Source organism: Anaerocolumna sp. AGMB13025 (genome assembly GCF_029689925.1).
In the GTDB taxonomy this organism is placed as follows: Bacteria; Bacillota; Clostridia; order Lachnospirales; family Lachnospiraceae; genus Anaerocolumna.
The window spans coordinates 5,271,686-5,329,356 of the sequence record NZ_CP121445.1 but is presented as its reverse complement, the minus strand read 5'-3'; the positions used below and the strand labels follow the sequence as shown (position 1 = coordinate 5,329,356).

Genomic DNA, 57,671 nt, shown 5'->3' with positions numbered 1-57,671 from the left:
TAAACATGACACATATATTCGTGCGTAACGGTTCCCAATAAAAGCGAGTTATGCGTAAAAAAACAAAGATCTTCTAGCGTTTGTGTAGAAGAAGTCACTTGCCCATTAATTTGTTCTTGTAAAAATAGATCAAAAAAGTATTTAAGCAATATTTCTTGTGCAGTATTAGTTGATTTATATATATTTATTTCGATAAAATTATCTCTTGAAGAAAAGTCATAACAAAACCATTTCTGTAGCCGAACTTTTTTGACTAAAAATGGCTCTAGTTCGGTGGCAAGGTCTGTCTTAGTGCAAGAAGTCCATGGTGCTTTCGACAGCGAAAAGTAGGAAGCCGAAGTAAAACAAATATCTATTAGTTCTTGATATTTTTCGCCTTTTATATTATTAATTCCGTTTTCAAATTCATCAGGTGAGCAACCTTCGTCATACATAGGCTGTATTAATCTATACATGTAATTATCCTCTTCTTTGCTCAGTATTGTGATTGCTTAGAGTTACTTGCAATAATCTGCAAAGCTAGATTATATATAAGCCACTCTATACTAATAATGATTGTATCATAGATGACCCGGGATAGTCTATAGCAATGAATTATATTGAGTGACAAAGATATGGATCGGATTATAGGAATGCCATCTGGAATAATGGCTCCACAATAGTATATAAATTCATACTTATTATGAAATAAAATATCACCTCCCATTTGGTGTTAAAGATATTATAATCAGTAAATAGCCAGGTCATTCTATCTTAAGATACCTCTTTGTTTTCTTTTTCTGTTAATTTCAGTTCTTCTTGTTTACTTATCTAAATTTACCAATAATTCAGCAATATTTTCGCCTCTTTCAAATCAGTCTTGTACTTATTTTGGAGCACTATTTGCAATAAATAAAGCAGTTTAATGATATCTTTATTAAATAATGTTGTGTAAAATAGAACCATAAGATAGAGGCATAAGAAAGTGGAAATAAGTAATGGATAAATCCTTGATAAGAATTGGGAAGGGTAGGGAAAGAGCGAAACAAATGCAGTTTTTAAGAAGTTATTCCTTAAAGTACAATAAAAAAGTAGCAAATCCCTAGTTTTTCTATAAAATATAATATAAAACGAAATAGTTTTAATAATCAGGAGGTAGTTTTATGCCGATTTCGGGTGTCTGGTTACCAATCATAACCCCATTTAAAGAGGACAAAATAGATTATAAATCCTACAGGAAAATGATTGATCATTATGCGGATAAGGGAATAAGCGGCTTGATCCCCTTGGGAACTACAGGTGAGATTCCAGCATTAAGCGATTATGAGTTTGAAGAAATGATAGATAAGACTTTGGAATATAATAACGGCCGTCTGCCTGTATTTGCAGGAGTTGGCGGCAACTATACGGCGAAAGTCATTAAAAAAGTTAAAATTGCAGAAAAGTATAATATACAGGGTATCCTGTCCGTCTGTCCCTACTATAATAGACCAAGCCAGGAGGGTATCTACGGTCATTTTAAGAGTATAGCCGAAGAAACCAATTTAGACATCATACTATATAATATCCCATACCGTACCGGAACCAATATGGAAAATGATACAATTTATAAACTGGCTGAGCTTAAGAATATCGTGGGTCTAAAAGATTCCTGCGGAGATATCAAACAGACCATGGCATTGCTATTAAACCCGCCAAAAGATTTTTCGGTGCTGACCGGAGAAGATATTTTATTCTATCTGACCCTAACCTTAGGCGGACAGGGCGGAATACTGGCCTCAGCCCATGTTAAAACAGAACAATTTGTTGAAGTATATAAAAAAGTAAAAGAGAATAACCAAGACGAAGCCCTGAAACTCTTTAAGGAACTGTATGAATTTATCCCCCTTCTATTTAAAGAACCAAACCCTGGTCCGATCAAATATTGCCTGAGTGAACAAGGACTTATCGAATCACCGGAATTAAGGCTTCCTCTGACCCAGATATCGGATCAGCTGAAAGAAAAACTTGATAGAGTATTAAAATTTAAGACGAAAAATAAAGACGAAAAATAGAAAAATACAAGAGGCTGTTGCAAAATTCAAAGAGTAAATTACTTGGGAGAGAATGGGGATAATGTTTTTTTAAAATTTTGTGTAAAGTATGCGCGAATGGCTGCAAGAAAGAGAATGCAGCCGCCTATTCGCGCAATATTGGAATAAAATTTCTAAAAAACATTATCCCCTTTCTAAGCCCAAGTTCAAAAACCTTACAATTTTGCAACTGCCTCATACTAGTTAGAAGCTAAATAAATATTAATAGCATTATTTGATTTTCAGCCCTATACTCCGAAAATACTTATAACCTCGTACATTAAAATTCATCAGAAAAATACCATCCTGTATCCTCATCCCATAGCAAATCTGTATCATCTAAATTAACATACCAGGTACTGTTAGGTACTGATTTTCGTATCTCGGTTAAACATCCAGCCCAATGCAAACAGGCACTAAACATATCATTTACATCTTCTGTCATGGGCAACTTCGTCGCTCCGCTAAATATTATATCTGGCTCTGAAATATCATATTCATAGACACAAAAATCTTCTCCAATGCCTTTAAACTCAAATGCATCCGAGTATTTAGTAATAATTTTATTAATAGTTTCATTCTCTTGCACTGTTAAAGGCAGTTTTCTTTCTGCTGAATAATATAGTGATATTCCCATATCATGTCCCCCTTAGTATAAATAAACTACAGTAGCAGTTGCTTAACTAAAATCAACGTATATTAGATTATACCAGAATAAAAAGAAAATATGAAGCACTATATATTATTCTATTAATAGACAGTGCACCATAATATAAATAGCTTTGTCTACAAAACACCAAAGACTAAGGCAGTATTCAGGTATACTTGTAATCGTTTGGTATTGGAAAGAACCCTCATGGCTCTTAAACTTGATGAACTGCGCCAAGGAGGAAAAGAGCAACTGTCTGAACGAAGTGAGTTTTGCTCTTTTCCTCCTGCTTTAAGCAGTTCACCAAGTTTTAGAGCCATGCGGGTTTCTTTCCCTGCCAAACGATTACAAGTATACCTGAATACTGCCGCCCCCTTGAGAAACACTAACGACTAACAAAAAGCCTTAATCCAAATAAGTCTGCTGCCTTTTCAAATATTCACTGGGCGACATGCCAACATTCTTCTTAAAAATCCGGCTAAAATATAAAGGATTGCCATAGCCTACGAATTCAGCGGTTTCACTGATGTTAAAAGTGCCGTCCTTTAATAATTCCTTGGCTTTATTCATGCGGATATCACACAGATATTGTCCGGGTGTCGTACCGGTATATTTCTTAAAACTCCGTATAAACCAGCAGCAGCTGATATTACACTGATCCGCATAGTCTTTGACCGACAGTTCATGCTGATATTCCGTATGAAAATATTCAATTGCCTGTTCAATTAGTTCATTACTCTTATGGCTTTCGGAAGCCTCTTCTGAAATCTGTCTGGAAAGCAGATAAATCAGTTCTTCAAAATACACATTGGTAAGGGAAAAGAAATTCTCCCGTTTTAACTGCAATTCTCTTATAATCTTATCATAGATTCTTTTGCATTCTTCCCCGGTATTGATATGGAACAGATGATGAGGATATAATCCACACCTGGTTAAAAGTTCCATTACCTTCAGACCGGAAAAATGAATCCAGTAAATATCAGGATGCTCCTTAAGAGAATAAAAATAATGCTGGATTTCCTCCGGGTAATATAATATAAACGATTCCGCCGGTACATGAACCATAGTATTCCTGATTAAAAAATCCGCACTGCCGTGTGCCACATACAGTAATTGATAATCCTTACGTCCAATTGTCCGGAGGGTTTCAAACTTTTTTAATTTTATCAGTTTATAATGTCCGCAGCTGTTAACGGAAATATTATTTTGTGTATCTACCACCTCTTCATCGAAGCCGTATAAATATCCAGATATATTTAACATAGTATCTCCTTTTCCTTGCTGTCTGCTTATTGCAAATGTCAGTATATTCTCCGTTTTAACATAAAATTCCTAAAAAAATGTAACTTTTATATGGATAGGGACAGTAAATAAATTAGGTGTCCTTATAGTTGAGTATGACTTATATTTGATATAAAGTAAAGTGAAAAGTATCATTTTGTATATGTTTTAGATAATATACTTTATGTGATTTCACCATAAAATATATTATAATTTAAATAACCAAAGCACACTATTACTGCATGCAGAATGGAAAGGAAAAGGAACCGCATATGAGATTACCGAAGTATTATGAAGATCCAAAGACACTTCACCTGGGAACCATGCCTTACCGGGCATACTACATTCCCTTTGAGACAGACAGATTGGCCAGTGAAATTTTAGACACCCCAAGAGAAGAATCAAAAAGAGTTACCATGCTAAGCGGAGAATGGAAATTCCGCTATTATAACAACCGTTTTGAAGTAGAAGAGGAGTTTACCGGTAAGGATTTTAAAGCAGAGAATTTTGATACCATTCCGGTACCAAGCTGCTGGCAGATTCTGGGCTACGGACAGAACCAGTATACCAATGTCAATTATCCCTTCCCTTATGATGCACCTTATATGCCGGAGGAAAATCCCTGCGGTGCTTACATAAAGAAGTTCTATCTGGAAGAAGAAAAGTTACAGGGCAAGAACTTCCTGAATTTTGAAGGAGTGGATTCCTGTTTTTATGTATGGGTAAACGGAACGTTCGCAGGCTACAGCCAGGTATCCCATTCTACCAGTGAGTTTGAGGTGTCCGAATTTCTGATACCGGGTGAGAATACCTTAGCAGTATTGGTATTAAAGTGGTGTGATGGCAGCTATTTGGAAGATCAGGATAAATTCCGTTTTTCCGGTATCTTCCGTGATGTTTATTTAGTTACCCGTCCCAAGGAACATATCAGGGACTATTTTGTAAAGTCAGAGGTATCCCAAGATTGCAAAAAAGCTAAGATTCTGATTGATTTGGAATATTATAATGACACGATTCCTACGGAATGTGTCTTACTGGAGGCAGATGAAAAGACCGGTTTATATGATAAGACCGGGAAAAGACTTACCGGTCAGGCACAAGGTAAAGTTTTAGAAGTAAAACAGGCAGCAGAGGGTCATGCAGAGTTTGTGTTAGAGGAACCAAAGCTTTGGAATGCTGAACATCCGGTGCTTTACACCTTACTGCTTAAAACCGGGGAAGAGACCCTTGTACAAAGAGTAGCAGTCAGAAAAGTCGAAATTATTAACCAGGTTATTTATGTTAATAATGTTCCAATTAAGATTAAAGGTGTAAACAGACATGACAGCGATCCTTATACCGGGGCAGCCATTAATGAACAGCAGGCTTTAAAGGATTTCACATTGATGAAGCTTCATAATGTGAACGGCATCCGAACCAGCCACTATCCGAATTCACCCTGGTTTTTACAGATGTGTGATGAAATTGGATTTTATGTGGTTTCGGAATCTGATATTGAATCCCACGGCGCTACCTCCTTTTACAGCGGCGGATATCTTACGACCTATGGCGATATTGTCCAGATGGATATTTTCTATGATGCTGTAAGAGACCGTATTGAAAGTAATGTAAGGCGGAATAAAAACTTCGGAAGTATCATTTTCTGGTCTATGGGTAATGAATCCGGTTACGGCAAGGCTTTTGAAGATGCTGCCAGCTGGGTTAAGGCCTATGATAGTACCCGCCTGACCCATTATGAAGGCAGTATCTATGAAACCGGCGGACATAAAAATGACATTTCCATGATCGACGTATACAGTAAAATGTATGATTCTGTGGAAGCAATCGATGAATATCTCAATAATAGTGATAATAAAAAGCCTTATGTATTATGTGAATTCATCCATGCCATGGGAAACGGCCCCGGAGATATTGAAGACTATTTTGAGAAAATATACGCAGATGATAGATTTATCGGCGGTTTTGTGTGGGAATGGTGTGACCATGCGGTCTATATGGGAAAAACAATTGAAGGGAAAGATAAATTCTACTATGGCGGTGATTTTAAGGAATACCCACATGACGGTAATTTCTGCGTAGATGGTCTTGTATTCCCCGACAGAAGAGTAGGAACCGGCTTATTGGAATATAAGAATGTAATCCGGCCGGTAAGAGCTTCCATAGTAGATTTAAAAGCTGGTCTGGTATATTTTGAAAACAAGCTGGATTTTACCAATTTAAAAGATTATTTAATGGTAACCTATGAGGTTGTATGCAATGGTAAGACCATAGGAAGCGGCAGCTTGGAGGAGCTTGATATACCTGCTAAATCAGGAAAATCAGTAAAATTAAGCTTTACTGTTCCGGAAGAAGGAATCAGTTACTTAAACCTGACTTATATCTTAAAGGAAGCAACCCCTTATGTTCCGAAAGGTCATACTGCTGGCTTTGACCAGCTTCTGATCAAAGAAGGAAGATATAAGGCAGAAGAAAGCAAAGACAGCATCCTGAATACAGGTTTAAGGGAGATTACGGTTGAGGAAGAGGAACGTCATATTATTTTAACCGGCAGTAACTTCCGTTATGTATATGATAAAGTAACCGCTGCGTTTCAATCCCTTGTCTATAATCAGGTATCTTATCTGGATAAACCTATGGAATACAACATCTTTAGGGCTCCTACGGACAACGACCGGAATATAAGGGAAGAATGGCAGAAAGCAGGCTATGACAGGCATATGGTAAGGGTTTATAAGACAGAAACCACCTCCGGCGAAGTTGTTACGATTACTTCTGCTTTTGCAATCGCGGCGATTCAAAGAGAGCATATTCTGGATATGGAAGTAAGCTGGACTGTTGATAAGACCGGCGCGGTACAAATCGCACTTACCGGTGACAGGAATACTGCCATGCCTTATCTGCCAAGACTTGGACTAAGAATGTTTATGCCTAAGATGTTTAAAGAAGCAGAATACTTTGGCTATGGTCCTTATGAAAGCTATATCGATAAACACAGATGCACATACGTCGGCTGTTTTAAACAGGAAGTATCCGATATGTATGAAGACTATATAAAACCCCAGGAGAATTCCAGCCACTTTGGCTGCCAATACTTAAAGGTAAGTGACAGAGTCAATTCCCTCACTGTTACCGGAGCAGAAGATTTCAGTTTTAACGTATCAGAATATACCCAGGAAGAACTGCTTCAAAAGAAACATAATTTCGAACTTGAAAAATCAGGACACACCGTTGTCTGCCTGGATTATAAAAACAGCGGAATCGGCTCAAACAGCTGTGGACCGGCATTAATCAAAAAATATCGCTTAGACGAAGAAAAGATAGCCTTACACTGGACCCTGTCCTTCAAGGGTTGACAGTCTGTCGAAAGTATACGTATGACACTGTAGGAACGGTTTTATATTATATTGGACTAGATAGTACAATTGATTCCAAGTATAACGTATTTATAACTATTCGTAGTACAATTGTATAAGGATTCATAAATAACGAAATAAGTATAACTGATTCATAATTCAACCTGTTTCATAATATAACTAACTTCATAGAGAAGTGTATTTTCATAGTACAGTTTATTATCATTCAGCAATATATTTCCATAGTACAGTTTATTATCATCCAACAATATATTTCCACAGTACAGTATATTATCATTCAGCAGTATATTTTCAATGGCACAGTATATTTCTTAGTACCGCATAGTTTCATGATATGGCTATTAATAATTTTATAGTAAAAATAAAATATAAAAAACTTGATAAAATCAGCCCAGGCACATAAATTGAAAGCATGCTACTACGGAGCTCTTTCCTAAGCGCTTCATGATGAACCTGTAAATTTACTTATGGCTGCTTCAAGTGGTTTAGAGCGAAAAAGTACACTGTCTGACGAGCATAGCGAGGAGTTTGTACTTTTTCGCTCTTGTTTTACCACTTGAAGCAGCCATTAGTAAATTCAGGTGAAGAATATAAGCTTAGGAAAGAGCTCCGTAGTAGCATGCTTTCTTCATAGACTAAAAGCTGATTTTATCAAGTTCCACAACCTAAATTAAAATGTTAAATTCTTAACCTTTCACAGAAAATTCGTGCCCCCACATAAAATCATAGCCTAAATCCACAAAAAATCAGAAATGATACAAAAAATCATTCCAACAGGATGAATCTTTTTACACAATGTGTTATAGTATTCTTTGGACAAAATACACCTAATTTTTTTGAGGAGAAAATAACATGCCATATAAAGATATACAACATTTTATGAAGTATCTGGAGGACAGAAAACAATTAAAGAGGATTAAGGCAGAAGTAAACCCTGTCCTTGAAATTACTGAAATTGCGGATCGTGTAGTGAAAAAGAGAGGACCGGCCCTGCTTTTTGAGAATGTAAAAGGCTCTCCATATCCATTATTAATTAATGCTTTTGGGTCATACCGGAGAATGAGTATGGCAGTTGGTGCAGATAAGTTAGATGACATCGGTAAAGATATTCAGGATTTAATTGACTTTTCCAATTACCAGACCATGCTTGACAAGGTAAAATCCATTCCAAGACTTGCAAGGCTGTTAACCGTATTTCCTATTAAAGTAAAGAAAGCGCCTTGTCAGGAAGTCATAGAAGAACCCGACTTAAGCAAGCTTCCCATCTTAAAGTGCTGGCCGGATGACGGCGGACGTTTTATTACCCTGCCCCTGGTATTTACTAAGGATCCGGAGACCGGACAGCAGAATATCGGTATGTACAGACTGCAGGTGTATGACAAGACAACTACCGGCATGCACTGGCATCTCCATAAGGATGGAAGGGAAATCTATGACAAATACAGAAAACTCGGCGGCAAGATGCCGGTTACTGTTGTAATCGGATGTGACCCGGCTACTATTTACGCGGCTACGGCGCCCCTGCCTAAAATGATTGATGAGATTATGTTTGCCGGGTACCTAAGAAGATTGCCGGTACCAATTGTTAAATCCGTAACCAACGATATCTACATCCCGGCCAATAGTGAGTTTGTATTGGAAGGTTATGTGGATACGGAAGAACTAAGAATGGAAGGACCTTTCGGGGACCATACCGGATATTATTCAGAAAAGGATATGTACCCGGTATTTCATGTAACCAAAATGACCAGAAAAGAAAAACCGGTCTTTATGGCAACGATTGTGGGCAGACCTCCTATGGAAGATTGTTATATGGGAAAAGCCACAGAGAGATTATTCCTTCCTCTGCTTAAAATGGTTGCTCCGGAGATTGTCGATATGAATTTTCCGTTAGAAGGAGTTTTCCATAACTGCGTTATTGTATCCATCCACAAGAAATATCCTGCCCATGCCAAAAAAATATTAAATACCTTATGGGGCAATGGCCAGATGATGTATACCAAGATGATTATTGTAGTAGATGCAGAGGTTAATCCTCATGACATCTCCGCTGTTGCCTGGAAAGTATTTAATAATATAGATGCCAAACGGGACTTAATTATTTCAGAAGGACCTTTAGATGCCCTGGATCATTCTTCTCCCCTCCACTTAATCGGTAATCGCCTCGGAATCGATGCAACGAAGAAATGGGCTTCCGAAGGATATGAAAGGGAATGGCCGGATGATATTGTGATGTCCGATAAAGTAAAAGAAAAAGTGGATAAGAGGTGGAAGGAGTATGGTATTTGATAAGTTAAAAAAGTATGGGGAACTGGTTATGTTCTCCCACACTGTTTTTTCCCTGCCCTTTGGACTTCTTGCCATGTTATGGGCGGCCAACGGGATTCCTGAGCTTAGCATCTTCTTCTGGATTCTGGTGGCATTATTCGGAGCCAGAAACGGTGCCAATGCATTCAACCGTATAGCTGACCGGTATATTGATCAGAAAAATGAACGGACAAGTAACAGACATTTATCCACCGGGCAGGTAAAATTATATGAAGCAATAGCAATAACGGTGCTATGTTTTGCTCTTATGGCGGTAGCAGCTTTTATGTTAAACCTCACCTGTCTGATACTGCTTCCCTTTGCCATTGCTTTATTTATATTTTATTCCTACTCAAAACGCCTTACCTGGCTCTGCCACTTTATCCTTGGTGTTGCCTGCGGAGGGGCACCGGTGGGGGCGTGGATTGCTGTAACCGGTGGTATTACGTTAGTACCTTTATTTTTAGGAGCGGCGGTATGCTTCTGGGTAGCCGGATTTGATATTATCTATGCCACACAGGATATCGAATTTGACCGCAAGGAAGGACTTCATTCCGTACCTGCTAGGTTTGGACTAAAAGGTGCCCTGTGGATTGCAAGAGGATGTCATGTCATGCATGTGCTCTGCCTCATTGCCCTTTACATCTTCATGCCCAGAGGTATCTTTTTCCTGATTGGTATTATAGTTTCCGTAATTTTACTGTGTGTGGAACACTACAATGTAATTCCGGAAAATAAAAATAAGATGCTATTTGCAGCCTATCATATTAACCAGATATTAAGTATTGTATTTTTTATTTTTGCTATGATTGATTTTTGGTATGGTAAATTGTCCATATTATAAAATGCTTATTAGGGAACATGATTGATATCTTATATTCTTAAGGAAAAAATCAATTTTTTAATATTAATTATGGTAAATTAGTAGTGTCATATATTAAGTGAGGCAATTATAGAAATTATTAATTATCATTGGGATTACATGAATTTGAGTGATACGATTAAGAGATACGATTAAGAGATACGATTAAGAGATACGATTAAGAGATACGATCAAGAGATAAGATCAAGAGATACGATTACGAGATATGAATATGTGATACGATCAAGAGATACAATTATGAGGTATAAAAAGATTGGAGTTAGATGTAGATGAAACGATATATTATTGGTGTCACCGGCGCCAGCGGGAGTATTCTTGCCAAAGTACTGTTACGTTATTTAGCCGGTACGAAAGCAGAACTCCATATCATAGCCACCGATATGGGAAGAAAGGTGTTTGAATACGAAACCGGAATTCCCTGGACAGCATTTATAAGCACCATAAAACAAAAGGAAGCTGAAATCTTTGACTATGAGAATCAGGATATGTTTGCAAGGGTGGCCAGCGGTTCCTTTCAGGTGGAGGCCATGATGATAGTTCCCTGTTCCATGGCAACGGCAGCTAAGATTGCTGTCGGAACAGGTGGTAATTTATTATGCCGTGCTGCGGATGTCTGCCTGAAAGAAAAGACCAGACTGGTCATATCCCCAAGGGAAGCACCTCTTAGCAGCATTCATCTTAAGAATCTTCTGACCCTGAGTGAATGCGGGGCAGTCATACTGCCGCCGGTTCCCATGTTTTATGCGAATTCAGATAATTATGATGAGATGGTCTACGGCATTGCAGGCAGAATATTAAAATCCGCCGGAATTGATAATGATTTATATACAAAATGGAACAGTGGAAAGGCTAATTAAATGAATTTAGATAAAGTTAAAGTTTTTAATAAAGTGAAAGTTTCAAACGCAGTATCAGTCAGAATATTACTTACCTTATGTGTAATCTTAACTGCCAGCTTCGTCTTAACGGGATGTTCAAAGGAGAAGAACACACTAACTGTCGGAGTTATGACAGATCTTGACTCTATTCCCTTAATAGTAGCAAAACAGCAGGGCTATTTTAGTGACAATGTGAAGCTGGAAATCTATCAGAGTCCGGTAGATAGGGACAGTGCATTGTTTTCCGGTAATTTAGACGGCAGCATTTCCGATGTCCTGGCGGTCTGCCTTGCCAAAGACGGTGATTTTCCTGTTTATGCAACCTCAAAGACTTATGGACGATATGGAATCGTAGCAGGGAAGGATTCTGGGATTACAAATGCTAAACAGTTAGAAGGAAAAGAAATTGGTCTTAGTTTGAATACCATAATTGAATATGTGACAGACAGTATGGTTTCTGCAGATGGTGGGGACCCCTCCCAGCTTAAAAAGACTTCCGTTCCCAAAATCCCCTCCAGACTGGAGCTTTTACAGAATAACCAGATTGATGCCGTTGCCATGCCTGAACCCTATGTATCAGCAGCCGGGACAGCTGGTGGAATCATAGTAAATACCTCTGATAAACTGGGAATAAATCCAGGAGTCATGCTATTTACCAAAGCTGCTGTTGAGAAAAAGAGCGATGAAATCAAAGCTTTTTATGAAGCTTATGACAAAGCGGTGGATTATATTAACTCGACCGACCAAAAGGAATTCATGCCGGCAGTTATAAAGGAAACCGGTCTGCCGGAAACTGCTCTGACCATAGAACTTCCCCAGTATGAAAAAACCTCACTTCCAGAAAAAGAGCAAGTATTAGATGCCATGCAGTGGCTTTATGACAGGAAATTGATAAAACAGGCCTATACTTACGAAGACCTGGTGAAGAAAGTAAATGAATAAGTTATGGTATTAGTGAGCTTATATACAGAGTTTCAGGAATTAACGGTAAGGGAGTCATTATGATAGAACTGAACGCACAATCAATATATTATAATACCGGACAGCCAATTCTAAAAAATATATCTTTTGTGGTTGAAAAAGGCGAAATAGCAGCTCTGACCGGAGCCTCCGGTATTGGTAAGTCTACTATTTTAAAGATGATTGCCGGCATTCATCGTGGTTACGAAGGAAGTGTTGAGTTGCCTAAAAACAGCAGAATTGCCTTTATATCACAGAAGAACTGCCTTCTTCCCTGGAAAACCGTATTTGAAAATATCATTCTGTTAAAGAAAGTAGAAGACGGCAGAGTGGATAAGACAAAAGCCTCCGAGCTTATGAAAAGCCTTGGTTTATCCGGGTATGAAAAACAGTATCCCTTGTACTTAAGTGGTGGTCAGTATCAGAGAGCAGCCCTGGGACAGGCTTTTTTCTATGAACCGGATATTATATTAATGGATGAGCCTTTTTCTGCTTTGGATGTCTCAACCAAACAGGAAATCCAGGAAGTCTTTTTAAAGCTCCAAAGGCAGCACAGTATTACCACCTTATTCGTTACCCATAACACGGAAGAAGCAGAATACATGGGCAGCAGAATTATAAATTTGGAAAATACTAGAAGTACAAGGAGGGAATACCGGTGAAAAAATGGCTAGGCATTTTATTATTAATTAGTATATGGCAGTTCACTGCAATCCTAGCGGATAATAATATATTCCCGTCCTTTACCCAGGTATTGGCAGCACTGGTATGGAATATCAAAACCATACTGATCCATGGATTTTATAGCTGCTTAAGACTGATTGCAGGAGTAGTTTCTGCGGTACTTATTGGAATGCCGGTTGGAATCTTAATTGGTTACCATAAGCGTCTCAGTGAATATATTTCACCAGTTATTTATCTGTTAGCACCCATCCCCAAAATTGCATTGCTGCCTCTGATTATGCTCTTATTTGGCATCGGGGATTTGTCAAAGATCTTTATCATCTTTATCATAATGTTATTCCAGGTAATTGTAGCAGCCCATGACGCGGTTAAAAACATACCCCAGGAATACTTTATCCCTTTAAGAACGATTCGGGCAGGCCATAATTCAATTATCCGCCATATCATTATTCCGGCAGTCCTTCCGGAGATGTTTACTTCTGTAAGGATCGGACTTGCAACCGGCATCTCCGTACTGTTCTTTGCGGAGACCTTTGGAACCAGGTGGGGGTTGGGCTTTTATATCATGGACATGTGGATGAGACTTAATTATCAGCAGATGTATGCTGGAATCGTAGTACTGGGGATTCTGGGACTTGTCAGTGTAGCTATTGTGAACAGACTCCAGAAGAGAATCTGCCCCTGGATGCCTTCACAGGAAAAACGATAAAAGTAATACGTTAAAAGCAATACATTAAAGCAATACATTAAAGCAATACATTAAAAGCAATATATTAAAAGAAATACATTAAAACAGAAGATACTGCATAATAAAGCCTTCACCGGGCAGTTCTTTAGCAGAGGTATCAAATTCTCTGAAAAGAACAGTAAGTCATACACCGGTGCAGGCTTTTTTAAAATCCTATAAAAATAAATATGAAAATAAAATAGTTTAAATAACGAAAGCAAAAAATGATTCAATCATTGTAAGCAGATATGTATCAATTCTTAAAATATAATATACCTAACTCAAACTTCGCAGTTATAAACTTAAAAAATCTTGATAAAATCAGCCCTAAAGCTAAATTGAAAGCATGATTATACTATGTTTCATAAGCGCTTTATTCTGAGTCTGATCATTCACTTATGACTTTTTCAGGTGGTTCAGACTCAAAATGCACACTGTTTGACGAGCATAGCGAGGAGTTTGTGCTTTTTGGGTCTTGCTTTACCACCTTAAAAAATCATTAGTGAATTCCAGGCTCAGAATCCTAAGCTTATGAAACATAGCATAATCAATGCTTTCTTAATCACCTTCCTTGCTGATTTTATCAAGTATACCAAGACAAAAATAACTGCGAAGATATGATTGCTGCAAATTATTCCACAATAGAAACCTTATACTTAGCTGTAACCGTACCAGATTTGACAATAACATATACGGTTCCGGCTTTTTTAGCAGTTAAAACTCCTGTCTTTTTATTAATAGCAGCTAGCTTTGTATCAGAAACCCGGTAAGTTATTTTACCGGTAAATCCGTAAAGCTTTGTATTAAAATCAAAAGATTCACCAGCCTTTAGAGAAGCTTTTTTTCCTGTAAAGCGGATATAAGGTTTTTTTATGGTTACTTTAATCTTTTGCGAAAGTGACCCTGTCCGGGCGGTTATATAGATAGTACCAGGTTTTTTGACAGTCAGCAGTCCGGTCTCTTTTTGAATGGTGGCTAACTTTGTATTTGATACACTGTAAGTAAGCTCACCCTTTATGCCATAAGCTTTGGCTGCAAAGCTAAGAGTATTACCGGTATATACCGTTGCCGGTTTACTTCCAAAACTGATATAAGGCTTTTTAACCGTAACTTTGGTGGTGAAATCCCTGGAACTGCCGTTAATCGTTACTTTTGTGGTTATTAAGGCTTTCCCGGCACCTTTTGCCGTTATTGTGCCGTCACTAGAAACTTCTGCTACGGACTTCTTGTTAGAAGTGAATGTAATAGCAGTAACATCCTTCTCGGTTACAGCTGGTAATTTGGCGGTGATTTTACTGGTTTCACCTATATAGAGTGTCTTTGAGGCAGGGCTAACTGTTACCGAATCTACAGAAGGAGCCGGAGTTGCCGTGGCGGTTGGTGTCGTAGTGGAACCAGGTGCTGAAGGACCAGGATCGGACCCATGGCCTGGGGTCTGTGTAGGCGTAACCGTTGGAGTTGGTGTAGCAGTTGGAGTTGGTGTAGCGGTTGGAGTTGGTGTTGCAGGATTAGTCGGAGTCGGAGTAGGATCAGTTGGAGTCGGAGTAGGATTAGTCGGAGTCGGAGTAGGGTCAGTCGGAGTCGGTGTGGTGCCAGGGTCAGTTGGAGTTGGAGTCGGTACTTTATCGAGTGAATAATATGCCTGATTCATGGCATAATCGGCAATGATAACCGCCAGATCGGAAGCAGTTTTACCTTCCAGTCCTAAATCTGCCAGGTCGATATTAATTGAAGTAGTGGTTCCTTTCGTGTCCTCATCTAACAAACAGGAAGCAACCGGATTCAGCGGATCATTTTTATCAAACAGGAAAACGGCAGCTACATACTGGTTATCCTTAACCTGAATCTCGATAGAACCATCTTTTTCTGAGACGCCTGCCAGGGTTGGATTCTCCACATCGATGGTAACGGGGAAAGTCAACTCACTGTTTGCATTATTCTGGCTATGTCCGTCATAATCCAATTGTCCGTCTACCTTAAAGGTTACCTCCGTATTATTAGGAAGCAGTTTTCCCGATGCATCGGTACCGTCCCAGTAAATAGTATCAAGGAAGGTAGGAACAACAAGTCCATAATTCGGATTGTAGATTGATTTTGATTCGTAATGATAGCCATCGGAAGCAAGTACCTGATTCTCCTTATCGGTGATGGACCAGTCAAGGCTCTTAGCATTTCGTAATAGACTTAACTGGGCAATATCAAGACTATCAAAAGATGAGTCATGATTGGGTGAGATAGCAATCTTTTCAGGACCTGCCATAGGCGAAAGCAAATCATATAAATCCGGTTCCAGATAAGGATTATAGGTACCAATTAGTGCATATGCATTATCATCAAAAGGATTCACACCTAAATAACTGTTGCCGTCATCGGTTAATAAAGCATGGACACTTTGCTGATAACCTTGCAGGTCGTTGGCAGAACCGGAATCAAATAATGGTGCCTGGGTCCAGTCTCCATAATAGCCCATAAAAGGAAGGGACAGATTATAAGGGGTTTCCAAGGAATTCAAAATAACAAAACCGTCTACAAACTCGCCATTTTCAAAACTATTATTTAGAGTATCCTTAATTTCATCACTTAAAGTGAAGGTAACAGTTACCTCTATGTCTTCATTTGACTGTAAGGTTATTGCATCGGTATGTTCCCCATTTACCGTAAATTCTACATTGGTTAAATCACTGATATTCTCTGGGGTTTCACCAATAACTCCACCTCCGTCGGTTTCTGTTAAGGTGGTAACCTGCGGTATGAAGGTAATTGCAGAACCGGTAACAGATCTTATATGGAACGATTTCGTATAGATACCGGTCTTTGCTGCATCATCCCCAAGATTTAATTTCGGCCGTTGGTTTGCTTCTTTCGGATCTGCCACATACAGGTAGGCATCCGTGTTGACGGCATTATATACATTGACAATGCCGCTGCCTTGTTTACGGGGTGAATAATAAACACCGGCTGCATTTTTTGTGGGAACTGCTGTACTCATTAACAGATCATTGGCAAGTTCTGCCTTGTCATATTGTGTGGAAAATTTTGCAGAGGTATTTAAATATTCTTTTACCAGAGCAAAGGTACCTGCTATATGAGGGGCTGCCATGGAGGTTCCGCTCATACTGCCGTAATTGTTAAAGGGAAGAGTGGAATAAATATTTTCTCCAGGTGCGGATATCTCAGGTTTTAATTTAAGATCCGGTGTAACGCCCCAGGAAGAGAAAGTGGAAAGATTATTCGCATTATCATCCGGGAAGGTACCTATTTCTCCGGTAATCGTGAGTAGTTTACTTGCTGCCTTTAATAATTTATCTCCATCTGCAGCTGTTATGGAAACCGCGGGGATTACATAATCAGATATGGACATGTTAATTGTACCTGGCTGATTGTTGTAAACTACGATACCGATGGCACCCTTCGCATATGCGTTTAAGACTTTATCATTAAAGCTTAAGGAACCCCTTTTTACCAGGGCTATTTTGCCGTTTACATCGATTTTGCTGTAATCGGTTAAATTACCAACATTAGGAACCGGTACATATTCGATGGCAGCCCCTGTAACAACGGATGTACCAGCAGAGTCAGAGGAGGCTGTAGTATCAGTAGCAGCATCAGCAGCACCGGTCCGTTCATCAGCACTGTTTAAGTCAGTTACCCCTACTGCAGCTCCGGTAACTGGTTTTAAATCACGGAATAAGGGCTGGCTTCCTACAGCGGTTTCCGAATAAGAAATTTTTTCTCCGTTTATTTCAAAATAAGCGGAATGATATTTGGCATTGATCACACTGGCTACAGAGGTGGAAGCGGCATAGGTGGAGGGTGAGCCAACAACAGCAGTGTCTGGATTGCCGGATAAAGCCAACCCATTAAGTCCGTTGTTATAGGAACTGCTATAACTGTTACCGGCAGAGACAGAAAGCGTGATTCCGGCAGCAGTAATGCGGTTATATACTTCGGATACCGATTCATCACCGTCATAGGTAAATCCGCTTGGGGATCCTAAACTCATATTGATGACATCAGCTCCAAGGGTAACCGTATCATCCAAGGCGGCAAGAATATCTTCCGTGCTGGCCCCTTTATCGCCTATTGTATCACTGAATACTTTCATGATCATTAACTGTGCTTCCGGTGCAACACCTGTTATACTGTCACCGTCTTCGTCCGGTGCAGCAATGGTACCGGCAACATGGGTGCCATGATCATTACCGTTTTTTTCTACCGATAACACCGACGGAGTTACTTGGGTATCCGAATCTGCATAGTCATAAGCATAAGGTATTTTTGCGCTTACATAAGTTTTTGAAGCATCCGTTATACCGGATCTGAGACCTTTACCTGAAATCCTCTGCTGAATATCAGTTTCTGTAAATTTTGGCTGGGCAGGAACCTTTTGAAAACCGATATGACCGGTATCAAGACCTGTATCCAGAATGGCAACTACAGTTCCTTCCCCTTTTAAATTCAAATCCCAGGTGGCAACTGCTCCAATGGTACCGGTACTGGTATCCATAACCGGTTCAATTTTTTCATAACTGCCTGCTATGTAGGCTGACTTTACCTCTGGCAGTTTTTTAATTTCTGCCAGGGATTGATATTTTACCTTTATGGCAAAACCATTCATAACTGATGTATAATTATAGATTACAGCAGCGGTATTTTTTTCTGTCTTTAAAGCCTGAATTCTATTTGTTACCAGCTTTTGTCTGTTTATCAGTCCATTTGAGATTTGTTCTGCTTTTTTTGTAACGGCATATTCGTCAAAACTTTCGGACATACTGGAATTAACCAGACCTGCAGTCTGATCTGTTTTAAAATGTTCCAGAAGAGGAGCCTCTTTTAATTCAACTATTACGGTAACTTCATCTTCGGGTCCATATTGTTTCCCGTTGATGTACGTTTCTATTGTATTTTTTTTAATCAGGTCAGAGGTATCATTGCCTGAATTTTCAACTTTTGTGAAAGATTTGATTCCTTCTTTTGTGGCTTCAGAACTGGCATAGGTCACAGGTCCAGTCACAATGGAAGTAATGACGAATATCAGAGCTGTCAAAGCTGCCGTCAGTTTCTTTCTCATTTACATCCCTCTCTCTTAAATTATTGATACCATACCTATTCGTTAAGATTCAGCACCAAAAGAATGTTTCCCGGGTACATTCTGCTGAATAAATGAAAAAAGAGTTTTGCTTTTGGCAACACTCCTAAAATAGGAAATGATATGAAACTAAAAAATAATATCATAAGGATTAATAGCGGCACGATATTGCTTTGGAACAACGCCGAAGCCTTATTTTAGGTATATAGATTACGCCTTTGTAATCTCCTTATTCAATTATTTTTTCTATCGTATCATAATTACCAAATAATTACAATAAAAGGATAAAAAATCATTTGACAAGTTTGTCCGTGATTCTATAAATTTTTTGTAGAAATAGAAAGAGAGGAAGAAAATAATGTCAGTTTTCCTAAAATAAGATCAATTATTTTTTGTTTATAATTAAGATTGTAAAATTCCTGAAATAATATATAATGTTATAGGCACACTATTTTAAGGCGGTTTATATGAACAATACTTTTGTAATACTATTATATAAATTATTTGAATTAGAAATCATGAGAGAAGAATTCTATGGTAACTTATCCGCAAGTGTTTTGTCTGAAAGCAATTATGCCTTTAAGAATACGGCAAAGATTCTGGCGGCAGAAGAGAAAAAGCGGGTGGATAGCTATAGAAAGGCTGTAAAGAAATCAGAAGCAGAGGAAGAATATGTAATTGATAATGGAATAATGGGTGAAGTTGAGTATGCTCTCATTAATTTAAAGCAGTCCATCAGCAGTTATGGAATTATAACGGCAGGACAGCTGATTGCAAAAGCCATTGACACACAGAATAAACAGATTTTTCTTATAACACATATTCTGGATCTGCTGAATGAGAAAAGACCATCTTTTGCAACAGAGATACTGAATACCTTATTGCAAGAGGAACAAAAACATCTTAAGAATCTTATGCCCTTTAATAAAATGTAAGAGTATAAGAGATTAGTTAAATTTATCTAAGAATCCAATGGTTATACTATTGACAGACGATTTCATAAATGGGATAATCACTGTATTTACAGAAAAAGAAAATTAACATTAACGGAAGCGTAAAATCATGTCAAAAATAAAAACATATCTTGAAAAAGGAAATAATATATATCTTATTTTGATTGTAACATTTATAGGCAGTGTTTTATTAAGAATTGGTTTAGGGCTCCTATGCGGGCAGATGAATGTTTTTTATGATGAATTATTACATTGGAATTTGAGTAAATCCGTTTATTATCACTTAGGCAGCAATTTCAGGAATGATATCCTAAGCTATAAGGAAATTCTGTATTCCATTGTATTATCCGTTTCCCATGCCTTTGGAGATGGGCAGACTCAGTACCATGTCGCAGTAGCTATGAACTCGGTCCTGATGTCCTCGGTTGTATTTCCGGTATATTTTATGTCTAACCGGTTTTTAAACAACAGATTCCGATCCTTTCTCATTGCTGTAATCAGTATAATGGTACCGGAAATGTATTACACCACCAAGATATTGCAGGAAAATCTGTATTATCCCATGGTAATCTGGTTTTTTTTCATTTTTATTATGCTGATTTTAAAGAACCCGTACAAGCTGCGTAATGTGATTTTGATGAGCAGCTATATTTTCCTTGTAAGCTTATGTAAACAGATGGCACTTAATATCTTTACCGGTGTGGTTTTATACTATATTCTTCAGTTCTTATTTTTTGATAAGGAAAACCGAAAGAAGTGCCTGATTAGTTTATTATTTTTTATAACGGTATTTTTAGGCCTTAAGTTTACCTATGATATTCTCTTTAACTTAATCAACCATATATCCAAAGAATCCTCGGCGGAAACCACGATTATTGCCATACTGCAGAATATGTTTGATACGTATTTGTTAAGCCGGCTGATGTACCCTTTGCTGTCGTATCTTTTGTTAACTACCTTATACTTTGGATATTTTACGGTAACCTTGCCGATTTCCATGAGCAGTGTATTAGACAAAAAGGAACGCAACCTATTTATAGTCACCTGTACTATACTGCTTTCAACGATTATGGTTATCTGTCTAAGAATTATTCCGGCAGAGAATTTAGACCAGGTAATGGCAAGATTCCATTTTCGATATATGTTTTATCTGGTAGTGCCTCTGCTGATTACATTGTTCAGTATTTATGACAAAGTAAAGCTTGTAAAGTTTGATCTTAAGATTATTATCCTGTCGGTGGTTTATCTGATGCTCCTTGGATATATCAGTATTATGCCGGCGGAGGGCTCTACGATTGACTGTGTGGGTGCTAATTATATAAAGTATTTGTTTAACAGTGAAATGATGGTTAACACCTTTCATATGCTGGTAATATTATGGATAGCAGGAAGCATCTATTTGTTATACCGGAAAAAAGTCAAGGCTTTTTATGGAGTCGTTGCGGCTACCCTTCTTTTGTCCGGAGTTATCAGTAATATCTATACTTATATTTATATCTATAATGATAAACAGAATTCCGTCAATAAGAATTCAGATGCGTTGACATTAAATAAATATTTTGAAGACCAGAAAGACTTTGATTGGAGATCACTCTTATTCGTATCCGATAAAAATGTATCCGATGCCAAATTAGAAACCTTCTTTGAGAGACCGGATTATTATTATTCCAAAACCGATGATTTTAAGAAATATATTAAGGATTTTCCGGGGGAATCCTTCTGGAACCTGAATTTATACAGCTTTAATCATCTGTTCCATGACCCCAAAGTTGGTTACCCGGAATATATCTTAACGAACAAATGGTATTCCATAGAAGGCTATACTCAATCAGAACTTAAATTAAAACGATATTATCTGTATGTAAGGGATGAGGACGGTGCCAATTAAGACAAGGGAGAAGAATAAAAGTGGGACTTTTTAAAGATAACCGGAATGCCGGTAAATTCATCTGGAATACAATCGGGATGATGTGCAATGCCGGCACCTCGTTTTTGTTATTAATATTTGTAACCAGAATATGCGGGGATTTCTATGCCGGTATATTTGCCCTAGGCTTTGCGAATGCTCAGCTGATGCTAACAATCGGAAGATATGGCATGAGGGCATATCAGGCTACGGATATCAAAGAAGTCATACCCTTTCCGACCTACTTTCTCTCAAGAATTATAACCTGTATCAGCATGCTCCTCGTAAGCTTTTTCTATATCCTTTGGAGCGGCTATACCATTACAAAAGCTATCATCGTATTTAGTATCTGCATTATTAAAATGTCGGATGCCATCGAAGATATTTTTCACGGTCTGTTCCAGCAGCTCGGACGTATCGATCTTGCCGGTAAATATTTGACTTATCGAAATGTTATAACAGTACTATCTTTTATCGTTGTTTTAGCAGTAACAAAAGACTTAATCCTTACCTGTATCGTAACAGGAATTTTATCCATAGGTGCATGCATCTGGCTGAATGTACCGACGGCTAAAAGTATGGCACCCATACGGCCGGTATTTCATAAAGAAGAACTTAAAACATTATTTATCAGCTGTTTTCCTTTGTTTATAGGAAGCTTTCTGGCACTTTATATCAATAATGTGCCAAGATATATGATAGATCAATATTTAACAGAAAATATACAGGCATTTTTCAGTATTCTATTTATGCCTGCCTTTGTAATTAACCTGTTCAGTGAGTTTATATTTAAACCAATGCTGACGGATATAGCAATAAAATGGGATGAGAACCGAATCGGTAATTTTATGAAGTATATATTTCGGTTACTGTTTGGAATACTAATTATAACGATAGTTGTCGTTACCGGAGGATACTTCTTTGGAAGTCAGATTTTATCTCTTGTTTATGGAGTGGATCTCCTTGGCTATCGAAGAGAACTGATATTACTTTTGGTAAGCGGAGGCTTTAGTGCATGTGTTTATTTGCTGTTTCATGTTTTGACAGCTATGAGAAAGCAGCAGGTACTTTTAGCCGGATATACGGTAACCGCTCTGTTTATTACCCTTCTTGGTCCGATGTTTGTTAAACAGTATGCCATGTTTGGGGCAGCTGTCCTTTGCATAATAGCTAATATTATTTTGGTATTGTTCTTTTCACTAATGCTAATGTCTGCTATATTAAAAAAACGGAAAGAAAATGAAATATGAAACTGCCGGCCAGATTCCAAAGACTGTAAGAACCAGGCATTGAAAGGTGTGGTATGGGATGAAAATTTTGATCATTATACCGGTTTATAATGAAGAACGTAATATTGAAAAAGTCATAACCAGCCTAAAGGAAAAAGCTCCTTATGCTGATTATTTAATCGTAAATGATTGTTCCAGGGATGATACGGTGAGAATATGTAAACAGAAGGGATATAATTATATCTCTCTTCCTGTTAACTTAGGCATCGGAGGAGGCGTACAGGCCGGTTATCAGTATGCGCTGGAACGGGATTATGATATTGCCGTCCAGATGGATGGGGATGGACAGCACGATGCGGGATATCTGGATAAAATTCTGGAACCTATCATTAAGGATCAGGCGGATATTGTAATCGGCTCCCGTTTTATTTTAAAACAGGGTTTTCAGTCCTCCAGGTTAAGAAGGGCAGGAATTAGTTTTTTAAGTTTTCTGATAAAGGTCTGCAGTAAAACCACGGTTAAGGATGTAACCAGTGGTTTTCGTGGGGTTAACAAAAAGTTTATTAAAATCTATTCCCAGGAATATTCTCAGGATTACCCTGAACCGGAGGCAATTATCGCCGGGGCCTTTCACAAAGGCAGAATTATGGAAGTTCCTGTGATAATGCATGAACGGGAATCTGGCAGCAGTTCCATTCATTCCTGGAAAACCGTTTATTATATGATAAAAGTTTCCATTGCTATATTTACGTACCGTCTAAAATTTTAAACAGGAGGGAGCTACATATGATTTCTACGTCACTTCGGGTATTTTTAACGACTGGTCTGTTGTTATATTTCCTTCTGATTTTTTCCCTGCTAAAGAGAAAGACATTGTCTTTAAAATACACTTTGTTATGGATTTTCGGGGGAATCGGTATGGGTATCCTCCTTATTTTCCCGGAACTTCTGAATTGGTTTATCCATATAGTCGGTATCCAATTGGCAAGTAACGGGCTTTTTGCCATGATACTGTTTTTTGTGTTAATTATACTGATTTCTATTACCTCTATTGTATCGAATCAAAGTGATACGATAAAACGTCTGGTTCAGGATAATGCCTTATTGGAAAAGCGGATACGGGAACTGGAAGGCAAAGTCTGGGCGGAGAATATAACCGGGACGGAAAGTATTATTGAGCCAGAAAATAAGGTATAACAAGTCAGTTGTCTTAAAGGAGAATTAATTTTGAGTACGGTAAAACATACCTTTGTTATATGTGCATATCAGGAAAGTACGTTTTTAGAAGACTGTGTGAAATCTTTGTATAATCAGACGGTAAGCTCTAAACTGTTAATGGTTACCTCTACGCCCAATGAATTTATAAAGGATATCGCTGATAAGTACGGAATTGAGTTACGGATTAACTCCGGGAAGAAGGGAATTGTGAACGACTGGAACTTTGCCTACAGTCAGGCAGATACCCAATATATAACCATTGCCCACCAGGATGATGTCTATGCGAAAACCTATACTGAAATCATGATAAAAGAAATGGAGAGGGCAGAGAAGCCTTTGATTGGTTTTACAGATTACGCGGAAATACGGGAGAACCAGATAGTAAAGAATAATACCATGTTAAAGATTAAGCGGCTTATGCTGCTTCCACTTAACGTCCGGTCATTTCATAAGAGCAGGTTCCTACGCAGGAGGATATTGTCCTTTGGCTGTCCAATCTGCTGTCCATCGGTTATTTTTAATAAGGAGAACTTGCCGGTACAGATATTTAAAGAAGGTTACCGTTCGGATGAAGACTGGCAGGCCTGGGAGAAACTATCCAGATTAAACGGTGAATTTGTATATTGCAGCAGGATTCTGACCTTTCACAGAATACATGGGGAATCCGCTACAACCGCCATTATAGGAGATAAGGTCCGTTCCAGGGAGGATTATGAGATGTTTCTTAAGTTCTGGCCCGAACCGATTGCTAAGATGCTGGTAAGCCTGTATTCTAAATCGGAAAAATCTAATGAAATACATTGAGTTAATTCTAGGCTGACATTTTATCCCAGCATATAGGATAAAACTTAGCAGATTAACAAAATAAAAGAAGAAAATATTATATATGAAAAAAGAAGCAATAAAATATCAAGACAATCATTCAAGAAAATATAGAAGCATAAAACAATCATACAATATAGAAGCATAAATCAATCATACAATAAAGAAGCATAAAATATTCATTCAAGTAAAAAGAAACCTAAACAATTAAAAAAAAATAATATAAAGGATAGATAGAAAGCTTGGTAGCCGAAAATGAAGGTAGGAATTATTACGTTTCATAGAGTAAACAATTATGGTGCCGTATTACAGGCATATGCTTTGCAGAAAACCATTCAAAACCTGGGTGTTGAATGTGATATTATAGATTACAGCAGAAAAAATGTAAGGGACATCCTGTTATGGCAGAAAAATAAAATAAAAAGTATTTTAAAAGGAAAACCCGACCATCAGGGTTATTCAAATTTCGAATTTGCAAGGATGGTTTTAACCACTCTTTTTTTTAATAACAAAGTAGTGGCGGGTAAATTTGAAGCCTTTCGGAAACGGTACCGGTTAAGCCGTGCAGTAAACAGTGATACTATAAAAGGTCTAAATTCAGAATACGATTTATTTATCGCCGGCAGTGATCAGGTCTGGAACTGCGGAAGAGTCATTTTAGATAAAAATTATCTTTTGGAATTTGTTACAGACAGAGAGAAAAAAGGCAGTTACGCCGCCAGCTTCGGAATTAAAGAAATACCAGGTAAATACATAAAAGATTATAAAGAGCTGCTATCCCAAGTTAAGTATCTTTCGGTCAGAGAAACGACAGGAGCAGACTTAACCAGGGAACTGATACACAGAGAAGCAAAAGTGGTGCTTGATCCAACTTTATTACTTAGAAAGGAAGAGTGGGCAGCATTAATAGACCGAAAACCCAAACAGGAAGACATTATTATCGTATATATGCTGGAATACTCAGAAACCCTTTTAGAGTTCGCTAAAGAGTTGTCAAGAAAAATGAATTATCCTCTGCGGCTTTTGAATAAACCGTTTCACTACAAGGTAAAAGAGGAGTACTGTAGGGAGGTCGGTCCCCTGGAATGGCTTTATGAGATACAAAATGCAAAGTATGTTGTGACGAATTCTTTTCACGGAACAGCATTTTCCATTAATTTTAACCGGAATTTTTATGTTGAAATAGCAGAAGAAAGAATAAGGGGAGCAATGTCTTCAAGGATTGAGCATATTTTAAGTATATTTGATTTAAAAGACAGGCTAATACAAAAAGAAAACACCGGGAATCCGCACAAAGCGGTTTATCACTTTAAAAACAGCAGCGCGGATATCGATTATAATAAAGTCAATTTAAAACTCGAGGAATTACGGGCAGATTCCATGGTATATCTGGAGGATATGTTAAAAGTCAAGGACGGGTTATCAAGAGAAGTGGCGGTTACTGCTATGGATGCCCCCGCTATTTCTTAGAAAGCAGATGGGAACCGATATGATTCACTTATATAAGGAAAAAGGAAATTGCTGTGGCTGTACGGCCTGTATGAATATATGTCCCAGGCATTCTATTTCCATGGAAAGAGATGCCAGAGGTTTTTTATACCCTGTGATAGACCAGAAAACCTGTATTGAATGCGGCGCTTGCGTTAATGTGTGTGCCTTCCATAAAACCGAATATGAGGAAATAATACCAAAAGACCAGCTGGTATATGGCCTTAAACATAAGCAGCAGGAGGTAAGAGAAAAAAGTTCCTCCGGCGGTGCCTTTACTGCCATATCCGATTATATCTTAAAGCAGGGCGGTACTGTTTACGGGGCAGCATTTAATGAATACTTTGAGGTTATTCACAGTCAGGCGGTGGATACGAAACAGAGAGATAAAATGAGAGGTTCTAAATATGTCCAGAGTGATCTGGGTAATATCTTTACGGAGATAAAGTCCGTCCTTGAAGCAGGTAAGCTGGTCCTTTTTACCGGAACCCCCTGCCAAAACGGAGGCTTAAAAAGTTATCTGGGAAAAGAGTATCCGGGTCTGATCCTATGTGATATAGCCTGTCATGGGGTACCCAGTCCAAAGGTATGGGAAGATTATAAAGTATATTTGGAGGACCGATACAAAGAAACAATACAGTCGGTGAATTTTAGAAATAAAGACTCTGGCTGGCGGGAAAGTGCCTTAAAGGTGGAATTTGATAAAAAAGTATACAAAAAGAACATGCAGGAGGACCCCTTTTATATCCTGTTCTTTTCCCACTATATTCTAAGACCAAGCTGTTATCAATGCGTATATACCTCCTTTCATCGGGTTTCCGATATCACCTTAGCGGATTTCTGGGGTATCGAGAACTCTCATAAGAATTTTTCCGATAACACAGGGGTTACCCTGGTACTTTCAAATACCGGGAAAGGAGAAAAAATAGTAAAAGCCATTTGGAAGGATACGGATATTATGGAAACCAGCCATACAGCCTTCTATCAGCCCATTTTTGAAACCCCCAGTAAGGCTTCACCAAGACTGCAGGAGTTCTGGCAGGTTTATGAAACCCAGGGAAGTACAACTGCTATAAAAAAGTATGGCAGACTATCTCCAATGCAATGGGGGATTAAAAAGATAGCTGTACCGTTGCTTAAAAAGACCGGGCTTTATAATCTGATTGCGAAAGCTTATTTTCGATTCAGGTGATAAAGTCTCAAAAAAGTGAAACTATGGTATTTGTGCTGCTCTCCGACGTATTCTTTCATCAGACATAAACTGCCTTGTGAAAAATCTGTGTCTTCCTGGAAAAATGCCTGTAAACAATTGTATCCTGGCTTGATATATGCTAATATATCTAAAGTGATATGTTGTGATTCCAAAAGTATTAGTAAGGGATTTTAGACAAGCTATAAGTTTTATATATATAGATTACACTTGTGTGGTGCAGCACACAGATGGGAGTTCTTGTGAAACAGTTCATTAATGATAAAAGATTATTTATACGAAGGGTTTTCCTTATCATACTGGATGCTATTTTAATTAACGTAGCATCTTTTTCAGCACTTTTAATTCGCTTTGACTTTCGGATTGGTCAGATACCAACAAACTATGCAGAAGCGGTTTTGGCTTATACCATAATAAATACAGTTGTTTCGATCATTTTATTTACCCTGTTCCGTTTGTATAACAGCTTGTGGAAATATGCAGGGATTGATGAACTGGTTAACATTATTTTTGCCTGTACCGTTTCGGGAATCCTTCAGATCATTGGTATGCACTTTATCTTAACGATACATGTGCCAAGAAGTTATTATCCCCTCAGTACCTTATTTATGATGGCCTTAATCAGTGTAAGCCGGTTTTTTTACCGCTATGCCAGAAGGCTGGCAAAGCGTAATCCCGGCAGCGGCGTAAGCCGTATCATGATAATAGGGGCAGGAGAAGCGGGCAGTTCTATTATTCGGGAAATCGCAGTCAGCGGATATGTAAAAGGTACAGTGATATGTGCGATTGATGATAATAAAGATAAATTAGGCAGTTATATTCAGGGAATAAAGGTTGTAGGTGACCGGACTAAAATAATCGAAGCAGCAGAAAAACATGAAATTACGGATATTTTTATTGCCCTGCCTTCTGTTTCCAGAAAAGAAATAAGAGAAATCCTTGAAATCTGTAAGGAGACAGGCTGTGCCTTAAAAATCCTCCCGGGTATGTATCAGCTGATTAATGAAGAGGTCAGTGTAACCAGGCTTAGAGATGTAGAGATTGAAGATTTACTTGGCAGGGAACCTGTTAAAATTGATATGGAAGGCATTATGAATTATGTCAAAGGCAAAATCATAATGGTTACCGGAGGAGGAGGCTCCATTGGCAGTGAATTATGCAGGCAGATCGTAAAAAACGGTCCCAAGCGGTTAATTATTGTTGATATCTATGAGAACAACGCTTATTTCATTCAGCAGGAATTAAAAAGCGAATACCCGGAATTAGATCTGGTAGTGTTAATTGCCTCCGTAAGGAACTCCAGCCGCATGAACCACATTATGGAACAATATAAACCGGAGATTATTTATCATGCCGCGGCTCATAAGCATGTACCCCTTATGGAGGACAGCCCCAACGAGGCTATTAAGAATAATGTAGGCGGTACCTACAAAATGGCAAAAGCTGCCGATACATACGGAGTCCAAAAATTCATCCTGATATCTACTGATAAAGCCGTTAACCCAACCAATATAATGGGTGCGTCCAAGAGAATCTGCGAAATGATTATACAAGCCTATAACAAGCGTTCCAAAACAGAATTCGTAGCAGTACGCTTTGGGAATGTCCTTGGCAGCAACGGCAGTGTAATTCCTCTTTTTAAAGAACAGATACTGCGGGGTGGTCCGGTGACAGTTACCCATCCGGATATTATCAGATACTTTATGACCATACCGGAGGCGGTATCTTTAGTCCTTCAGGCAGGAGCCTATGCAAAAGGCGGGGAAATCTTCGTGCTGGATATGGGTGAACCCGTTAAAATTACGGAACTGGCCAAGAACCTGATCCGTTTATCCGGATATGAACCAGGAAGGGATATTTCCATTGAATATACGGGATTAAGACCCGGAGAAAAACTCTATGAAGAGCTGTTAATGGATGAAGAAGGTTTACAGGATACCCAGAATAAACTGATACATATCGGAAAACCCATCGAAATGGATGAAGAAGCAATTCTAAAAGAGGTGGAAGCTTTAGATCAGGCTGCGAAGGAAGAGGCAGACGATATCAGAGACAGGGTAAAAAAACTGGTATCAACTTATATAATCAAGGAATTAGAAAGTTAGAAAGAAAATAAGGAAACTGGTCCTTCTATTAAGACCGCTGCAGATATAAAGTTTACCGATATGATTCCCTGCCTGGAAAGCTTGCTTGATAGGTGGAAGAAAGATTATCGGTAACCCCAGTTATCAGCAGCGGTCTTTTTTTACGATAAGGCTTTCATCATGAACTCTTTGACCAACTGTACTTTACTTAATAAGGGCATTAATACTGTGGCTACGATTACGCCGAATAAATTCTGTATAAGATTAAAGGGTACTCCGGTAAAAGCTGCAGGTACACCAAGACCCATAATAAAGGCTTCAAACAGGAAGTATCCGCCGGTAACTACAACGCCTCCGCCGATTCCGGCAATAATTACTGCAATATATTTTGCAAACTTAGGAAGAACAGAGCTTACTACATGAAATAATATCCCTCCGGTAATTGCGGCTAAAGCTTTTATCATAAAAGTTGCCGGTGCATATCCTGCATATCCGGAAAACAGATCTGCAAACATGGAACCGATTCCTGCGGCTAAGCCTCCATAAACAGGTCCAAGAATCATGCCGGATAATAATACAAAACCGTCTCCAAGATGAATATAACCGGAAGTAGGAGAGGGAACTTTAATAATCATGGTGGCAATACAGGTCAATGCTGCCATTAAGGCGGCAATAACAATTTTAAGTGTTTTATTATTCATAGATTAGAACTCCTTTCGAATAGAAATCTGACTTGTTGATACTTTATACTAATTTTGGTATGATTAAAAGTTCCAGTATTAATATAATTAACAGTGCCAGATTTTGTGCAGGAAAGTCTTTTTATATACAAAAAAGTATTTTTATATACAAAAAAGTATTCCGTTTGGTTTAGAAGGATTATCTTAATTTAAGTTGAGGACAGAAATTTGATTTATTAGCTAGAAAAATGCAGATTTTCAGGGGATTAAATCAGTTTAGCGGTATTTTTTAAGTGTAATCTGATGTATAATAGAAGATGCCTGACAATTGTAACTTAAGTGGTTTAGAATTGGATAAAGTGAATAAAGTATATAAGAACAATTTTATTCAATTTATCCGGAAAGAAGGTAATCCCATGAAAAAGATACTTGTCATTGGAAGTTTGAATATGGATATTGTCATTAAAGTTGAGAATATGCCATTAACAGGAGAAACTATATTAGGTAGGGATATACAATATATTCCCGGAGGAAAAGGCGCTAACCAAAGTTATTCAGCCGGTTGTCTAAAAGGTGATGTCACAATGTTAGGCTGTGTAGGACAGGATGAGTTTGGTGAAGCCATATTAAATAATTTAGATCAGGCAGGAGTAACCATAAACCAGATGAAAAGGAGTACAGATTATCCTACGGGTACGGCCGTAATCTATGTCAATGAGGCAGGAGATAACAGTATCGTAGTTGTACCTGGCGCCAATGGGCAATGTAATAGTGCCTATTTAAAGGAAAATGATTCCCTGTTTATAGAAAGCGATTATGTACTGTTGCAGATGGAAATACCGGCAGAAGCCGTATTCTATGCAATTCGAAGAGCTAAACAGCTGGGCAAGACAGTTATTTTGAATCCGGCACCAGCACCTGAGGCAATCCCTGAGGACATACTAAACTACATTGACTATATAACTCCAAATGAAATAGAATTAGCCAGATTAACCAATACATCCTGTGATAAGCTGGATGATATTATATATGCATCTTTTAGTCTTGTGGAACGAGGTGTGCAAAATGTACTGGTTACTCTTGGCGAGAGAGGAGCCCTCCTTGTAAATGACAATGGTACGGAACACTATAAAGCTGTTAAAACTGATAAAATAGTAGACACAACGGCGGCAGGAGATTGTTTTAATGGAGCCTTCGTCACCGCCTTGGCAGAAGGAAAGAGTGAAAAAGAGGCAGTTCTGTTTGCAAATACCGCCGCCTCCATTTCAATATCCAGAGCCGGGGCACAAAGGTCCATACCTTCAAGAGAAGAAACCGACCGTCTCCTAGAGGTAAAATTTAATTATTCATAGAGGCAGGCGTTATTCTTGATTTATTGGGTGAATATTTATATACTGATAACTGAAATAGACTTCTATAAAAGAACTTAGTTGGTCTGCAACAAAAGAGATATAAGAAACAAAAGAAATATAAGAATTGAAAGGATGCCACAAGTATGGATTTGCATAAATTATTGGAACAGGTAAAAAACAATGAGATAGATATTGCCCAGGCTGAAGCAGAATTAAAGAAATTACCATATGAAGATTTGGGATTTGCGAAACTGGATCACCATAGGTCCCTGCGTTCCGGCTTTGGTGAAGTGATATTCTGTCAGGGGAAGTCGAACGATCATCTGAAAGAAATTTTCGTAAGATTTTATGAACACGATACCAATGTATTAGGTACAAGAGCCAGTAAAGAACAATATGAGGAAGTAAAAAAGGTATTGCCTATGGTGGAATATGACCCGTTGTCCCGGATTTTATCTGTAAGAAAGATAGAAAAGGAAGAACAGGGCTGTGTTGTAGTATGCACCGGTGGAACCTCAGATATTCCGGTAGCCGAGGAAGCTGCCCAGACAGCGGAATTTTTCGGATCAAAGGTAATCCGGGTTTATGACGTGGGAGTAGCGGGCATACACAGGCTGCTTTCTAAGATGGAGGAACTTCACAAAGCCAATTGTATCATTGCAGTTGCTGGAATGGAAGGGGCTTTAGGTGGAGTTGTAGCCGGGCTTGTGGACAAGCCGGTTATTGCGGTACCGACTTCCATTGGCTACGGTGCTAATTTTGGCGGTTTATCGGCTCTTCTTACCATGCTTAATTCTTGTGCCGAAGGTCTTGCGGTGGTCAACATAGACAATGGATTTGGGGCAGGTTATATTGCAACCCAGATAAATCGGTTAAGAAATGAATAAAGGGGAAGACTGAAAAAAATAGAAGACTGAAAGAAATAGAAGACTAAATAAATAAAAGACTGAATAAATAAAAGATTGAATAAATAAAAGACTGAATATATTAGAAGAATGTTTGAATTTTGCGATTGAATAAATTGAATGAATAGTAAATCACATGACTGTGCGTAATACTCTGCTCAGTAGAATAGAACTGATACTATTGTAAAGACCAATTGCCCAGAGTTTATTATTACAATAGGAGAGCAGGTTATTCAATTGGGGGCTGTTGCAAATCAAAGACTAAATTACCTGGCATAGAATAAGGATTATATTTGAAAATATAATCCTTATTCTATGCCCAGGGTTGGTATCCTATATTTTGCAACAGCCCCTTTCGAGTTTCTATTATTGTGCTATGTTATTTTAATATCCATACTGCCGGACCGGAAGCCTTCCAGATCTAAAGTAATATATAAAAATCCAAGCTCTTTTAGCTGCTGTACCACGGTGCCGTAACTTTCCATGAATTTGGGAAACGCCTCTTTATCCACTTCTATCCTCAAAATATCCTTATGGGCTCTAAGTCTTACATTGTAAAATCCAAGTTTTTTAATATATTTTTCTCCCAAATCGATCCGCTCTAACAAATCAAAATCCAAAGTATCTCCGTAAGGCAGCCTGGTAGCCAGACAAGGGGCGGAGGGACGGTTGCTGCTAAGAATAAAAAGATCAGAAGCCAGGGAGCGGATTTCACTTTTAGTGATTTTTAATTCCAATAAAGGACTGTGTATCCCTAGTTCCTTCAAAGCTTTCATACCCGGACGATAAGCATCTAAATCATCATAATTGCTTCCATCCATCAGATAGTGATAATCTTCCTTCTGTGCTGTCTGAATCAGGGTCTTAAATAATAGATTTTTGCAGCGGTAGCAGCGGTCAATTGGATTATGCATGATTTCTGGATCAGAAAATTCATCTACCGCAATAACCTTGTGATTTGCACCAAAGCTTAAAGCAAGTTCCTTAGCCTCGTCCAGATCACCATGGGGATGGAGTCTGGTTTCAAAGGTTACGGCCAGTACGGACTGATTCTTTTCTTTCGCTGTATCACAAGCTATTTTAAGTAAAAGACTGCTGTCAACACCGCCGGAAAATGCAACGCAGATACCGGAATTGGAATTGGTTTCCATGACCTTTGCCAGCTTCTGATAATTGAATTGGTTTATATCTGAGGTAAAATTATATTCCAAATTAGTGACTCCTTTATTTTCATACTGTAGTTAATAATACTATACTCAAACTTCGCAGTTAATAAACTTAAAAATACAACATTCATTATTCGGAGATTTTCTGCTGTACCGCCAGAGTCTGTATCAGACTGTAGAGTGTTCCGTAATCTTTTCCGGATTCTACGCACAATTTCTTTACACTTTCACATTCCGGATAATAATAGGTGTTATCTTTGTAGGAACATACTTTAACCAATGCCTCCCCAAAAGGTGTATTAATAGTCTTTATCTCGCGGTTAAGGGTAGTCCTGTAAGCTTCATGTTTTCGGATACCAATTGTAGTTGTATGGATAAAGATAAGTTCCTCCATTAATTCAATCTTATCTTCACTGCAGATTACTCCTAAAAGATAAGCAGGGCGGTTTTTTTTCATAAAAATAGGAGAATAATAAACATCCTTTGCACCATTTTTTAATAAAGTATCCATTGCTATGGATAAAGCTTCACCGGTACAGTCATCAATATTAGCTTCCAGTACCCATACACAGTCAGGGACAACTGTACCGGTAACCGTTCCTTTTATTTCTTCAATCAGCATGGCCCGCAGGAAGCTGGTCCGTTCGTAATTTCGCTTGCCTGCTCCAAGTCCGATCCGATTGATCTTAAACTCTTTTGGCAGGGTGTCACTGGTCTTAATTGCAGCAACGATAGCAGCTCCGGTGGGAGTTACAAGTTCCCCTTTTACGGAAGTAATATGAAGCTTTAAGTGATGACTGGCAGCAATGTTTACTACGGCAGGTACAGGAACCGGAAGAACGCCGTGCTGGCAGTTAATATGACCGGTGCCTTCATATAATTCGGAGACAATAACTTCACCGATATTTAAATTATCCAGGCAAATTGCCGTTGCCACAATATCAACAATTGAGTCCACCGCACCAACTTCATGAAAATGAACTTCATCAACAGGCTTCCCATGTGCTTTTGCTTCTGCTGCTGCAACAATATAAAAAATTCTTTTGGCAATATCCTTAGCATTCATAGAAATATCGGAACCATCAATTATTAAATTAATATCATTTAAATTCCTGTGCTCATGGTGACCATAATGCAAATGAGGTTTACTTTCATCATGGCTATGTGAATGGGTATGCAGACTCGTCACTTTTTTAAGGGGAGCAGGCACATGACGGTGTATATGGTGATGGCCGCCCTGAGGAGGCGTAAGTTCTTTTTGGCTTCCCAAAGACTGTGCCTGACCGGTTTTATGATGATGGGACTCATCCTGCTTGTGGGATTGTCCGTGGTTATCATCATGATGATGAAAATATCCGTCATGTTCGTGGAAATGACCATCATCATGTTCGTGGAAATGTCCATCATCCTGTTCGTGGAAATGTCCATCATCCTGTTTATGAAAATGTTCATCATCCTGTTTATGAAAATGTCCATCATTATGTTCGTGGAAATGTCCATCATCCTGTTTGTAGAAATGTCCATCCTGTTCATGGGAATGTCCGATATCATGTTTAGAGTCAGTATCATGTTCGTGAAGAACATGATTTTCGTTAGATATATTATGCTCATGAGGTATATTGTTCTCATGTAGATGCTCATGGCTGTGCGCTTCCTCCACCATGTAATCTGTCTCAGGTACCTCCAGAACTACATGAAAGTCACATGCATCAATGCTATTCTTTTCCTTTCTGCTGATTTCAATCTTATATCCATCCACATTAAGGCTGTTTAATCCAGCCATTAAAACGTCTACATCTGCACCCAAATCAATAAGGGACGCAACGGTCATATCTCCGCTGATTCCGGAATAACACTCTAAATACAATGTTTTCTTATCCATTTCTTCCTCCTAACTACTTATAAAAGGTATTATTAAAACCTGTCAAATTATACAATAGGTTTCATACATACTATCATATCACATAAACTATAAGAAGTATTATAACATTAGATACTGTAAATAAGCAAACGTTTGTGTGAACTGTTGTGAAAGGTCTGTAAACCCTGTCTGAGAACTATCAGAGGCGTAATAGGGAATAGGCAGTTTAATGGACAAGCAGTAAAATGGCAGGATTGTTTTATTCATGGCAGTACTATCAGATATAGCAATTTTATACAAAAAGTGTTATAATAAGGAAAGAATTTTTTCTATCAATTAGTATGGGTAATTGTACAGAAGGTAAGAGTAACTTGTAATTTACAACTTGTGAGGAGGTTTGAAATGACAATTATTGAACAACGGGAAGTGTTTGAGAGAGAAAAAAATATATATGAAAGCTGTAAAGTGAAATTTCTTGGTGTAGAAGGGTTTGATGTTTATAACACATCTATTCCATTTTATTGGGAAGGCAAACGATATATATATGGACGTATTGAAAAAAGGGATGAATGGGCTAGATCCTGGGCGAGGTTATTTGAGGAAACCGGTAAGGATGAATGGACCTTAGTGCAGAATGAGATGATTTATCAGTTGGAAGATCCTTATATAGCGGTTATTAACGGTGAGTTAATTCTAGGCGGCACCCATGTAAGAAAGAAACAGGGAATTATTGATACCTATTATGGATATTTTTATAGGGGAAAAGATATCCATGACTTAGTTTATTTCACTACGGGACCGGATTATATGAAGGATATCCGGCTGGTTTCCTTAGAAGGCGGAAAGATTGGTGTGTTCTCCAGACCAAGAAATGAAGAAATCAGAACTCTTTATGGAAGTGAATCCATTGTAGGTTTTACTGTTATAAATGATATTCAGGAATTAAATGCAGAAGTTATAAATAATGCAGAAAAAATAGATGGTCTGTTTGATGCAGATGAATGGGGCGGATGTAACCAATGTTATTATTTGGACAGCGGGAAAATTGGTGTTATCGGACATAAAAGCTATAAGAGAACCGACGATGAGGGAAACGAGATTCTGGTATATGTAAATATCTCCTTTGTATACGACAGAGAAGAGAAGAAAGCCTTTGATGTTAAAATTATAGGAACCAGAGACTGTTATCCGGAGGGACCTGCAAAACTTCCGTCTTTGGTAGACTGTGTATTTACCTCTGGCATAGTAATGCGAGAAGATGGTAAAGCAGATTTATATAGTGGCGTTGGGGATACGGAAGTAGGAAGGCTTGTAATTGATTACCCCTTTAAGGGATATGGAGCTATAGTAAACAAACAGTAGGCAAAGGTAGAACCACAATCATAAGTAGAACTACAATCATAAGTAGAACTACAATCATAAGCAGAACTAATATCTTACTTGTGAGAGGTTAGCCTAGTTAGTTAGAACAAAAACGTTTGCATACGCAAAATTATTCGAATATTATTTAAAAGCTAAGAACTAGGTATTGACATCAATACCAGGTTATGCTACACTTGCCATGAACTAGGGGTGCCTAAAGAATTAGGCTGAGAGAAAACTAATCCAATGTTTTAAACCCTGAAACAGTGAAAACTGTTCGTACCTGATCCGGATAATGCCGGCGTAGGGATGTATATAGGCAAGTTAATAAGTTGGAATAACTTATGAACAATATACATACCTCTCCGTTACCGGAGAGTTTTTTTAATTTATAGATTTTTTTGTTACATAAAGGCAAAAGGATACAAGAACAAAAACTATAATTGTATCCAGTTAAAGAAGGAGGAAACAAAATGAATGCAAGTGTAGCGATACAGGTATTACCCCATGTTGATACGGATGAGGAAGTAATCCGAATTGTAGACGAGGTCATTGCCTATATTAAAAGTACGGGATTAACCTATTATGTGGGACCTTGTGAAACAGCCATTGAAGGGGAATATGAAGAATTAATGGAAATCGTTAAAAACTGCCAGTATATAGCTATTAAGGCGGGGTGTCCAAAAGTGGCAGCCTATGTAAAGATAAGCTTCGCACCGGAGGGTGGTGTACTGACCATTGAGAAAAAAGTTACGAAACATCATATATAAAATATCACCGGTTTTAGCAATTACAATAATCTTAACAGTATGGCAGATTATGTCAGGGGTTGGCATTGTTCCAAAATTTATGCTGCCTTCCCCTGGGGATGTGGTAGTTGCCTTTTTTGGTGATTTTCCGCTATTAATGTCCCATGCAGGGACAACTCTAACGGAGGCTTTTTTTGGCTTATCCTTAGGCATTGTCCTGGGATTTTTGGTAGCTGTGGTAATGGATCGGTTTGAAATTGCTTATAAAGCTATTTATCCAGTCCTGATAATAACGCAGACCGTACCTACCGTAGCCATCGCTCCATTGCTGGTACTCTGGCTGGGATATGGGATTCTGCCTAAAATAACCCTAATAATCATAACCTCCTTTTTTCCAATAACCATTGGTTTGCTGGACGGTTTCCGCTCAGCAGATAAAGATGCCTTAAATCTGCTTAAGGCAATGGGGGCTAACAGGATGCAGCGTTTCTTCCATATAAAGCTGCCAAGTTCCATGAGCCATTTTTTTGCCGGTCTTAGGATCTCGGTATCCTATTCCATCATTGGTGCGGTAATTGCGGAATGGCTGGGAGGCTTTAACGGACTTGGGGTATATATGACAAGAGTCCGCAAGTCTTATTCCTATGATAAAATGTTTGCGGTTATTTTCTTTATCTCTTTCATCAGTCTGCTGTTAATGTTTGGGGTAACCCTGCTGCAAAAAGCACTGATGCCCTGGGAGCGGGAAACAGTAAAAAAGTCAAAACAGAAAAAATAGAAGATTAATTTAAAACTTGATATGAGAGGATACTTTATGAAAAAGAAGTTAATAACAGTATTAATGACAGGCATTTTGGTGGTTTCTGCATTAACAGCCTGCACAAATAAAGATAAGAATGAAACAGGCAGTAACGGCACAGCAGATAATACGGTTACCCAGTCCCAGGAAACGAACGGAGCAGAGAATACCGCCAATACCAGTACAACAGGCGGCAAGAAGCAAAAAGTACGTATTGTGCTGGACTGGACACCCAATACCAACCACACAGGTTTATATGTAGCACAGGCCAAAGGTTATTTTGAAGCCAACGGACTTGATGTGGAAATCATGCAGCCGCCGGAAGGCAGTACAACCGCATTAGTTGGTGCCGGTGGAGCAGAGTTTGGAATCAGTTTCCAGGATACCTTAGCTCCTGCCTTTGCGACTAAGAATGCCCTGCCGGTTACCGCAGTCGCTGCGGTTATCCAACACAATACCTCCGGTATTCTTTCTCTAAAGAAAACAGGTATTGATACTCCCGCTAAGATGGCCGGACATTCCTATGCAACCTGGGACGACCCCATTGAACTTGCAATCATTAAAAAAGTAGTAGAGGATGACGGCGGTAAATTTGAGGATATTAAATTAATTCCCAATACAGTATCCGATGTAGTAACAGCTCTGCAAACCGATATTGACTCCGTATGGGTTTATCAGGCCTGGGACGGAATGGCCGCAAAAGTTGCAGGACTTGATACCAATTATATAAATTTTGCTGATTATGGAAAAGAACTAGATTATTACAGTCCGGTTATTATTGGGAATAATGAGTTCTTAAGTAAAAATCCCGATACTGCTAAAAAGTTTCTGGATGCTGTAAGACAGGGATACGAATATGCCATAGCTAATCCCGAGGATGCAGCAGATTTATTAGTGAAGGCAGTACCTGAGTTAGACCCTGCACTGATTAAAGAAAGCCAGAATTGGTTAAAAGACCAATATAAGGCAGAAGTATCTCAATGGGGATATATTGATCCAGCCAGATGGGATGGTTTTTATGCCTGGTTATATGACAATAAACTGATTGAGCGGGAAATCCCTGCAGGAACCGGCTTCAGCAATGATTACTTATCGAAATAGTACCCTTGGGTTCTGGGAAAGGAAATACACATGGAAAAGCTAACAGCTAATGGCATCAGTGTAAGTTTTGACGGAGTTAAAATCATTGAGGACATTTCCATAGAATTGAAAAAAGATGAGATTGTCTGCCTTTTAGGTGTCAGCGGAGCAGGTAAAACTACCTTATTTAATGTTCTGTCCGGTCTTTTAAGACCGGATACCGGAACGGTTTCGTTAGATGGTACGGATATAACGGGAAAGGCCGGTAAGATAAGCTATATGCTCCAAAAGGATTTGCTTTTGCCCTTTAAAACAATACTGGATAATGTATCACTGCCGCTAAGGATTAAGGGTGTAAAGGCAAAAGCCGCCAGAGATACTGCCAGTCGATATTTTGCTGAATTCGGTTTGGAAGGAACCCAGAAAAGGTATCCCCATCAGTTATCCGGTGGAATGAGACAACGAGCGGCACTTTTGCGCACATACCTTTTCTCGGACCGGGTAGCATTGTTAGACGAACCCTTCAGTGCCCTTGATACAATCACAAAAGGCAGTATGCATGAATGGTACCTGGAGGTAATGGAACAGATAAGGCTTTCCACCCTTTTTATAACCCATGATATTGATGAAGCAATACTTTTGTCGGACCGGATCTATATGATGACTGGAAAACCAGGAAGAATTACAGAAGAAATTATTATAAATGATAAACGGCCAAGAAATAAAGAGTTTATTGTCAGCGAGCAATTTATGGAATATAAAAAACATATACTAAGTATATTGGAACAGAAAAATATATAGATAGTAAGGTCTGCATTAAATTTCAGTTATCCCGGAATGTGATAGTGAGGAAAAAACTGTAATATTTAATGTGGGCCTTTATAAATTGTAAAAAAAATGTTGAAAAAAAGTATATTTTTAGTTAAAATGTTTATAAAGGTAAAAAAATAGTTGAAAATCTGGCAATCGTTAGCAAATACAGAATTTTTACTATATTAGATCAGGCACTTTGATATAGTGCCTTTTCGCATTATTAATCAATTTATTGTAATAAAATAAAGAACTTGCATTGATGGGAAGGGTAGGTTTCAATTAAATCTGAGGGAGAGACAGTTGCGAGCATATACGTTTTTTTACAGACGAACCGGATTATGCTATAATCTTGCCTGGGAGGTAATCTATGAAACTAAAAAAACCCATTATATTACTACTAATCTTCGTAAGTAATATAATTACCTATCAGAATAAGTTCGATTCCCTGATGAAGGACTTTAAAAACACAGCAATATCAAAAGAGGCGGTTTTGAATCATCACATAGACTTAATAAGCGGGTATGCAGATTTAATATCAGTATATGGAAATAGTTTTTTTCTAGGTGCCGGAATCAGAAATTCTGATACATTTAATCGCTTAGCATATAATCCCGAACAGGATTACTTTCATATGGACTCTATTGAGGGGACAGAGCTTGCGGTAACAGAGGGGAACTTAACAGGAATCGGAACAGTCCCAAAGGGTGGAAGTAAAAGTATACAGGATGAAGTAAACTTAGCCTTACATTTTAATAAAATATTTTATAAATTATATCATAAATTACCGGATATACTATCCTTAAAATATATCAGTGATCATGATTTTGTTAATCGTTATCCTTTTGTTCCATCAAGAGATTTTAAGTTTACCAAAGATCTAAAAAAAGAAAATTATTATACAATAGCTATGCCGGAAAACGATGCAGACAGGCTGCCTGTATGGTCACCGGTTTATTTAAATCAGGAAAGGCAGGAATTAATTGTTACATATTCTGTGCCTATTTATAATATTGATAAATTTATTGGTGTAGTAGCCATTGATTTTACCAACCTGAATTTTAGCAGGATGATAGATTCCAAGTATGAAAGTTATTTAGTTGATAACAATAATATGGTAATAGCTGCCGGCTATAGTTCTGAACTTAATAATCAAGTCATATCGATGGGAAAACTGTTAAATATCGATGATTTTACCGTTTCGTCCATGAAGCGCATAGCCAGGAATGAAGTGAAACAGATAGGAAGCTATTATGTATATGCCATGCGTTTTTCCAATGCCCCCTGGAGACTGTTTATCAGGGTGCCGGCCGGGATAATCATATTTCAGTCTCTAATTACAACATTACCGATCATGCTGATCTGTTTATTTTTGGTACTGACGCTTAATGAACTGGAAAAGAGAAGAAAAACGGAAAGACTGCTAAAGAGCTCCATCAATGAACTAAAATCCTATCAAACACTTTTAGAAAGTGCTGCTAAAATGGATTTTTTAACAACCACCTATAACCGCAGAGGTTTTAAAGAAAAGTTAGCGGAACATATTAAGTCAGGCAAAGACAGTAAAAAACCAATGGTACTGCTCCTTGCGGATATTGATTACTTTAAGCAGTATAATGATACTTATGGACATGCTACAGGGGATAAAGTATTAATAAAAGCTGCGGATATCATGAAGAAAAATGTGTATAAAAATGATATAGTATGCCGATGGGGTGGTGAGGAATTCCTTATCCTACTGTTAAATAAAACGTATGAAGAAGCTTTAAAAACAGCGGAACAAATACGGCAGAATATAGAAGCTGCTGCCATTAAACTGGATGAATCGTCTGAAGTTAACATAACTATTACCATAGGTGTCGCGGAATATAAAGAGGAAGAATCCTTTGATGAATGTATATCCAAAGCAGACCGGGCTTTATATGAAGGCAAGGAACTGGGCCGCAACCGGGTCATTGGAAGCAGAGAATAAATAGTTACTTAAAAATATCTTAAATTTTAAAAATATGTTTCATTAAAAATGAAAAAGTATTATAATTAATTGACAGTAAAATTATTACATTCGTATGATGGAGAGGGACAAATGAAAAATGGTGCCATATACATTAAAATAGTTGTGAACCTCATGATTTTTATTTTAGGCTTACTTTTTGCCCTGTTTTTGTTGCCGAAAATATTAGGATTTTTTATGCCGTTTGTAATAGGTTTTATTATATCGATGATTGCTAATCCATTAGTTAAATTTCTGGAGAAAAGGGTAAAAATCGTACGTAAGCACAGCTCTGCCCTTATAATTATTACAGTTATCGCTGTAGTGGTGGGGACATTATACGCATTAATATCTATCGTTGTAAAAGAGTCGGCACAATTTATTCAGGATATGCCGACGATTTATAAAAGTATGGAAGAACAGTTAAACGAAGTGTCCGAAAAGTTAAAGGGTATCTATGTATTGTTTCCCTCCGGAATCAAAAGGATGGTAGACAGTATGAATATAAACATTTCGGAATATGGCTCAAAATTAATGAGTAAGGATAATCTCCCTACAATCAGTGAAGCCGGCACTTATGCAAAAAATATAATAGAAATTCTGTTGATGACTATAATTACAATCCTATCGGCTTATTTCTTCATTGCGGAAAGGGATAATCTTTCCCGTAGTATTCGGAAAATAATGCCTGGGACAGTCATTCAGAGTTATACATTGATTATAGATAATTTTAAAAGAGCAGTAGGCGGTTATTTTAAAGCACAATTTAAAATAATGCTGATACTGATTGTTATATTATTTATTGGATTTGAATTATTAAAAGTTAATTATTCTTTCTTATTAGCCGTTGGTATAGCATTCTTAGACTTTTTGCCCTTTTTTGGCACAGGTGCTGTCATCTGGCCGTGGGCTCTGGTGGAATTGTTGTTAGGCAATTATCTAAAAGCTGTATTATTGATTGTAATTTATCTAATCTGCCAGATTATAAAACAGGTACTCCAGCCTAAGATGGTAGGGGACAGCATAGGTATCAATCCTTTTGCTACTCTTATCTTTATGTTCATCGGCTATAAATTTTTGAATGTACTTGGAATGATTATCGGTATACCGATAGGTATGGTTTTAGTTAAGTTTTATCAGATGGGAATGTTTGACAGAGTAATAAGAGGTTTTAAGATTATTATGCATGATATTAATGAGTTCCGAAAGTTTTAGTGACTTTGGTATAAATAGTTACTAAATTAGAAAGGACAAATAAGTTGTACCAAATAACACTGGACTTTTTAACAATTAATATTGACCAAAATTGAAAAATTTTATATTATGAAGATGATGAAACGCGAAGAAAATAAGGGATTTTGGGGAAGACATTATACTGAAAGGGATAAAACTATGAAAGAAAAAAATCTGCAGAATAATGCTAATTCAATTGTCACTGCCAATGAAATACGGACGATATTAAGCGATTTTCGTATAGGTAAAAAGCCTCTTGCAAAACTACTTGGTTGGGGGGAGACCACTATTATTAGATACATTGAAGGTGATGTACCAACTGCGGAATACTCTAACAAATTAAAAACCATAGCGGAAGAGCCGGCTTATTATTATGAACTTTTATTGGAGAACAAAGATAACTTAACAAATGTCGCTTTCAGAAAAAGTCTGCAGGCCGTACTGGAAAAATTAATGGAGAAAAAGATTAACCTGATAGCCCAGATTATGATTTATTTTTGCCAGGGAGATTTATCACCTGGTTATATTCAGTGGCTGTTATATTATTCTCAGGGGTTTTCACTGGCATTATTCGACAAAGAATTATTTGAAGATGATTATAATGTCAATCAGGAAAATGCACCTTATTACCAGTTATATACCAGTATGAAAAAGCACGGAGTCAATGTTTTTGAAGTTCCGGAAGGCAGACTTACCGAAGAAGAGACGAATCTCATCATTAAAGTACTGGATACCTTTTGCTGGTATGGACCCAAAGCGTTAAAATCCTTAACAACATCTGAGCGTTCCAATTTTAAGATTTCCAGAGATAAAGAAGGGAGAAGAATCATCTCCAAAGAAACCATCAAAGCTTATTTCAAAGAACTTTTGAATCAATATGACATACATACTGTGAATGAAATCAATAATTACCCAGATAGAAGAGTTATGCAGTTAAGGGGTACTTATTAATACAGTAATAAAAAAGCTTATATATTACCACTTTTACAGCGTGGAATAATATAAGCTTTTTTATTTTACGAGGATAGTCCTCTGAATTATCTGTAAAACAATAAGCACTCCGTGAAGGATGCGCACCTCACGGAGAGGAAGTTATTGCTGTGCAATCCGCTCAGCTTCCAAAATCAAAGGGGCTGCAAGGATTAAGAGGTAGACTTTACAGCGGTTACTTTCTGATAAATATGATATTTGGATTCCAGACGTATCGGCTGATAGGAGAGTTTAGCTTTGCGAAGACCCTCCTGACCTAAATCGTCTTCCCTGTTTACAATTTTAGCATCAGGAAATGAATGGATCAAAAACTGCTGGTTTATAAAGTTATATAAACCGGGAATGTTAATATTTGCCTTTTCGATATGGATAAAAGCACATTGTATTTCCGGTGCATAACTTCCGATGGTATATGCTTCAAGCTTACCATCTATATACACACCGCCTAATTTGCAATCAATTAATCCGCAGTTACGAAACAGCCGGTGGATTCCGTTCTCTTCCATACGCATGCTGCCATGCCGGTCCTCATACTCTCTGTTATCCAGCCAGGTATCATGAAATGCCTGGATTTCCTCTATGTCGGAGCAGTTAAGGGTTTTATACTCATAACGACCCTCATAATTTTTAAGAAAGTTATTCAAATGATTCTTTTTCTTATGATATGCCTTACCGCTTAAAGTTCTTAATTTGTCAGCATCGTACAGGTAATCATAAGTATCTCTGTCGTCTACGATATCAAATTCCTCCGTAAATCCAGGAATTGTCTTTAACTCTTCTATATATATAGAATCCATCAGATACATATTAAGTGGTTCATGAAGTTCCTGATTCCAATGATACTTGATTTCCTGAAAGACCTGCTTAATGTCCTCGATTTTACACAGCGGCATCATCGGACAATTACGGTTCCTGGATTTAATGACAATCATCATATATGTGTCATTCCGGTAATAGTAACTATCATAAAACTCTTCCCATATAATTGAATTCACAGGCTGGCGTTCTGAAATATAAACGGGGCGAAAACTATTATATTTTTCAAGATATAAGCTTTCAAGTATTGTTAATTTTTTTAATTCTATCCCCATAGACCTCACTCATCTTTCTTATCCTGATAGTTTATTTGTTCTGAGCGTTTCGTTTGGACCTCATACGTAAAGTAGGGTCTAATATTTTCTTGCGGATTCTCAAGCTTTTTGGAGTAACTTCCAATAATTCATCCGTATCAATGAATTCAAGTGCCTGTTCCAGACTTAAAACTCTAGGTGGAGTTAATTTTAAAGATTCATCCGCACTGGAGGAACGGGTGTTAGTCAGCTGCTTTCTCTTACATACGTTAACTTCGATGTCTTCAGCCTTACCGTTTTGTCCAACAACCATACCGGAATAGACTTTCTCTCCGGCAGAGATAAATAAGGTACCTCTTTCCTGAGCATTAAAGAGACCATAAGTGATGGCTTCACCGGATTCATAAGCAATTAAAGAACCTTGCTTTCTGTACTGGATATCACCCTTATATGGACCATAGTCATCAAATAAAGTATTCAGTATACCATTACCCTTGGTATCTGTCATGAATTCACCACGGTAACCGATAAGACCTCTGGAGGGAATGGAGAATTCGAGACGGCAGTAACCGCCGTTGGCGGTTGACATACCTTGTAACTCACCTTTTCTTTGGCTTAATTTATCAATAACGGTACCGGAGAATTCTTCCGGCACATCAATAATTGCCCGTTCCATAGGTTCTAATTGTTTTCCTTTTTCATCATATTTATATAGAACCTCTGCTTTGCTTACAGAGAATTCATAACCTTCACGGCGCATATTTTCAATTAGAACAGAAAGGTGTAATTCACCGCGGCCGGAAACCTTATAGCTTTCCGTCATAGCCGTTTCTTCTACCCGAAGACTTACGTCTGTATTTAATTCCCGGAATAGTCTGTCCCTTAGATGACGGGAGGTTACGAATTTACCTTCTTGTCCGGCAAGCGGACTGTCATTTACAATAAATTGCATTGCAATCGTAGGCTCGGAGATTTTCTGGAAAGGAATCGGTTTGGGATTATCCGGTGAACATATGGTATCCCCGATATGGATATCCGCAATACCGGATATGGCAACAATGGAGCCCACGGAGGCTTCTGCAACTTCAACTTTTTTCAGCCCTTCAAATTCATATAATTTGCTGATTTTAACCTTAACATTTTTATTCGGGTCATGGGCGTTGACCATAACTGCTTCCTGATTAACCTTAATGGTACCGTTATCCACTTTACCGACACCGATACGACCTACATATTCATTATAATCAATGGTGCTGATTAATACCTGGGTACTGGCTTCGGGATCACCTTCCGGTGCTGGGATATAATCAATAATGGTATCAAATAAGGGTTTCATATTCTCAGGTGAATCCTCAAGTTCCAGAATTGCTACACCAGATTTGGCAGAGGCATAAACAAAAGGACAGTCAAGCTGTTCATCAGAAGCATCCAGCTCAATAAATAATTCAAGTACTTCATCAATTACTTCCCTCGGTCTTGCTTCCGGACGGTCAATCTTATTGATGCAGACAATAACCGGCAGATTGAGTTCCAGGGCTTTCTTTAAAACGAATTTTGTCTGAGGCATAGCACCTTCAAAGGCATCTACTACTAAGACTACACCGTTAACCATCTTTAAAACACGTTCTACTTCGCCGCCGAAATCCGCATGTCCCGGTGTATCAATAATATTAATTTTAATCCCTTCATAGTTTATAGCTGTATTTTTAGAAAGTATCGTAATTCCACGTTCCCTCTCAATATCATTGGAGTCCATGACCCTTTCTTGTACAGTCTGGTTGGAACGGAATACACCGCTTTGTTTTAAAAGCTCATCAACCAAGGTGGTCTTGCCATGGTCAACATGGGCAATAATAGCGATGTTACGTATATCTTCTCTTTTGATTTGCATATAGACTTCCTTCCTTAATGGTATCTTTTTGATACCCTGCAATAAATAATCCTGTCATAACATTTTACCGCTGTCATTACTTTTTTAAACATTGTTTAGGCATCAGTTGAAACATTATGCTGTAAAAAATATAAAAAGTTTCCTGTCATAATAGGTACGCTTACGTAATAGATTGTAAGGTATTATAGCAGTTTCCGAATGAATGAGGTAAAATAATGCACTCTAACTTGAATATTGTATCATATAACGGGAAATTTACAAGGCTTTTCCGTGATAAGGGCTTATTTTCAGCGTTTTGCTGTCGCTATTAAATATATTAAAAAATTTATTAGGAAATTTTTTGAAATTATAGTTCTAAATATATAAAATTCATCATACATATAATAATGGAGAAAAATTTATCTTGGTATTCAGGACAATTAAATTGGGTAACCAATATGTATTGTACAGAGCAGGATTAAGAGAAGGGAGTCATACGATATGACAGATAAAGTATTTGATAACAATCAAGTAAGTATTGCAGGCGAGGTAATGACTGATTTTGAATTCAGTCACGATGTATTCGGGGAAGGCTTTTACATTTTGGATGTGTCCGTAAGCCGGTTAAGTAATTCCTATGACATTATTCCAATTATGGTTTCAGAGAGGCTTATCGATGTAAAGGCAGACTTAAAAGGTAAATATGTGGAAGTAAATGGGCAGTTCCGTTCCTACAACCGGCACGAGGATAATAAAAACCGTTTAGTGCTCTCCGTATTTGCCAGGGAAATTAAAGTTTGTGAGGAAGATATGGATGGTGTAAGACCTAATTATATCTTTTTAGATGGTTATGTTTGCAAGCAACCGATATATCGAAAGACTCCTTTAGGCAGAGAGATTGCAGATATTTTACTGGCCGTAAATCGTCCTTATGGCAAATCTGATTACATACCATGTATCTGCTGGGGCAGAAATGCAAGATTTGCAGAGAATTTTACCGTTGGCGGACACATACAGGTTTGGGGCAGAATCCAAAGCCGTGAATACCAGAAGAAAGTGGCTGAAACTGATTATGAGAAACGGGTGGCTTATGAAGTTTCGGTCAGTAAGCTGGAGTATTTAGAAGAATATTGATTTGGATTTTTTTTGACTGTATTATATCGACATGTTATATAGATAGAATCCTTGATAAAATCAGCGTTTTAGGGTATCGGGCAAGCCGCAGTGATGATATGTTTCATATGCTTAGATTCTTCGCCTGAATTCACTAATGCAGTATTCATATGGTAAAGCAAGAGTAAAAATCACAAACTCCTCGCATAGCTCGTCAGACAGTGTGATTTTTCCTCTTAAACCATATGAATACTGCATAAGTGAATTTTTCAGGTGAAGAATGATGCGCATATGAAACATATCATCACTGCGGCTTTTTTTCTATACTGTGAGCTGATTTTATCAAGGATTCTATTAATGATTCTCTTAATTATTTTTTTGTTATGATCCTATTTTTTTTAATCGAATTAATAATCTAAGGTAGATGAACGGACTTAATATTTAAAGCTTTTAATCTGGTTCTATTCTAATCTTATGCAAGTTTTGTTCAGAAACTGCTTCAACTGCTAAAAAACTAAAAATATCTGTCATATTGTATGTGAAAGTAACAAATTAAAGCATGTTTTTAAGAAATTGTGTTATTCACAAAAGAAAAAGGAAACAGGTAACAGGAAAAGTTGGAAGCGGGGATGAGTATGACAGATTTTATATTGGATTATGATATGTTAGAGGAGGTCGCAAACCATTCCAAGTCCCTGGGAAAACGGGCTGATGAATATGCCGCTGACTTGGAAAGAAAATTAATAAGCGGGATTGGAACTGTTACCGGACCGTCCTCAGGATATTTGCTCAGTGCAAGTGATTTGATAAGGGATAAGATTAATGCTTTGAAACAAAAATCAGATGCGTTCTATCAGTTTGCAGAACAGATTATGAAACTCCTTGAAGTTGCGGAACAAATGGATCAGGAAGTAGCAGATGCTATTACAGGCAGGAGAGGGGAGCTAGAGCACCACAAGTCCCTAAGGATAGAGGACTGGAAGGCAAAATTAATTGGGTTATTGGTGGACATCAAAAATGGGTCTCCGCCATTATCAACTATTGCAGATTTGTTAGGAGGTATGGCTGCCATCCACGAATCTCTGGAAGATTCCATAAAGCATTGGTATGAGACCGAAGCTGGTAAACGAAAAGGTAAGGGAGCAGCAAGTAAAATAGAAATTCATAACAATATAGCCAGAGTAGCAGCAACAGGGGTAGGTGTTACCAGTTTGTTTCAGGGGAAGGAATTTGAATTATTTAATTATGGTCCCATGAGCTTTTCTAACTTGAATAGTTGGATAGGAAATGGTAAGGTAGAGTTAAAGGATAATAACAAAAAAGTACATTCAAATGATTCTGTGGCTGACGGGTTAGGTAATACAGTTGCAGGCTTTCGACAACTTGAAATGCAGGATAATAGGAGCGTAAGCGAGGCGGAAGTCATATTTATAGCTGAAATGGAGTCCATTGGAATGACTTTTGACAAGGCTTATGACTTAACCGTTGCATTAAGAGTAAATAAGGGGATATTAACCAAAAAGCAGTATCGTAAATTTGGGTTTGCAGATGATTATGGTATGACATTAGCAGAACTACAATATAGATTGGTCCAAGAAGGTATGACGGTTGAACAAATCGATTACTTGAATTCCAGTGAAAGGCTGGCTCAGGCAGTAACGATGTCCATAGGAATGCTGGTAACTGCCGGGGTTAGTGTACGGGGGTCAGGAAGTATTGCGAGAAGTGTTAAGAAGACGATTAATGTTAGTAAGCAGCCACCAGGATATGTGAATACTTGTTTTGTTGAAGGGACATTAATATTAACTGAAGGAATGTCCAAAAAGATAGAAGACATAAAAGTCGGTGATTTGGTTTGGTCTGAAAGTATTGAGACAGGAAAAAGTGGCTTTAAGAAAGTAATTGAATTATTTAGGCATAATCAAGATTACTTTATCTATATACACATTGTTGGCAACGTGATTAAGACTACCGCTGATCATCCATTTTGGGTACAAGGGAAAGGATGGATTCTTGCTGGAAATCTCCAAGTATGTGATTTGTTGAAAAATAATCATGGTGACATAGAGGCAATCAATTTTATTGAAATAGTCAAATTACAAGAACCGGTTATTGTGTATAACTTTGAAGTAGAGGATTGGCATACATATTTTGTTTCAGAAAACAATATTTTAGTTCATAATAAGTCAAATTTGTACGATAAGTCAGGATGGATAAAGCATGATGTATATAATGAGATAAGAAACAGATTTGGACAGAAAGGTGCTGATAAATTTGTTGATTCCATGAATAAGGGTCTTGTTGGAGCAGAAGGTAGTAATGGAATCAAGATGTTATCTGGTAAAGGCAAAGAAATTGGTGGTATATATTATCGATATGAAGTAAAGGTAAAGGGAGGATTTGGTGATTCTAGAATATTAGGAAATTATGATTCTAATAGTGGACAAATAATATTTGATGTTTTTATACCAAATGCACATTAAATCATGAAACTACTCATAACGCAAGGAGGCCATAATGTTAGATGAACTAAGGGGATTAGTGGAAAAAAACAAATTAATAGAACAGGCAAAACTACTTTTTTCAAAAAACATGGAACAATACAAAATAGAAGATGAGGAAGAATTTCGAAGTTATTTTGGGTCATATAAGGAGGATAAATTAAATATCTGGCTTGATTCTATTTCATATAAAGTACATAATTGGCCAGAGGGAGATTATAACTATATTATGATTACTTTTCAACTTAATTATAATAATAAAATAGTTGGTAGATATGATGCATGTTTTTTGTTAAATGGTGAGTTTGAAAATGATTATTTTGTAATGTATTAGTTTTTTGATAAGATACGATAATATACCAAATTTGGAGGAGTCAATGGATTCTCATATAGCTTACTACAAACACGATGAGGGTGCATTCTATGTAAGAGGAGATGAGCAGAACGTTTTGGATCGATTATCTGAAGTAACTGCTTACAATGTTTTGTAAAGCAAATGGAAAACTTTGCTGAATAGTAGCTTGAGGAGTGTAGGTGTCATAGCCTACGCTCTGATTTAAATTATTATCATGAAAGGGCATTCGATATGAATATTATAAGTATTATAATATATAAAGCATTAGCCATTCTAATGTGTATACCTATAATACTAATTTGTTTTAATAATTTTAAGTATGTAATTTTCTGCAATACTAAAATAGACGGTATGTGTAAGATAAAAGAAATACATTCCGGGAAAGGTGGACGTTATTATGTTTTATACTTTACATATATGTGGAACAATTTAAGTTATACTGAAGAGACTAAAGATCCAGCTACAGCTATTAGAAAGTTACCTAAAGGGTTAGCTGAGACTGGAGTGTGCAAGATATACATAAATCCAAAGAAACCGGAGTCAATAAGATTGCGTAGGATTTATGTATTTGATTTATTCCTATTATGCGTGGGTGTCCTATTTGCACTCATTGCATTAGGAACGTTTTTAAAATAAATTCGGAGAAGACGATAGCTGAAGCTCAGAAAGATATTGGTAATATGTGTGTATCACCAATGGTAGTATCCTATACACGTACACCGCTGATTGTGTACGAAACAGTGAATACTTCTAGTACGGGAATCAGAAGTCAAGCTATGCTAGAGAGCTATCAGGCGGCGCTAAATCAAGCAATGGAAGAAGTTTCTTCTCTATCTCCAGGAAGATATTTTGGAACTTATGGCAACTGGGAAATCGGCATAGGATCTTCAGTTTGGAGGTTTTTAGATGTTTATGTTATGGCTTTTTGGCAGCAACATTAGCAAGGCTGACAACGGGAGTTGTTTATTCTGATGATGGAGCGTGGGATTATAATAAATTTCCGGCAGAGCCCCTTGATTTTATGAGGTTGTATTTCAGATTAGATTATATAAACGAATATAGTGATATTGATACTTTATTGGGTTGCTCCATAGGAGGTAAAAATGGATAATATAATTTGGGATTTTTATAAAGGGTATGAAGGAGAAGGTGAAATTCAATTTATACAGGTATTTGACAATGATAATAGAAATATCATAAGAATATGGGATGGATATTTTGACGACATCATGGGAACAATTGAGCCAGAGGCAAGTGGATGGACTGGCTTGGCGTATTGTTATAACCTTGTTGAAGGATGGTATGATGAAAGTCCATGGCAAATACCTAATCTTATGAATGCATATCAGCAGATTAAACAAACTGAAAATACAAAATTTAGATTTTCCGACTCTAAAAAGGTAACAGATGAAATTTGTAATCTTCTGAGTAATGCACTTGACAATGGAAATTGTGTTTATATTGCAAGAGAATAAATTGAATTTTTTTAATTATATTTTTTACAGCCTGAATTTTACCCTGCATTTAAATTTAGGATAAGATTCATTAAATTATCGGATACAAACGGGTGTATAAAAAAGATAACAAACCAGGTTATGAAAATATAAACATAGATTTCATGAGAAATTAGAAAGCTAGTTTTGTTTGTAACAGAATTATTTGAACTGAATTTATTAACTATTCTGGGAAACCACTTCTTTATTACCAGAAATAAAAGATAACCGAAATAAGCTCCAAGGGTATTGGTCCATAAATCATTAATATCTGTACAGCGGAAACAAAAGAGCTGCAAGGTTTCAATGGCAAATGATAAAAGAAAACCAGCGAAAACAGTTTTTGTCATATTAAACCGCTTCCATAATAGAGGTAATAAAAACCCAAAGGGCATAAATAAGAATACATTATTGACATACTGCTCATAATACGGAATTATTCCATCAAATAGCTTAAAACTAATATTCACATCCATATGAATTGTTAATATAGATGGTATCCCCGTCACGATAAAAATCCCCGCCATTAAAAAACAAAACGCAAAAGTCCCGATTTTATGATAAACGGAAGAAGAAATATGATTCATATATTTAAGCATTAATTGCAGTAATAATAACAAGGGTAATATAATAAGAAAATTAATTGAAGCCTTTGTAATTAAAATCAAAAGAAACACACTTGCCACCTCCTTACTTGTTTCGTTTCATTGATTGTATCAAAATGAGTTCTTAATAGCCATTGAGAACTGTTTAATAAAAATTAAGATATTATGAACCTTAATTAAGTAAATCTTTATAAGAATGAATTATTTCATTACATTACAACTAAAAAAGATGTAATCATCTTAGTTTATAAGTAAAGTAAAGCCGCATAAATACTATCTACTAAATAGAATCTCTGACTGCTCTGAAATACTATCTACTAGAAAGTATCTATTAAATACATTCAGCTAAATAGTAATTACATATGTACATTCATAATATAAATTTTTACTTGTCAGCATCAAATTACATTTGACGCTACATATTTAATTGTTGCTATTAACAAGATAAGGTACAGAAGATGAATATATGAGCTGCCGAGAAAATAACAAGAATAAACGTCCTGTATAAATCCTGGTATAAAACATTAAGATAATCAGCTTTGCTCAAAGTCTATCATAAATCCAGGGGGTGGGTCTTGCGTATTTACAGTGAATTGAAAAAATCCTTAGAGTTTCTTATGCTTTGGAAATCGTGCCAGCTTAGGCAGGACAAACTGTCTGACGAAAGCGCGCCAGCGCTTTTGGAGTTTTTGCCCTGCCTAAGCGTTTTAAACGATTCCCAAAGTATTAGAAACTCAAGGATTCTTTCCCGAACTGTAAATACGCAAGACCCACCCCCTGGATTTCCAGCATACCCACGGCAAAGCGTCCGTCATCCCCAAAGTGCCGTCATCCAAAAAACGTCCGTCATCCATAATCGCCCACCAAAAAAATTCATATTGACATCCAATCCCGTTAATGCTAAGATGTAAAAAAGAATTATGGTAGAAGCTTTACATAAAATTAAATAGATGATTTTTTGGTAGAGGCGCATTTTTTAAGAGTACAAAGCAGGATATGGCAGACATAAGAGAATGCTTTGGAAAGGAAAAGATGCCGAAATTAAGGTAAAACTGCAATACCTTAGTTGGGCATATGGTAAAAAACCATATGACTGTCATCAATTTATTGATGGAGTGCTGCCTAAAGAATGTAAGCCGGTATAATTTGCACACTGTTATTGTTGTGAAGAAAAAGGCATACAGAAAATTCTTTGGCGTCGACTCATGGTCGGCTTTTTTTATTTCATGACTTATAGAAGCAAAAATATCAGGAGGTGCTGTTATGGCAATATTTAAAGGAGCTGGTGTTGCAATTGTTACACCGTTTAAAGAAAACTTGGAAGTAAATTATGATAAACTCGGCGAGTTGTTAGAATATCAGATTGAAAATGGAACAGACAGTATTGTAATCTGCGGAACGACCGGTGAGGCTTCTACCTTAACCCACGAAGAACATTTAGAATGCATCCGCTTTACTGTAGAAAAGGTAAACAAAAGAATTCCGGTTATAGCAGGAACGGGTTCTAACAGTACGGATACTGCCATATATCTATCCACAGAAGCCAGAAAATATGGTGCTGACGGACTTTTACTGGTTACACCTTACTATAATAAAGCAACCCAGAGAGGTTTAAAGGAACACTTTACGGACATTGCAAAGGAAGTTGATTTGCCTATTATCCTCTATAATGTACCTGGCAGGACAGGATGTAACCTTCTCCCGGGAACCGTTGCCAGCCTTGTAAAAGAAGTGGATAATATAGTTGGAATTAAGGAAGCCAGTGGAAATATATCTCAGGTGGCAAGCCTTATGCACCTGACTCAGGGAGATATCGATTTGTATTCCGGTAATGATGACCAGATCGTACCATTGCTATCCCTTGGCGGAATCGGTGTTATATCCGTATTATCCAATATTATACCAAAAGAAACCCATGATATCGTGGCAAATTTTCTGGAGGGAAATGTTACCTTAAGCCGTGAGCAGCAGTTAAAATACATCCCATTAATAGATGCTTTATTCTGTGAAGTAAATCCTATTCCCGTTAAAAAAGCAATGAATCTTTTGGGCTTTGAAGTGGGAGGCTTAAGAAAGCCCCTTACTGAGATGGAACCGGAGAATACACAAAAACTGGTGAAAGCAATGCAGGAAAATGGCTTAAAACTAATTTAGTTTATGAAGCATAAAGCTACCTTAACAGAAAAAGAATAAAGCCTATAACTTACAGCAAAAAATAGCATAGTATAGAAATGAAGGGTTGTAAAGCTTTATTTATTGGGGTATATTATATATAAGTATAAATAATTGTGCTTAACAGCTTACTGTGATTATTATAGCTTACAGAGCTCAATTTGTAGCTTGCAGAGTTCAATTTATAGCTTACAGAGCTCAATTTGTAGCTTGCAGAGTTCAATTTATAGCTTACAGAGCTCAATTTGTAGCTTGCAGAGTTCAATTTATAGCTTACAGAGCTCAATTTGTAGATTGCAGAATTCAATTTATAGCTTACAGAGTTGGATTTATAGCTTACAGAGTTCAATTTATAGCTTGTTGGACTAATTTATAACTTAGGTTACAGGGTATCAGGATAATAATAGAAGGATTAGATTCGAAGCAGTATGATAAGAGTAGTTAAACAGTAAGAATACACTTGAGATAATTATCGTAGGATATAGAAGTTTACAAAGGATTACCAGGAGGACAAAATGACAAGAATAATTTTGCGTGGCGCAGGCGGCAGAATGGGTCAGGAGATTACGAGACTTATAAAAGAAGACGAACTGGCAGTTATCGTAGCCGGTATCGATTTAAATCAAACCGGAGGAAGTGAATATCCTATCTTTACATCGTTTTCGGATTGTGATGTTGCAGCAGATGTTATTATTGATTTTTCATCACCCAAAAATCTGGATGCAATGTTACAGTTTGCAGAACAAAACCAGTTACCCATTGTACTTTGCACAACAGGTTTATCGGAAGAAGACCTTGCTATGGTTCATGACGCTTCACAGAAGATAGCAATATTAAGGTCTGCCAATATGTCCGTAGGCATTAATACGGTAATAAAATTATTGCAGACGGCGGCACAGGTATTAGCAGAAACCGGTTTTGATATTGAGATCGTGGAAAAGCATCACAATCAGAAGTTGGATGCCCCTTCCGGTACGGCTCTTGCTTTGGCAGATGCTATGAATCAAGTGCTAAAGGAAGAGTATGACTATAATTTTGACCGTTCTTCACAACGTAAAAAGAGAGAACCTAAGGAAATCGGCATTTCAGCAGTCAGAGGCGGTACGATAGTTGGCGAGCACGAAGTTATATTTGCCGGTACGGATGAAGTTATTGAAATTAAACATACCGCATATTCCAGAGCAATTTTTGCCAAAGGTGCCATTCATGCAGCTAAATTTTTGACTGGAAAAGCACCCGGCTTGTACCAGATGAGTGATGTAATTGGTTAAGGTGCGATACTATATAAGTCTTAAAAAAGGTATCATACGTAAAGTTTATGTGTAAGAACTTTAATTGATTTATTATAATCTGTCCAAAGCAACTATAAAGAAAGAGGAAAAGTATAGATTAATTCTTACTTTTCCTCTTTCTTTATAGTTGCCGGTATAGTTCCTTTAATTAATTAATAATTGATATTTTTTATTGATTTCTTATAGATTATCATATCGATTTTGTACCATATGTTTAAGTATATGTTGTAGGTATTGTTATAAGTATTTGGTATAGATATATGGTATATGTACTTGGTATAGGCATTTTTATGACATATCGTATAAACTTTTCGTGCCGATTTCCGCATAGATTCTTTAAAAGGAATTCATATGAACTTACTACCATGAATTTTCGTATGAATATTTTTTGAAATTTGCCAGGTGTTTGAAAGAATTCATATTTTTGTAA

General features: G+C 37.5%; 44 protein-coding genes and 2 riboswitches (1 of these 46 cut by a window edge). Of the genes, 34 read left to right on the top strand and 10 right to left on the bottom strand.

The genetic code is table 11. The annotated features are described in order from the left end of the window. Positions 1 to 455: the 5' portion of a hypothetical protein gene (locus QA584_RS22040; RefSeq protein ID WP_278271260.1), read on the bottom strand. It extends 103 nt beyond the left edge of the window; only the first 455 of its 558 coding nucleotides appear in the window; it begins with the start codon at positions 453 to 455; its stop codon lies off the left edge, out of view. A gap of 687 nt (positions 456 to 1,142) precedes the next feature. Here QA584_RS22040 and dapA (QA584_RS22035) point away from each other — a divergent pair. After that, positions 1,143 to 2,033, top strand: a complete 891-nt coding sequence (dapA, locus tag QA584_RS22035) for a 4-hydroxy-tetrahydrodipicolinate synthase (RefSeq protein ID WP_278271259.1) — start codon at positions 1,143 to 1,145, stop codon at positions 2,031 to 2,033. A 298-nt stretch (positions 2,034 to 2,331) separates the two neighbouring features. On the opposite strand, the gene QA584_RS22030 is transcribed toward dapA (QA584_RS22035), so the two are convergent. Further along, positions 2,332 to 2,688 carry a hypothetical protein gene (locus QA584_RS22030; protein ID WP_278271258.1) on the bottom strand — a complete coding sequence of 119 codons (357 nt, stop codon included), beginning with the start codon at positions 2,686 to 2,688 and terminating at the stop codon, positions 2,332 to 2,334. A gap of 417 nt (positions 2,689 to 3,105) precedes the next feature. Beyond that, entirely contained in the window at positions 3,106 to 3,963 is an 858-nt protein-coding gene (locus QA584_RS22025; protein WP_278271257.1) for a helix-turn-helix domain-containing protein, read from the bottom strand. Between the two features lie 290 nt (positions 3,964 to 4,253). Between QA584_RS22025 and QA584_RS22020 the strand changes: the two genes are divergently transcribed. The 7 genes from QA584_RS22020 (at position 4,254) to QA584_RS21990 (ending at position 13,776) form a co-directional block, all read left to right on the top strand. Further along, positions 4,254 to 7,334, top strand: coding sequence for a glycoside hydrolase family 2 TIM barrel-domain containing protein (locus QA584_RS22020; RefSeq protein ID WP_278271256.1), 3,081 nt, complete (start codon positions 4,254 to 4,256; stop codon positions 7,332 to 7,334). An 873-nt stretch (positions 7,335 to 8,207) separates the two neighbouring features. Further along, entirely contained in the window at positions 8,208 to 9,644 is a 1,437-nt protein-coding gene (locus tag QA584_RS22015; RefSeq protein WP_278271255.1) for a menaquinone biosynthesis decarboxylase, read from the top strand. Further along, complete coding sequence (locus QA584_RS22010) at positions 9,634 to 10,506, top strand: UbiA-like polyprenyltransferase (protein ID WP_278271254.1); 873 nt, start codon at positions 9,634 to 9,636, stop codon at positions 10,504 to 10,506. Before QA584_RS22015 ends, QA584_RS22010 begins: the two co-directional genes overlap by 11 nt. A 308-nt stretch (positions 10,507 to 10,814) precedes the next feature. Beyond that, positions 10,815 to 11,402: a UbiX family flavin prenyltransferase gene (locus tag QA584_RS22005; protein WP_278271253.1), complete on the top strand. Its 588-nt coding sequence runs from the start codon at positions 10,815 to 10,817 to the stop codon at positions 11,400 to 11,402. Beyond that, complete coding sequence (locus tag QA584_RS22000; RefSeq protein WP_278271252.1) at positions 11,403 to 12,365, top strand: ABC transporter substrate-binding protein; 963 nt, start codon at positions 11,403 to 11,405, stop codon at positions 12,363 to 12,365. A gap of 59 nt (positions 12,366 to 12,424) precedes the next feature. Then, on the top strand, positions 12,425 to 13,045 hold the full coding sequence (locus QA584_RS21995; protein WP_278271251.1) for an ATP-binding cassette domain-containing protein: 621 nt from the start codon (positions 12,425 to 12,427) through the stop codon (positions 13,043 to 13,045). Continuing rightward, positions 13,042 to 13,776, top strand: a complete 735-nt coding sequence (locus QA584_RS21990) for an ABC transporter permease (RefSeq protein WP_278271250.1) — start codon at positions 13,042 to 13,044, stop codon at positions 13,774 to 13,776. Before QA584_RS21995 ends, QA584_RS21990 begins: the two co-directional genes overlap by 4 nt. Before the next feature lie 649 nt (positions 13,777 to 14,425). On the opposite strand, the gene QA584_RS21985 is transcribed toward QA584_RS21990, so the two are convergent. Further along, a complete protein-coding gene (locus QA584_RS21985) occupies positions 14,426 to 18,865 on the bottom strand; it encodes a S8 family serine peptidase (protein WP_278271249.1) in 4,440 nt (1,479 codons plus the stop codon). Positions 18,866 to 19,350: 485 nt separating this feature from the next. Here QA584_RS21985 and QA584_RS21980 point away from each other — a divergent pair, with 485 nt between their 5' ends. From QA584_RS21980 to QA584_RS21940, 9 genes are all read left to right on the top strand, one after another. Then, positions 19,351 to 19,818, top strand: a complete 468-nt coding sequence (locus QA584_RS21980) for a hypothetical protein (RefSeq protein WP_278271248.1) — start codon at positions 19,351 to 19,353, stop codon at positions 19,816 to 19,818. Positions 19,819 to 19,945: 127 nt separating this feature from the next. Continuing rightward, entirely contained in the window at positions 19,946 to 21,724 is a 1,779-nt protein-coding gene (locus QA584_RS21975) for a hypothetical protein (RefSeq protein ID WP_278271247.1), read from the top strand. Positions 21,725 to 21,744: 20 nt separating this feature from the next. Beyond that, positions 21,745 to 22,992 carry a lipopolysaccharide biosynthesis protein gene (locus QA584_RS21970; RefSeq protein ID WP_278271246.1) on the top strand — a complete coding sequence of 416 codons (1,248 nt, stop codon included), beginning with the start codon at positions 21,745 to 21,747 and terminating at the stop codon, positions 22,990 to 22,992. A 58-nt stretch (positions 22,993 to 23,050) separates the two neighbouring features. Beyond that, the gene (locus QA584_RS21965) at positions 23,051 to 23,740 is read left to right on the top strand and encodes a glycosyltransferase family 2 protein (protein ID WP_278271245.1); all 690 of its coding nucleotides are present in this window, start codon (positions 23,051 to 23,053) and stop codon (positions 23,738 to 23,740) included. A gap of 17 nt (positions 23,741 to 23,757) precedes the next feature. Beyond that, on the top strand, positions 23,758 to 24,168 hold the full coding sequence (locus QA584_RS21960) for a DUF2304 domain-containing protein (RefSeq protein WP_278271244.1): 411 nt from the start codon (positions 23,758 to 23,760) through the stop codon (positions 24,166 to 24,168). 30 nt (positions 24,169 to 24,198) lie between these two features. Then, positions 24,199 to 24,993: a glycosyltransferase gene (locus QA584_RS21955; protein WP_278271243.1), complete on the top strand. Its 795-nt coding sequence runs from the start codon at positions 24,199 to 24,201 to the stop codon at positions 24,991 to 24,993. A 273-nt stretch (positions 24,994 to 25,266) separates the two neighbouring features. After that, positions 25,267 to 26,481, top strand: coding sequence for a polysaccharide pyruvyl transferase family protein (locus QA584_RS21950; RefSeq protein WP_278271242.1), 1,215 nt, complete (start codon positions 25,267 to 25,269; stop codon positions 26,479 to 26,481). A 19-nt stretch (positions 26,482 to 26,500) separates the two neighbouring features. Beyond that, positions 26,501 to 27,691, top strand: a complete 1,191-nt coding sequence (locus tag QA584_RS21945; RefSeq protein WP_278271241.1) for a Coenzyme F420 hydrogenase/dehydrogenase, beta subunit C-terminal domain — start codon at positions 26,501 to 26,503, stop codon at positions 27,689 to 27,691. A gap of 248 nt (positions 27,692 to 27,939) precedes the next feature. After that, positions 27,940 to 29,814, top strand: a complete 1,875-nt coding sequence (locus tag QA584_RS21940; RefSeq protein ID WP_278271240.1) for a polysaccharide biosynthesis protein — start codon at positions 27,940 to 27,942, stop codon at positions 29,812 to 29,814. Between the two features lie 140 nt (positions 29,815 to 29,954). Here the strand turns inward: QA584_RS21940 and QA584_RS21935 are convergent, their stop codons facing one another. After that, entirely contained in the window at positions 29,955 to 30,494 is a 540-nt protein-coding gene (locus QA584_RS21935) for an ECF transporter S component (RefSeq protein ID WP_278271239.1), read from the bottom strand. A gap of 395 nt (positions 30,495 to 30,889) precedes the next feature. Between QA584_RS21935 and rbsK the strand changes: the two genes are divergently transcribed. Both rbsK and larB read left to right on the top strand, forming a co-directional pair. After that, the gene (rbsK, locus tag QA584_RS21930) at positions 30,890 to 31,825 is read left to right on the top strand and encodes a ribokinase (protein ID WP_278271238.1); all 936 of its coding nucleotides are present in this window, start codon (positions 30,890 to 30,892) and stop codon (positions 31,823 to 31,825) included. 143 nt (positions 31,826 to 31,968) lie between these two features. Continuing rightward, complete coding sequence (gene larB / locus QA584_RS21925; protein ID WP_278271237.1) at positions 31,969 to 32,712, top strand: nickel pincer cofactor biosynthesis protein LarB; 744 nt, start codon at positions 31,969 to 31,971, stop codon at positions 32,710 to 32,712. Between the two features lie 392 nt (positions 32,713 to 33,104). Here the strand turns inward: larB and larE are convergent, their stop codons facing one another. Then, a complete protein-coding gene (gene larE, locus QA584_RS21920; RefSeq protein WP_278271236.1) occupies positions 33,105 to 33,941 on the bottom strand; it encodes an ATP-dependent sacrificial sulfur transferase LarE in 837 nt (278 codons plus the stop codon). 85 nt (positions 33,942 to 34,026) lie between these two features. Next, entirely contained in the window at positions 34,027 to 35,778 is a 1,752-nt protein-coding gene (gene larC / locus QA584_RS21915) for a nickel pincer cofactor biosynthesis protein LarC (protein WP_278271235.1), read from the bottom strand. A 381-nt stretch (positions 35,779 to 36,159) separates the two neighbouring features. Here larC and QA584_RS21910 point away from each other — a divergent pair, with 381 nt between their 5' ends. The 8 genes from QA584_RS21910 to QA584_RS21875 all read left to right on the top strand — a co-directional run bounded on the left by QA584_RS21910 (position 36,160) and on the right by QA584_RS21875 (position 44,731). Beyond that, positions 36,160 to 37,119 carry a DUF1861 family protein gene (locus QA584_RS21910; RefSeq protein ID WP_278271234.1) on the top strand — a complete coding sequence of 320 codons (960 nt, stop codon included), beginning with the start codon at positions 36,160 to 36,162 and terminating at the stop codon, positions 37,117 to 37,119. Positions 37,120 to 37,315: 196 nt separating this feature from the next. Next, a riboswitch (TPP riboswitch) is annotated at positions 37,316 to 37,446 on the top strand. Between the two features lie 146 nt (positions 37,447 to 37,592). Further along, positions 37,593 to 37,889 (top strand): thiamine-binding protein, encoded by a 297-nt coding sequence (locus QA584_RS21905; RefSeq protein WP_278271233.1) that lies wholly within the window; start codon positions 37,593 to 37,595, stop codon positions 37,887 to 37,889. Beyond that, entirely contained in the window at positions 37,858 to 38,646 is a 789-nt protein-coding gene (locus tag QA584_RS21900; protein WP_278271232.1) for an ABC transporter permease, read from the top strand. The genes QA584_RS21905 and QA584_RS21900 overlap by 32 nt, the downstream gene beginning before the upstream one ends. Before the next feature lie 36 nt (positions 38,647 to 38,682). Beyond that, positions 38,683 to 39,768 (top strand): ABC transporter substrate-binding protein, encoded by a 1,086-nt coding sequence (locus QA584_RS21895; protein ID WP_278271231.1) that lies wholly within the window; start codon positions 38,683 to 38,685, stop codon positions 39,766 to 39,768. A 30-nt stretch (positions 39,769 to 39,798) separates the two neighbouring features. Continuing rightward, complete coding sequence (locus QA584_RS21890) at positions 39,799 to 40,548, top strand: ABC transporter ATP-binding protein (RefSeq protein WP_278271230.1); 750 nt, start codon at positions 39,799 to 39,801, stop codon at positions 40,546 to 40,548. 379 nt (positions 40,549 to 40,927) lie between these two features. Further along, on the top strand, positions 40,928 to 42,529 hold the full coding sequence (locus QA584_RS21885; RefSeq protein WP_278271229.1) for a sensor domain-containing diguanylate cyclase: 1,602 nt from the start codon (positions 40,928 to 40,930) through the stop codon (positions 42,527 to 42,529). Between the two features lie 111 nt (positions 42,530 to 42,640). Continuing rightward, positions 42,641 to 43,762 (top strand): sporulation integral membrane protein YtvI, encoded by a 1,122-nt coding sequence (gene ytvI, locus QA584_RS21880; protein WP_331487714.1) that lies wholly within the window; start codon positions 42,641 to 42,643, stop codon positions 43,760 to 43,762. A gap of 177 nt (positions 43,763 to 43,939) precedes the next feature. Further along, the gene (locus tag QA584_RS21875) at positions 43,940 to 44,731 is read left to right on the top strand and encodes a hypothetical protein (RefSeq protein WP_278271228.1); all 792 of its coding nucleotides are present in this window, start codon (positions 43,940 to 43,942) and stop codon (positions 44,729 to 44,731) included. 191 nt (positions 44,732 to 44,922) lie between these two features. Here the strand turns inward: QA584_RS21875 and QA584_RS21870 are convergent, their stop codons facing one another. Next, complete coding sequence (locus tag QA584_RS21870; protein WP_278271227.1) at positions 44,923 to 45,861, bottom strand: DUF2156 domain-containing protein; 939 nt, start codon at positions 45,859 to 45,861, stop codon at positions 44,923 to 44,925. Positions 45,862 to 45,892: 31 nt separating this feature from the next. Continuing rightward, entirely contained in the window at positions 45,893 to 47,731 is a 1,839-nt protein-coding gene (typA, locus tag QA584_RS21865) for a translational GTPase TypA (RefSeq protein ID WP_278271226.1), read from the bottom strand. 480 nt (positions 47,732 to 48,211) lie between these two features. On the opposite strand from typA, the gene QA584_RS21860 reads away from it, so the two are divergent. The 5 genes from QA584_RS21860 to QA584_RS21840 all read left to right on the top strand — a co-directional run bounded on the left by QA584_RS21860 (position 48,212) and on the right by QA584_RS21840 (position 53,154). Further along, positions 48,212 to 48,844, top strand: a complete 633-nt coding sequence (locus QA584_RS21860) for a single-stranded DNA-binding protein (protein ID WP_278271225.1) — start codon at positions 48,212 to 48,214, stop codon at positions 48,842 to 48,844. A gap of 614 nt (positions 48,845 to 49,458) precedes the next feature. Beyond that, positions 49,459 to 51,306, top strand: a complete 1,848-nt coding sequence (locus QA584_RS21855; RefSeq protein ID WP_278271224.1) for a polymorphic toxin-type HINT domain-containing protein — start codon at positions 49,459 to 49,461, stop codon at positions 51,304 to 51,306. Positions 51,307 to 51,340: 34 nt separating this feature from the next. Continuing rightward, on the top strand, positions 51,341 to 51,658 hold the full coding sequence (locus QA584_RS21850) for a hypothetical protein (RefSeq protein ID WP_278271223.1): 318 nt from the start codon (positions 51,341 to 51,343) through the stop codon (positions 51,656 to 51,658). 913 nt (positions 51,659 to 52,571) lie between these two features. Continuing rightward, entirely contained in the window at positions 52,572 to 52,790 is a 219-nt protein-coding gene (locus QA584_RS21845) for a hypothetical protein (protein WP_278271222.1), read from the top strand. Next, complete coding sequence (locus tag QA584_RS21840; protein ID WP_278271221.1) at positions 52,783 to 53,154, top strand: hypothetical protein; 372 nt, start codon at positions 52,783 to 52,785, stop codon at positions 53,152 to 53,154. The genes QA584_RS21845 and QA584_RS21840 overlap by 8 nt, the downstream gene beginning before the upstream one ends. A 38-nt stretch (positions 53,155 to 53,192) precedes the next feature. Here the strand turns inward: QA584_RS21840 and QA584_RS21835 are convergent, their stop codons facing one another. Next, positions 53,193 to 53,849 (bottom strand): VanZ family protein, encoded by a 657-nt coding sequence (locus tag QA584_RS21835; RefSeq protein ID WP_278271220.1) that lies wholly within the window; start codon positions 53,847 to 53,849, stop codon positions 53,193 to 53,195. Between the two features lie 882 nt (positions 53,850 to 54,731). Beyond that, positions 54,732 to 54,906: riboswitch (Lysine riboswitch) on the top strand. Positions 54,907 to 55,040: 134 nt separating this feature from the next. Between QA584_RS21835 and dapA (QA584_RS21830) the strand changes: the two genes are divergently transcribed. Both dapA (QA584_RS21830) and dapB read left to right on the top strand, forming a co-directional pair. After that, positions 55,041 to 55,931, top strand: coding sequence for a 4-hydroxy-tetrahydrodipicolinate synthase (gene dapA / locus QA584_RS21830; protein WP_278271219.1), 891 nt, complete (start codon positions 55,041 to 55,043; stop codon positions 55,929 to 55,931). A gap of 533 nt (positions 55,932 to 56,464) precedes the next feature. Beyond that, positions 56,465 to 57,220 carry a 4-hydroxy-tetrahydrodipicolinate reductase gene (dapB, locus tag QA584_RS21825; protein WP_278271218.1) on the top strand — a complete coding sequence of 252 codons (756 nt, stop codon included), beginning with the start codon at positions 56,465 to 56,467 and terminating at the stop codon, positions 57,218 to 57,220. Positions 57,221 to 57,671: the final 451 nt, after the last annotated feature.

Bases quoted from the DNA above. Each gene is read 5' to 3' on its own strand.
- larC (WP_278271235.1), bottom strand. From the start codon at position 35,778: ATGGATAAGAAAACATTGTATTTAGAGTGTTATTCCGGAATCAGCGGA.
- QA584_RS21985 (WP_278271249.1), bottom strand. From the start codon at position 18,865: ATGAGAAAGAAACTGACGGCAGCTTTGACAGCTCTGATATTCGTCATT.
- QA584_RS21850 (WP_278271223.1), top strand. From the start codon at position 51,341: ATGTTAGATGAACTAAGGGGATTAGTGGAAAAAAACAAATTAATAGAA.
- QA584_RS21895 (WP_278271231.1), top strand. From the start codon at position 38,683: ATGAAAAAGAAGTTAATAACAGTATTAATGACAGGCATTTTGGTGGTT.
- QA584_RS21905 (WP_278271233.1), top strand. From the start codon at position 37,593: ATGAATGCAAGTGTAGCGATACAGGTATTACCCCATGTTGATACGGAT.
- QA584_RS21975 (WP_278271247.1), top strand. From the start codon at position 19,946: ATGTCAAAAATAAAAACATATCTTGAAAAAGGAAATAATATATATCTT.
- QA584_RS21840 (WP_278271221.1), top strand. From the start codon at position 52,783: ATGGATAATATAATTTGGGATTTTTATAAAGGGTATGAAGGAGAAGGT.
- QA584_RS22005 (WP_278271253.1), top strand. From the start codon at position 10,815: ATGAAACGATATATTATTGGTGTCACCGGCGCCAGCGGGAGTATTCTT.
- QA584_RS21910 (WP_278271234.1), top strand. From the start codon at position 36,160: ATGACAATTATTGAACAACGGGAAGTGTTTGAGAGAGAAAAAAATATA.
- dapA (WP_278271219.1), top strand. From the start codon at position 55,041: ATGGCAATATTTAAAGGAGCTGGTGTTGCAATTGTTACACCGTTTAAA.
- typA (WP_278271226.1), bottom strand. From the start codon at position 47,731: ATGCAAATCAAAAGAGAAGATATACGTAACATCGCTATTATTGCCCAT.
- larB (WP_278271237.1), top strand. From the start codon at position 31,969: ATGGATTTGCATAAATTATTGGAACAGGTAAAAAACAATGAGATAGAT.
- QA584_RS21950 (WP_278271242.1), top strand. From the start codon at position 25,267: ATGAAGGTAGGAATTATTACGTTTCATAGAGTAAACAATTATGGTGCC.
- QA584_RS21945 (WP_278271241.1), top strand. From the start codon at position 26,501: ATGATTCACTTATATAAGGAAAAAGGAAATTGCTGTGGCTGTACGGCC.
- dapA (WP_278271259.1), top strand. From the start codon at position 1,143: ATGCCGATTTCGGGTGTCTGGTTACCAATCATAACCCCATTTAAAGAG.
- QA584_RS21935 (WP_278271239.1), bottom strand. From the start codon at position 30,494: ATGAATAATAAAACACTTAAAATTGTTATTGCCGCCTTAATGGCAGCA.
- QA584_RS21875 (WP_278271228.1), top strand. From the start codon at position 43,940: ATGAAAGAAAAAAATCTGCAGAATAATGCTAATTCAATTGTCACTGCC.
- QA584_RS22025 (WP_278271257.1), bottom strand. From the start codon at position 3,963: ATGTTAAATATATCTGGATATTTATACGGCTTCGATGAAGAGGTGGTA.
- rbsK (WP_278271238.1), top strand. From the start codon at position 30,890: ATGAAAAAGATACTTGTCATTGGAAGTTTGAATATGGATATTGTCATT.
- QA584_RS21860 (WP_278271225.1), top strand. From the start codon at position 48,212: ATGACAGATAAAGTATTTGATAACAATCAAGTAAGTATTGCAGGCGAG.
- QA584_RS22010 (WP_278271254.1), top strand. From the start codon at position 9,634: ATGGTATTTGATAAGTTAAAAAAGTATGGGGAACTGGTTATGTTCTCC.
- QA584_RS21995 (WP_278271251.1), top strand. From the start codon at position 12,425: ATGATAGAACTGAACGCACAATCAATATATTATAATACCGGACAGCCA.
- ytvI (WP_331487714.1), top strand. From the start codon at position 42,641: ATGAAAAATGGTGCCATATACATTAAAATAGTTGTGAACCTCATGATT.
- QA584_RS21960 (WP_278271244.1), top strand. From the start codon at position 23,758: ATGATTTCTACGTCACTTCGGGTATTTTTAACGACTGGTCTGTTGTTA.
- QA584_RS21965 (WP_278271245.1), top strand. From the start codon at position 23,051: ATGAAAATTTTGATCATTATACCGGTTTATAATGAAGAACGTAATATT.
- QA584_RS22000 (WP_278271252.1), top strand. From the start codon at position 11,403: ATGAATTTAGATAAAGTTAAAGTTTTTAATAAAGTGAAAGTTTCAAAC.
- QA584_RS21855 (WP_278271224.1), top strand. From the start codon at position 49,459: ATGACAGATTTTATATTGGATTATGATATGTTAGAGGAGGTCGCAAAC.
- QA584_RS21980 (WP_278271248.1), top strand. From the start codon at position 19,351: ATGAACAATACTTTTGTAATACTATTATATAAATTATTTGAATTAGAA.
- QA584_RS22030 (WP_278271258.1), bottom strand. From the start codon at position 2,688: ATGGGAATATCACTATATTATTCAGCAGAAAGAAAACTGCCTTTAACA.
- QA584_RS21885 (WP_278271229.1), top strand. From the start codon at position 40,928: ATGAAACTAAAAAAACCCATTATATTACTACTAATCTTCGTAAGTAAT.
- QA584_RS22015 (WP_278271255.1), top strand. From the start codon at position 8,208: ATGCCATATAAAGATATACAACATTTTATGAAGTATCTGGAGGACAGA.
- dapB (WP_278271218.1), top strand. From the start codon at position 56,465: ATGACAAGAATAATTTTGCGTGGCGCAGGCGGCAGAATGGGTCAGGAG.
- QA584_RS21870 (WP_278271227.1), bottom strand. From the start codon at position 45,861: ATGGGGATAGAATTAAAAAAATTAACAATACTTGAAAGCTTATATCTT.
- QA584_RS21890 (WP_278271230.1), top strand. From the start codon at position 39,799: ATGGAAAAGCTAACAGCTAATGGCATCAGTGTAAGTTTTGACGGAGTT.
- QA584_RS22020 (WP_278271256.1), top strand. From the start codon at position 4,254: ATGAGATTACCGAAGTATTATGAAGATCCAAAGACACTTCACCTGGGA.
- QA584_RS21940 (WP_278271240.1), top strand. From the start codon at position 27,940: ATGGGAGTTCTTGTGAAACAGTTCATTAATGATAAAAGATTATTTATA.